General features: G+C 31.9%; 60 protein-coding genes (2 of these 60 cut by a window edge). 10 read left to right on the top strand and 50 right to left on the bottom strand.

Annotated features, from left to right (window positions below; all coding sequences use genetic code 11):
- The 3 genes in view from KQI68_RS02810 to ftsE are tightly spaced (at most 8 nt apart) and all read right to left on the bottom strand, a layout consistent with a single transcriptional unit that may run on beyond the window.
- Positions 1–656, bottom strand: the 5' portion of a protein-coding gene (locus KQI68_RS02810; protein WP_216548611.1) for a murein hydrolase activator EnvC family protein. The gene continues 580 nt to the left of window position 1, outside the view; the window shows 656 of its 1,236 coding nt (coding positions 1–656); it begins with the start codon at positions 654–656; the stop codon falls past the left edge of the window.
- Positions 657–664: 8 nt separating this feature from the next.
- The gene (gene ftsX, locus KQI68_RS02805; RefSeq protein ID WP_216548610.1) at positions 665–1,567 is read right to left on the bottom strand and encodes a permease-like cell division protein FtsX; all 903 of its coding nucleotides are present in this window, start codon (positions 1,565–1,567) and stop codon (positions 665–667) included.
- On the bottom strand, positions 1,542–2,240 hold the full coding sequence (ftsE, locus tag KQI68_RS02800; protein WP_216548609.1) for a cell division ATP-binding protein FtsE: 699 nt from the start codon (positions 2,238–2,240) through the stop codon (positions 1,542–1,544). The genes ftsX and ftsE overlap by 26 nt, the downstream gene beginning before the upstream one ends.
- 217 nt (positions 2,241–2,457) lie before the next feature.
- Here ftsE and KQI68_RS02795 point away from each other — a divergent pair, with 217 nt between their 5' ends.
- Together KQI68_RS02795 and pgeF are read left to right on the top strand one after the other, a co-directional pair.
- Entirely contained in the window at positions 2,458–3,642 is a 1,185-nt protein-coding gene (locus KQI68_RS02795; RefSeq protein WP_216548608.1) for a coenzyme F420-0:L-glutamate ligase, read from the top strand.
- 527 nt (positions 3,643–4,169) lie between these two features.
- A complete protein-coding gene (gene pgeF / locus KQI68_RS02790) occupies positions 4,170–4,892 on the top strand; it encodes a peptidoglycan editing factor PgeF (protein WP_216548607.1) in 723 nt (240 codons plus the stop codon).
- 346 nt (positions 4,893–5,238) lie between these two features.
- On the opposite strand, the gene KQI68_RS02785 is transcribed toward pgeF, so the two are convergent.
- Entirely contained in the window at positions 5,239–6,594 is a 1,356-nt protein-coding gene (locus KQI68_RS02785) for an SLC13 family permease (protein ID WP_216548606.1), read from the bottom strand.
- A gap of 312 nt (positions 6,595–6,906) precedes the next feature.
- On the opposite strand from KQI68_RS02785, the gene KQI68_RS10315 reads away from it, so the two are divergent.
- Positions 6,907–7,089 (top strand): type II toxin-antitoxin system Phd/YefM family antitoxin, encoded by a 183-nt coding sequence (locus KQI68_RS10315; protein ID WP_246541227.1) that lies wholly within the window; start codon positions 6,907–6,909, stop codon positions 7,087–7,089.
- 117 nt (positions 7,090–7,206) lie between these two features.
- Positions 7,207–7,416 (top strand): hypothetical protein, encoded by a 210-nt coding sequence (locus KQI68_RS02775; protein ID WP_246541226.1) that lies wholly within the window; start codon positions 7,207–7,209, stop codon positions 7,414–7,416.
- Between the two features lie 443 nt (positions 7,417–7,859).
- Here KQI68_RS02775 and KQI68_RS02770 read toward each other — a convergent pair whose 3' ends face one another.
- The 22 genes from KQI68_RS02770 to murA form a co-directional block, all read right to left on the bottom strand.
- On the bottom strand, positions 7,860–8,486 hold the full coding sequence (locus KQI68_RS02770; protein WP_216548605.1) for a V-type ATP synthase subunit D: 627 nt from the start codon (positions 8,484–8,486) through the stop codon (positions 7,860–7,862).
- Complete coding sequence (locus tag KQI68_RS02765; RefSeq protein ID WP_216548604.1) at positions 8,476–9,867, bottom strand: V-type ATP synthase subunit B; 1,392 nt, start codon at positions 9,865–9,867, stop codon at positions 8,476–8,478. Before KQI68_RS02765 ends, KQI68_RS02770 begins: the two co-directional genes overlap by 11 nt.
- A complete protein-coding gene (locus tag KQI68_RS02760; protein ID WP_216548603.1) occupies positions 9,864–11,636 on the bottom strand; it encodes a V-type ATP synthase subunit A in 1,773 nt (590 codons plus the stop codon). Before KQI68_RS02760 ends, KQI68_RS02765 begins: the two co-directional genes overlap by 4 nt.
- Positions 11,623–12,258 carry a hypothetical protein gene (locus KQI68_RS02755; RefSeq protein WP_216548602.1) on the bottom strand — a complete coding sequence of 212 codons (636 nt, stop codon included), beginning with the start codon at positions 12,256–12,258 and terminating at the stop codon, positions 11,623–11,625. Before KQI68_RS02755 ends, KQI68_RS02760 begins: the two co-directional genes overlap by 14 nt.
- On the bottom strand, positions 12,259–12,573 hold the full coding sequence (locus KQI68_RS02750; protein WP_216548601.1) for a V-type ATP synthase subunit F: 315 nt from the start codon (positions 12,571–12,573) through the stop codon (positions 12,259–12,261).
- The gene (locus tag KQI68_RS02745; protein WP_216548600.1) at positions 12,573–12,992 is read right to left on the bottom strand and encodes an ATP synthase subunit C; all 420 of its coding nucleotides are present in this window, start codon (positions 12,990–12,992) and stop codon (positions 12,573–12,575) included. Before KQI68_RS02745 ends, KQI68_RS02750 begins: the two co-directional genes overlap by 1 nt.
- Before the next feature lie 13 nt (positions 12,993–13,005).
- Complete coding sequence (locus tag KQI68_RS02740) at positions 13,006–14,919, bottom strand: V-type ATP synthase subunit I (RefSeq protein ID WP_246541225.1); 1,914 nt, start codon at positions 14,917–14,919, stop codon at positions 13,006–13,008.
- 4 nt (positions 14,920–14,923) lie between these two features.
- Positions 14,924–15,928, bottom strand: a complete 1,005-nt coding sequence (locus KQI68_RS02735) for a V-type ATPase subunit (RefSeq protein WP_216548599.1) — start codon at positions 15,926–15,928, stop codon at positions 14,924–14,926.
- The gene (locus KQI68_RS02730; protein WP_216548598.1) at positions 15,921–16,244 is read right to left on the bottom strand and encodes a hypothetical protein; all 324 of its coding nucleotides are present in this window, start codon (positions 16,242–16,244) and stop codon (positions 15,921–15,923) included. The genes KQI68_RS02735 and KQI68_RS02730 overlap by 8 nt, the downstream gene beginning before the upstream one ends.
- A 250-nt stretch (positions 16,245–16,494) precedes the next feature.
- Positions 16,495–16,641: a FeoB-associated Cys-rich membrane protein gene (locus KQI68_RS02725; RefSeq protein ID WP_216548597.1), complete on the bottom strand. Its 147-nt coding sequence runs from the start codon at positions 16,639–16,641 to the stop codon at positions 16,495–16,497.
- A complete protein-coding gene (feoB, locus tag KQI68_RS02720) occupies positions 16,628–18,790 on the bottom strand; it encodes a ferrous iron transport protein B (RefSeq protein ID WP_216548596.1) in 2,163 nt (720 codons plus the stop codon). Before feoB ends, KQI68_RS02725 begins: the two co-directional genes overlap by 14 nt.
- Entirely contained in the window at positions 18,787–19,038 is a 252-nt protein-coding gene (locus tag KQI68_RS02715) for a FeoA family protein (RefSeq protein ID WP_216548595.1), read from the bottom strand. Before KQI68_RS02715 ends, feoB begins: the two co-directional genes overlap by 4 nt.
- Before the next feature lies 1 nt (position 19,039).
- Positions 19,040–19,270, bottom strand: coding sequence for a FeoA family protein (locus KQI68_RS02710; RefSeq protein ID WP_216548594.1), 231 nt, complete (start codon positions 19,268–19,270; stop codon positions 19,040–19,042).
- Positions 19,271–19,501: 231 nt separating this feature from the next.
- On the bottom strand, positions 19,502–20,338 hold the full coding sequence (locus KQI68_RS02705; protein WP_216548593.1) for a DnaJ domain-containing protein: 837 nt from the start codon (positions 20,336–20,338) through the stop codon (positions 19,502–19,504).
- Positions 20,335–20,778, bottom strand: a complete 444-nt coding sequence (locus KQI68_RS02700; protein ID WP_246541224.1) for a metallopeptidase family protein — start codon at positions 20,776–20,778, stop codon at positions 20,335–20,337. The genes KQI68_RS02705 and KQI68_RS02700 overlap by 4 nt, the downstream gene beginning before the upstream one ends.
- Positions 20,779–20,932: 154 nt before the next feature.
- Positions 20,933–21,499 (bottom strand): transposase, encoded by a 567-nt coding sequence (locus KQI68_RS02695; protein ID WP_216548592.1) that lies wholly within the window; start codon positions 21,497–21,499, stop codon positions 20,933–20,935.
- Positions 21,500–21,589: 90 nt separating this feature from the next.
- Complete coding sequence (locus tag KQI68_RS02690) at positions 21,590–22,381, bottom strand: ATP-binding cassette domain-containing protein (RefSeq protein ID WP_216548591.1); 792 nt, start codon at positions 22,379–22,381, stop codon at positions 21,590–21,592.
- Between the two features lie 4 nt (positions 22,382–22,385).
- On the bottom strand, positions 22,386–23,342 hold the full coding sequence (locus KQI68_RS02685) for an ABC transporter ATP-binding protein (RefSeq protein ID WP_216548590.1): 957 nt from the start codon (positions 23,340–23,342) through the stop codon (positions 22,386–22,388).
- Between the two features lie 2 nt (positions 23,343–23,344).
- The gene (locus KQI68_RS02680) at positions 23,345–24,187 is read right to left on the bottom strand and encodes an ABC transporter permease (protein ID WP_216548589.1); all 843 of its coding nucleotides are present in this window, start codon (positions 24,185–24,187) and stop codon (positions 23,345–23,347) included.
- 7 nt (positions 24,188–24,194) lie between these two features.
- Positions 24,195–25,124, bottom strand: a complete 930-nt coding sequence (locus KQI68_RS02675) for an ABC transporter permease (RefSeq protein ID WP_216548588.1) — start codon at positions 25,122–25,124, stop codon at positions 24,195–24,197.
- Between the two features lie 72 nt (positions 25,125–25,196).
- The gene (locus KQI68_RS02670; RefSeq protein ID WP_216548587.1) at positions 25,197–26,726 is read right to left on the bottom strand and encodes an ABC transporter substrate-binding protein; all 1,530 of its coding nucleotides are present in this window, start codon (positions 26,724–26,726) and stop codon (positions 25,197–25,199) included.
- 23 nt (positions 26,727–26,749) lie between these two features.
- A complete protein-coding gene (gene murA / locus KQI68_RS02665; protein ID WP_216548586.1) occupies positions 26,750–28,003 on the bottom strand; it encodes a UDP-N-acetylglucosamine 1-carboxyvinyltransferase in 1,254 nt (417 codons plus the stop codon).
- Positions 28,004–28,151: 148 nt separating this feature from the next.
- On the opposite strand from murA, the gene KQI68_RS02660 reads away from it, so the two are divergent.
- The gene (locus KQI68_RS02660; protein ID WP_216548585.1) at positions 28,152–29,303 is read left to right on the top strand and encodes an aminotransferase class I/II-fold pyridoxal phosphate-dependent enzyme; all 1,152 of its coding nucleotides are present in this window, start codon (positions 28,152–28,154) and stop codon (positions 29,301–29,303) included.
- Between the two features lie 38 nt (positions 29,304–29,341).
- Here the strand turns inward: KQI68_RS02660 and gltS are convergent, their stop codons facing one another.
- Both gltS and KQI68_RS02650 read right to left on the bottom strand, forming a co-directional pair.
- The gene (gene gltS / locus KQI68_RS02655) at positions 29,342–30,577 is read right to left on the bottom strand and encodes a sodium/glutamate symporter (protein ID WP_216548584.1); all 1,236 of its coding nucleotides are present in this window, start codon (positions 30,575–30,577) and stop codon (positions 29,342–29,344) included.
- 195 nt (positions 30,578–30,772) lie between these two features.
- A complete protein-coding gene (locus tag KQI68_RS02650; RefSeq protein ID WP_216548583.1) occupies positions 30,773–31,981 on the bottom strand; it encodes a coiled-coil domain-containing protein in 1,209 nt (402 codons plus the stop codon).
- Positions 31,982–32,341: 360 nt separating this feature from the next.
- On the opposite strand from KQI68_RS02650, the gene KQI68_RS02645 reads away from it, so the two are divergent.
- Positions 32,342–32,935 carry a leucine-rich repeat domain-containing protein gene (locus KQI68_RS02645; RefSeq protein WP_216548582.1) on the top strand — a complete coding sequence of 198 codons (594 nt, stop codon included), beginning with the start codon at positions 32,342–32,344 and terminating at the stop codon, positions 32,933–32,935.
- Between the two features lie 43 nt (positions 32,936–32,978).
- Here the strand turns inward: KQI68_RS02645 and KQI68_RS02640 are convergent, their stop codons facing one another.
- The 18 genes from KQI68_RS02640 to metG all read right to left on the bottom strand — a co-directional run bounded on the left by KQI68_RS02640 (position 32,979) and on the right by metG (position 50,260).
- A complete protein-coding gene (locus tag KQI68_RS02640) occupies positions 32,979–33,764 on the bottom strand; it encodes a copper amine oxidase N-terminal domain-containing protein (RefSeq protein ID WP_216548581.1) in 786 nt (261 codons plus the stop codon).
- Between the two features lie 144 nt (positions 33,765–33,908).
- Positions 33,909–34,907 (bottom strand): ornithine cyclodeaminase family protein, encoded by a 999-nt coding sequence (locus KQI68_RS02635; RefSeq protein WP_216548580.1) that lies wholly within the window; start codon positions 34,905–34,907, stop codon positions 33,909–33,911.
- A gap of 491 nt (positions 34,908–35,398) precedes the next feature.
- The gene (locus tag KQI68_RS02630; protein ID WP_216548579.1) at positions 35,399–36,547 is read right to left on the bottom strand and encodes a 2-hydroxyacyl-CoA dehydratase subunit D; all 1,149 of its coding nucleotides are present in this window, start codon (positions 36,545–36,547) and stop codon (positions 35,399–35,401) included.
- A gap of 12 nt (positions 36,548–36,559) precedes the next feature.
- Positions 36,560–37,876, bottom strand: a complete 1,317-nt coding sequence (locus KQI68_RS02625; protein ID WP_216548578.1) for a 2-hydroxyacyl-CoA dehydratase subunit D — start codon at positions 37,874–37,876, stop codon at positions 36,560–36,562.
- A gap of 21 nt (positions 37,877–37,897) precedes the next feature.
- Entirely contained in the window at positions 37,898–38,716 is an 819-nt protein-coding gene (locus KQI68_RS02620; RefSeq protein WP_216548577.1) for an acyl-CoA dehydratase activase, read from the bottom strand.
- 243 nt (positions 38,717–38,959) lie between these two features.
- On the bottom strand, positions 38,960–40,729 hold the full coding sequence (locus KQI68_RS02615; RefSeq protein ID WP_216548576.1) for an acyl-CoA carboxylase subunit beta: 1,770 nt from the start codon (positions 40,727–40,729) through the stop codon (positions 38,960–38,962).
- Positions 40,730–40,743: 14 nt separating this feature from the next.
- The gene (gctB, locus tag KQI68_RS02610) at positions 40,744–41,541 is read right to left on the bottom strand and encodes a glutaconate CoA-transferase subunit B (RefSeq protein WP_216548575.1); all 798 of its coding nucleotides are present in this window, start codon (positions 41,539–41,541) and stop codon (positions 40,744–40,746) included.
- Positions 41,541–42,512, bottom strand: coding sequence for a glutaconate CoA-transferase subunit A (gctA, locus tag KQI68_RS02605; protein WP_216548574.1), 972 nt, complete (start codon positions 42,510–42,512; stop codon positions 41,541–41,543). The genes gctB and gctA overlap by 1 nt, the downstream gene beginning before the upstream one ends.
- A gap of 85 nt (positions 42,513–42,597) precedes the next feature.
- The gene (locus tag KQI68_RS02600; RefSeq protein ID WP_216548573.1) at positions 42,598–43,734 is read right to left on the bottom strand and encodes a sodium ion-translocating decarboxylase subunit beta; all 1,137 of its coding nucleotides are present in this window, start codon (positions 43,732–43,734) and stop codon (positions 42,598–42,600) included.
- Positions 43,735–43,751: 17 nt separating this feature from the next.
- Entirely contained in the window at positions 43,752–44,165 is a 414-nt protein-coding gene (locus KQI68_RS02595; protein WP_216548572.1) for a biotin/lipoyl-containing protein, read from the bottom strand.
- A 55-nt stretch (positions 44,166–44,220) separates the two neighbouring features.
- On the bottom strand, positions 44,221–44,535 hold the full coding sequence (locus tag KQI68_RS02590; protein WP_216548571.1) for an OadG family protein: 315 nt from the start codon (positions 44,533–44,535) through the stop codon (positions 44,221–44,223).
- A 360-nt stretch (positions 44,536–44,895) separates the two neighbouring features.
- Complete coding sequence (locus tag KQI68_RS02585; protein ID WP_216548570.1) at positions 44,896–45,456, bottom strand: manganese efflux pump MntP; 561 nt, start codon at positions 45,454–45,456, stop codon at positions 44,896–44,898.
- Between the two features lie 49 nt (positions 45,457–45,505).
- A complete protein-coding gene (locus tag KQI68_RS02580; RefSeq protein WP_216548569.1) occupies positions 45,506–45,733 on the bottom strand; it encodes a glutaredoxin family protein in 228 nt (75 codons plus the stop codon).
- A gap of 61 nt (positions 45,734–45,794) precedes the next feature.
- The gene (locus tag KQI68_RS02575) at positions 45,795–46,145 is read right to left on the bottom strand and encodes an ArsR/SmtB family transcription factor (protein ID WP_216548568.1); all 351 of its coding nucleotides are present in this window, start codon (positions 46,143–46,145) and stop codon (positions 45,795–45,797) included.
- Positions 46,146–46,148: 3 nt separating this feature from the next.
- Positions 46,149–46,964, bottom strand: a complete 816-nt coding sequence (gene rsmA, locus KQI68_RS02570; protein ID WP_343221648.1) for a 16S rRNA (adenine(1518)-N(6)/adenine(1519)-N(6))-dimethyltransferase RsmA — start codon at positions 46,962–46,964, stop codon at positions 46,149–46,151.
- A gap of 28 nt (positions 46,965–46,992) precedes the next feature.
- Positions 46,993–47,544 (bottom strand): ribonuclease M5, encoded by a 552-nt coding sequence (rnmV, locus tag KQI68_RS02565; protein ID WP_216548567.1) that lies wholly within the window; start codon positions 47,542–47,544, stop codon positions 46,993–46,995.
- Positions 47,541–48,305: a TatD family hydrolase gene (locus KQI68_RS02560; RefSeq protein WP_216548566.1), complete on the bottom strand. Its 765-nt coding sequence runs from the start codon at positions 48,303–48,305 to the stop codon at positions 47,541–47,543. Before KQI68_RS02560 ends, rnmV begins: the two co-directional genes overlap by 4 nt.
- 8 nt (positions 48,306–48,313) lie before the next feature.
- On the bottom strand, positions 48,314–50,260 hold the full coding sequence (gene metG, locus KQI68_RS02555) for a methionine--tRNA ligase (protein WP_216548565.1): 1,947 nt from the start codon (positions 50,258–50,260) through the stop codon (positions 48,314–48,316).
- Between the two features lie 222 nt (positions 50,261–50,482).
- Here metG and KQI68_RS02550 point away from each other — a divergent pair, with 222 nt between their 5' ends.
- From KQI68_RS02550 to KQI68_RS02535, 4 genes are all read left to right on the top strand, one after another.
- Entirely contained in the window at positions 50,483–51,079 is a 597-nt protein-coding gene (locus KQI68_RS02550; protein WP_216548564.1) for a hypothetical protein, read from the top strand.
- Between the two features lie 249 nt (positions 51,080–51,328).
- Entirely contained in the window at positions 51,329–51,724 is a 396-nt protein-coding gene (locus KQI68_RS02545) for a DUF2752 domain-containing protein (protein WP_216548563.1), read from the top strand.
- Positions 51,725–51,737: 13 nt separating this feature from the next.
- Positions 51,738–52,361, top strand: coding sequence for a zinc ribbon domain-containing protein (locus KQI68_RS02540; RefSeq protein WP_216548562.1), 624 nt, complete (start codon positions 51,738–51,740; stop codon positions 52,359–52,361).
- On the top strand, positions 52,361–53,326 hold the full coding sequence (locus tag KQI68_RS02535) for a DUF4234 domain-containing protein (RefSeq protein WP_216548561.1): 966 nt from the start codon (positions 52,361–52,363) through the stop codon (positions 53,324–53,326). The genes KQI68_RS02540 and KQI68_RS02535 overlap by 1 nt, the downstream gene beginning before the upstream one ends.
- Positions 53,327–53,444: 118 nt before the next feature.
- Here the strand turns inward: KQI68_RS02535 and KQI68_RS02530 are convergent, their stop codons facing one another.
- The 4 genes in view from KQI68_RS02530 to KQI68_RS02515 are tightly spaced (at most 10 nt apart) and all read right to left on the bottom strand, a layout consistent with a single transcriptional unit that may run on beyond the window.
- Positions 53,445–55,874 (bottom strand): hypothetical protein, encoded by a 2,430-nt coding sequence (locus KQI68_RS02530; RefSeq protein ID WP_246541223.1) that lies wholly within the window; start codon positions 55,872–55,874, stop codon positions 53,445–53,447.
- 10 nt (positions 55,875–55,884) lie between these two features.
- Positions 55,885–56,676 carry a metal ABC transporter permease gene (locus KQI68_RS02525; protein WP_216548560.1) on the bottom strand — a complete coding sequence of 264 codons (792 nt, stop codon included), beginning with the start codon at positions 56,674–56,676 and terminating at the stop codon, positions 55,885–55,887.
- Entirely contained in the window at positions 56,669–57,331 is a 663-nt protein-coding gene (locus KQI68_RS02520) for a metal ABC transporter ATP-binding protein (protein ID WP_216548559.1), read from the bottom strand. Before KQI68_RS02520 ends, KQI68_RS02525 begins: the two co-directional genes overlap by 8 nt.
- A protein-coding gene (locus KQI68_RS02515; RefSeq protein ID WP_216548558.1) for a metal ABC transporter substrate-binding protein crosses the window boundary here: on the bottom strand, positions 57,324–57,671 show its 3' portion. The gene runs 573 nt beyond the window's last position; only the last 348 of its 921 coding nucleotides appear in the window; its start codon lies off the right edge, out of view; its stop codon occupies positions 57,324–57,326. Before KQI68_RS02515 ends, KQI68_RS02520 begins: the two co-directional genes overlap by 8 nt.

Genomic DNA, 57,671 nt, shown 5'->3' with positions numbered 1-57,671 from the left:
TTTTGTTCAAGTAGCTTCATATATTCATTTTTAGAATCTACTGCAGATTTATAACTTTCTCTTTCAGCTTCAATTTCTTGCTTACTTGCCTCAACCTTGACTCTGTCGATTTTAAGTCTTTCTTCAGTTTTTTCGATAGTGTCAATTTGTTCTTTGATAAATTCAATTAACTCTCTATCAGCTTCTGCAATTGATGAAATAATTTCGTTGTTTCTAAGTAATTCTTCAATGTCCTTAGAATTTAAAATTACCTCTAAGTAATTTACATTTCCCCTCTTATACATTTCTCTGACTCTTTTTCTAAAAAGGTCAGTGTTATCTGCAAGGTTTTTCTTAGCTTCTTCAAGCTTTTTTTGATTTTCTTCAATATCTTTATTTAGCTTATCAATTTCTACTTTTAAATTTTCGATTTTTGATGAAGCTTCAGATATTTTGCCATCAAGAGCTGAGATTTCAGCAGAAACTGAATCTCTCTCTCCTTCAGTTTGTGAAATATTTCCCTTTTGCTCATTTATCTTTTTATTAATTTGTTTTTGTTCGTTAACTTTTTGATTTTTCTCATTTGTAAGACTTTGAGAACTCTTTGCTACAGCTCCCGTTGGCATTGCCATTAAAGCTGCCAAGCAAATTGTGAGAATCTTTTTCTTACTATACATTAAACCACCTATACATCTAAAAATCTCTTAGTTGAAAATAAACTTCCAAAAAATCCTATTCCCACACCTATTGCAATAAATACGATGAATAAATCATTTGTTATTGCAGCTTTAGATATTAAATCAACTCCTGTAATATCGTAAAGTTGTGGGTTTAATCTTTCAAATAAATATTCATATAATTTTAAAGTTAAAAATCCTGCAAATACTGAACCAACAATTCCAAAGATTACACCATCAATTAAAAATGGTCCTCTGATATAAGCATTTGTGGCTCCAACATATTTCATGATATTAATTTCTTTTCTTCTATTTGATACAGCAATTTTTATAGTGTTGTGTATTATTAAAACAGAAACAAGCACTAAAATCAAGACAATCGCCGCTCCAACATATTTGACACCATTTTGCACCTTCATCATTTGAGTTACAAAATCATAATAATAATTATGGTCTTCAACAATTGGAAGGTCCTTGTAATTTTCTTCAATTTCTTTGCCATATGATAATTCCTTCATTTCAACAGTTAGTGAAGCTGGTAGAGGATTTCCACCAGGAAGATTTTCAAAAATTGAAGAGTTTTCTCCAAGACCTTTTTTAAATTCTTCAAGAGCTTCATCTCTTGAAACATAGGATACGCTTTTTACCTTGTCATTTTGTGAAAGTTCATCAATAAACGCATTAACATCAGCAGCAGGTGCATCATCCTTTAAGAAAAACACAACCTTGTCTAGCTTTTCGCCTGTTTGATGAACAATTCCATTTAGGTTAAGTACCATTAGCATTACCACCCCAAATAGAGTGAGCATTGCCGCAATTGAAACTGAAGAAGTAAAAGCCATAGTCTTGTTTCTCCATATTCCTGCAAGAGATTCACCTATGATATTAAAGAACTGTCTTATTATTTTCATAGTAGCCTCCCTCTCTAATATCACTTACCACTTGTCCATTTTCAAGGGAAATTACTCTCTTTTTAAATTTATTTACAATATTTACAGCATGGGTTGCCATAATGACAGTTTTACCATCGTCGTTAATATTTTTTAGAGCATTCATTATATCCCATGCAGTGTTCTCATCTAAGTTTCCTGTAGGCTCATCGCAAACTAAGTAAGGTGCATTGTTTACAATTGCCCTTGCAATAGAAACCCTTTGAGATTCCCCACCTGATAACTCAGAAGGGTAGCACTTTTTCTTATCAGATAAATTTACAAGATCAAGAGCATAATCAACATCTTTATTAATTTGTGACTTAGAAGCACCTAGAATTTCTAGTGCAAAGGAAATATTTTCAAAAACAGTCTTTTTCTCAAGAAGTCTATAATCTTGAAAGACTACTGAAATATTTCTTCTAAGTTTGGGTATCATATATTTAGATAACTTTGTAATATCAGTATCATGTACATAAATCTTTCCACGATTAACCTGCTCTTCTCTAATGAGGAGCTTAATCATTGTAGATTTACCTGCACCTGATTGACCCACAAGGAAGACAAAGTCCCCTCTAGGTATCTCAATATTAATATTTGAAAGGGCCATTACGCCATTATTATATTCCTTATAAACATTTTCAAATTTAATCATAATCTTACCTTTCTTTCATCCTTATAGATTATATTACAAAGTGGTTACAAATGTACAGCAATTTTAAGATTTTTCACATAAATATCTCAAAGATTTTGGTTTTTTACCTTAAATTATAAATTTTTTTGATAAATTTTAAAATTTATTTTACAAATCTCACTTCTTCGTGTATAATTTTTTAGTAAAAAAGTAATTTATATAAAATATAGGAGGAATTATGCAAAGATACATTGGAACAGTAGTACGTGGAATTCGTACACCGATTGTAAAAAGTGGAGACAATTTAGTTGATATTGTTGTTGATTCCCTTGAAAAAGCCTTAGAATCAGAAAATATTAAGATGCGTGACAAAGACGTTGTTGCAATAACAGAATCTCTAGTAGCAAGAGCTCAAAATAATTATTGCAGCACTGATGATATCGCAAAGGATATTAATGATAAATTCAGCACAGAAATCGGAATTGTATTTCCAATTCTTAGCCGTAACAGATTTTCAACAATACTTAGAGGTATTGCAAAATCTGGAAAGAAAGTTCATATTTTATTCTCTTATCCATCAGATGAAGTTGGTAACTCATTAATGGATCCAAATCTATTATATGAAACAAAGATTAATCCATATACAGATGTCCTTGAAGAAAAGGAATACAGAGAAATATTCGGAGAAGAAGTAAAACACGAATTCACAGGAATTGATTATGTAAGACTTTATAGAGAAATACTAAATGACAACTGTGAAATACACTTCTCAAATGATCCTAAGACAATTTTAAACTACACAGATGAAATTTTAATAGGCTCAACTCACACAAGATTTAACCTAAAGAGAATGTTAAAAGATTCTGGCGGAAAAGTTGTACTAGGACTTGACGATATACTTAATCATTCAATTGATGGAAGTGGATACAACGAAGAATTTGGACTATTAGGCTCAAACTTTGCATCAGAAACAAGATTAAAACTTTTCCCAAGAGATGGAGAGACTTTTGTAAACGAAGTACAAAAGAAATTAATCGAAAAATATAACAAAGAAATTGAAGTAATGATTTATGGAGACGGAGCATTTAAAGACCCAATAGGAAAAATTTGGGAACTTGCTGACCCAGTAGTATCCCCTGCACATACTAAAGGACTTGCCGGAACTCCAAATGAACTTAAAATAAAATACATTGCAGACACTGACCTAAAAGATATGGATACAGAACATGCAACAGCTGCAATGAAAGAAAAAATTTCACACAAAAATGCAAATCTTGTGGGAACAGACGAAACACTTGGAACAACACCTAGAAGAATCACAGACTTACTTGGAAGTCTTTGCGACTTAACAAGTGGATCTGGCGATAAGGGAACACCAGTGGTATTAATACAAGGTTATTTCGATAACTTTGCAACAGAATAATTTAGATTTTTAGACCTGTCATTTGGCAGGTCTTTTTTGTATCTATATTTAATCCTTTCTATATTGGGAAGAGGGCTTCCTCACAAACAAAAAAGCATCAAAAAAGCATGAGGGCTGTCCCTTTGGTGTCAATGAAAAAACATTAGAATAAAAATAAAATAATAAAAAAGAAACAAGAAGATAAAAAAAGGGGGCTGTCCTCGTAAACAAAAAAACATCAAAAGAAGCAGATATCCCTAAAATACAATCTGTATAAATAATATTTGCAAATTTATTCTTTCTCTCAGAACAGTCCCAAGAGGGCTGCCCTTTAATGGTAGCAAATTTTAATTTGCATTCTTCACGCCGATTGATGAGCGTAGCGAAATTAGAGGCGATGAAGAACCTTATGCACAGCCAGGGCTGTCCTCACAAACAAAAAAGCATCAAAAGAAGCAGGCATTCCTAAAGGAAAATTTGAATAAATAATATTTGCAAATTTATTCTTTCTCTCATATAATCGAGACAATAGAATTAAAGGAGCTAATATGGAGTCAAAACTTTTAACAAGTAAGGGCATTTTAAATTTTATAAGCGGCAAAGAATTTTCTCTTTCATTCAAAAAAGAAGGAGATAAAGTAAGAGAATATATAGATGAGATTTCTAATAAATTTGAAGATAAACCTGATATTATTTACACAGCAAGACAGGAACATACCGTTAATGTCCAGTATTGCGACGGTAAAAATGGCGAAGATTTTATCTACGGTAAGATTTTTGATAAATCTGATGGTTTAATTACAGATAAGAAAAAAATTGCATTAGTCGTAAAGTTTGCAGATTGCACTCCCGTTATCCTATATGACGAAAACAAAAAAGTTTTGGCTGCTGTTCACTCTGGATGGCGAGGAACTTATGGACGAATTTCAGAAGTTGCAATTAATAAAATGATTAATGATTTTTCTTCAAATCCTAAGGATATTTATGCTTATATTGGACCTTCTATTGACCAAGATAATTACGAAGTAGGTCGTGATGTGTATGATGCTTTTAAAAATTTTAAAAATCGAGATGAATTATTTTACAAAAAGGGCGAAAAATTTCATTTAAATATGATTAAGGCAAATTTACAAATCTTACTTGAAAATAATATTCCTAGAGAAAATATTGAAGTCTCAGAAATTTCTACTTATAATTCAGATTTTCTTCACTCTGCAAGAAGAGATAAGGAAAATTACGGACTAAATTCAATGATGGTTATGATGAAGTAGATAAAATATTATAAATATTTTGGAGGGGAATTAGCACGTTGCGATGAAGACCTAGCCAAAATCTTTGATTTTGATGCAGGTCTCATGCCACTATTTGTCCAAATCTATGATTTGGTTACAAATATCGGCTCGTCCTTTTCCCCTCCAAGCCAACCCTTAACACCCAAACGCGCTGAAAGCCCAAAAAAATTGATCATACTAAATTTTCAAAACTCACTCGCTTCGCTCGTTCAAACAAGTTGAAAATTTTTAACGCATAACCAATTTTTTTGCTAATTATATACAAAATTACAAACTCTTAATTTAAAATAAGTGATCTTCTCAATTCATTTTTAGAATATAAATATTATAATCCCACAACTTTCCACCAAGGTATATACACAAGTGCAATAAGCAAAAGTGTAATTGGTGTCATATATATTCCAAATTTTAGCATCATCTTGTCGTTATAAAATTTTTGTCCTATTCCCACCATCATATTTGCATGTTGATGAGGCAATAAGAAGTGAATATTTACCATTATATAGGACATCAACATGATTAAGTTTGATGAGTAGCCTCTGCTTTGTGCAAGTGGTATAAAAAGTGGGAGTGCCACTGAAAGACTTGCAACACTTGATCCTATTATCATGTGAAGTATCATTATTACTACTGCTAAGGCTATTAAGAATAAATTTGAATCTCCTTGTGGAATAATTGACTTTAAATTCTCAAATATTACATCGGAAATTCCATTTGCTCCCATTACTTTTCCAATTGAAAAGGCTGCTGTTAAAAATAATATAAAGCTTGGGTTTATTGATTTTAAATCTTCTATTTTTATTATTTTAATTGCAAGCATTAGTATTACTCCAATGACTGCTGGTATCCATTCATTTATTCCGTGAATTGATTTAGTCATCCAGGTAATAATAATTATAGCAATTATTAATGCCGATGCCTTCATCTTTCCATCAACTCTTATGGACTTTTTATTCTCGATGGCGTCTAAACTAAACCCTTTTAATTCTTCTTTAAATATAAATTTTGTAAGTAAAAAAGTTATTATAGATGTGACAATTGTAGGTACAGACATTGCTTTTATCCATGCAAAAAATGAAATTGAATTTCCCGATACATTTTCTGCAAAGGCCATTGCCGATCCATTTAGCACGATATCTCCTGTTGAGAAAAACATATAAGTTATTGAAATTGAGAGAAATACATTAAAAAGCATTACTTCTTTTAATTTCTTATACTTCTCATCACTTGATATTATTGTAGAAAAAACTCCTGCAAGTATTACGCTTCTTGCGAAAGCTTGAGGTATTAAAAATACCAAAATAATTCCAAGAATGTATGGAAGAATTAAAAGTGTGTTGAGGCTTGTGCCAGTTCTTTTCATTATCTCGTCAATAAATTTATCAACTAGACCTGATTTAGTAAGACCAATACATAAGACTGAAGTAGACATAATTAAAAGAGCTGTGTTTGAATAGACAAAGCTAATTATATCAAGGGGTTTAGTCTTTCCAACTAATGAGTATACTAATATTAAAATTATGCTCACATAATTTTTGTTAAGCCCACCATTTGCCCAAAGGCATACGCATGTTATAGTTGTTGATAAAATTATCTGCTGCTCTAAATTAAGTTTCAGTGGATTTATAAAAAACCATATAGCACCAAGAATTAGAGCAATAAAAAATGATCTCGTCTTCATTTGTCCTCCTTTAATTTAAATACTTTAAGACTGATTAAAATATAAAAATCTCAGCTTGGACCTTTGACTAGATCACGGTGTTCGATTTTTATTAAGTTTTACGAATTAAATATAGCATAGTTGAAACTAATTTTCAATGATCTTTTAAATTTTGATTTTATTGTAAATATTTTCATCTATTAATTTATCGATATAATTATCAGCTTATGTTATGTTTTAAGTAGGTGATAATTATGAATTTAGTTAGAGAAATTTCAAACAAAACTATTTCAATTTCAGATTTTAATTGTGGATTAGCGGAACGCATATTTGATGACATTAAATAAAATAGTTTTAAAAAATAATACTCCTGAATGTGTATTACTTTCTCCTGAAGAGTATTCTAAGTTAATAGAAGATGCTGAAGATGCTAGAGATTTACTTCTTGCTAATGAGAGATTGTCAAATAACTATAAAGACAAATTAATTTCACAAGAAGATTTTGAAAAAACTTAATTAATTTTGATGAAATGACTCCATTGGACGAGGACGAATTCGAATGAAATTTAAATTGCAATTTATTGAAGAAGCCATTGACGATTATAAATCCTTAGATGGTCTCAAAAAATAATTGTGAATAAAGCATTAAAAAGAGTTCTGGTAAACCCTCTTCCTTCAACTGAGGGAGGCTATGGGAAGCCTCTAAGTAATTTGTCAAGTTCAAAATTAGCTAGACTGCTAAAAATTAAATTAAGAAGTTCTGGATTAAGAATAGTGTATAAGTTAGAGAAATTTGAAAATGAAGTTGTCGTGATAATAATTGGTGCGGGAGATGATTCATAAGTCTATAAAGAAGCTGAAAAAAGAGTATCTAAGTTATAAAATGGAGCAGATTATTCCCTGCTCCTATTTTTCTTATTCTTTACTTTTTTAAGCCTCACGTCTATGAGACGTGCTCTTGACAGAAATTTACAAATTTTTTAAAAATCAAGTAGGCAAATTTAGCTGTTTTTTTATATAAGAAAAAAGTCCGTGTTTTTGGGTGCACCTCACCTTCACATGCTCTTTCTGTTGCTAGGACAGCCCCTTTTTTTCTCTTCTTGTTTCTATTTTATTAGTTTTTTTTGACTCTATTGTTTTTTCATTGACAACAAGGGACAGCCCTCTTACTTAATTTTTTGCTTGTTTTGTGATTTTTGGGACTGTCTCTTTTCTCTTGTTTTCTTTTCACTTGCTAGGACAGCCCTCTTTCCTCAGCAGTCCCCATATAAAAAAAGAAGCAGAGTTTAATCTCTGCTCCTGTTTTTCTTGTTCTTTACTTTTTTAAGTCTAAAGAAATCTTCTCTTTCTTTTTCTGCCAAGATGTCGTCTATTTCTCTTATAATTGTTTTTTGTCTTGGTATTTGTATTTTATCAAGTGCGTTTGCTCTTTTGGCTGTTTTTTTTATTTCCTTTGCTAGTCGAAACACAGATGTTTCTATTTCTGCAAGTTCATAAATATATGGAAGTATTTCTGCTATATTTATTTTTGCTCTATCAAAGGCTGCGTTGGATTTGTGTAGTGAATAGTCCGCTTCTACTTTTTTCTTTTTGTATTTTATTTTTGGAAGTTCAAGCCCCATTACAGAACGAGAGATTATGTCATAATCTTCTTCAAGCTCCACTGATTCTCCCATTTCTTTTAATGACATTGAACCCATTGAAATTGTAGCATCCACAAGTTCTCCGTAAGATTCAGAGAACCTTTCTTCGATTTCTTTTTGGAGCTTGCCTGCATTTTTATTTAGATCCATCATTTCTTTTATAAGGACTGTTCTCTTCTTGTCTAGTAGGTCATATCCCTTTTCTGCAAGTTCAAGTGCATTTTTTGCAGCGATTAGATTGGCTTTTGTTGGCGTAACTTTAGTTGCCATTATTTTCACCTAGATATTTTTCTTTTAGTTTTGGATCTATTCTGTCAATCATACTAGCAGGAAGTAATTTTAAAAGTTCCCATCCAAGGTCTAGTGTTTCTTCTATATTTCTATTTTCATTTTGACCTTGTGTTAAGAATCTTTTTTCAAATTCGTCTCCAAATTTTAAAACTTGCTTTTCATCATCAGATATATCATCTTCGCCAATTATTTGTGCCAAAGCTCTTGTTTCTTGTACCTTTGAATAAGATGCAAAAAGTTGTGAAGATAAATCCGGGTGATCTTCTCTAGTGAATCCTTCACCAATTCCGTCCTTCATAAGTCTTGAAAGCGAAGGAAGTACATTTATTGGTGGATAAACTCCCTTTGAAAACAAATCTCTACTTATTACTATTTGTCCTTCTGTGATATAACCTGTAAGGTCTGGGATTGGGTGTGTGATATCATCATTAGGCATTGTTAAAATTGGGATAAGTGTAACTGATCCTTTTGTGTCTTTTATCATTCCAGCTCTTTCGTATAAGGCTGCAAGGTCTGAATACAAGTGCCCTGGGTAGCCTTTTCTTGATGGCACTTCTTCTCTTGATGAAGAAACTTCTCTTAGTGCTTCTGCATAAGATGTGATATCTGTCATTATTACAAGTACTTCCTTGTGCTCTTCATATGCTAAATATTCTGCCGCAGTAAGTGCACATTTTGGTGCAATTAATCTTTCCATAATTGGGTCATCTGCATAATTGATATACATTGAAACTTTGTCGATTACTCCAGAGTTTTTAAAGCTTTCTCTAAAGAAATCTGCTTCATCGTGTTTTACACCAATAGCTGCAAATACTATTGCAAAGTTGTCTTTACCATCTTCATCTGCAATTTTTGCTTGACGCACAATTTGTGCAGCTACTTCGTTGTGAGGAAGACCTGAGCCAGAGAAGATTGGAAGTTTCTGTCCTCTAATAAGTGTCATAAGTCCATCTATTGATGAGATACCAGTTTGTATAAAGTTTCTTGGATATTCTCTTGCTGATGGGTTAATTGGTCTACCGTTGATGTTGTAAACTTTGTTTGAGTAAATTGCTCCACCTTTGTCTATAGGCTGAGCAACTCCATTAAATACCCTACCCAAAATTTCTTTTGATAGAGGAATTTCAAAAGGATGTGCAGAGAATTCTACTTTTGTATTTTTTGTAGAAACTCCCAAGTTGTTGCCAAAAACTTGAACAACTGCCTTGTCATCATCGACTTTTATGACTTGACCTATTTCATTTCTCTTTCCGTCTTTTGATTTTATTTTTACAACTTCTCCATAGGAAATTCTGTGAAGATTGGAAAGTTCTATTAGTGATCCTTCGATTTTATCCAGTGTTAAATATTCTTTTTTCATTCTACATCACCATACTTTGAAATTAGCTCATCATAAAAATCGTTGATTTCGTTATTTAAGCTTACAAATTCCTTTAAATTGTCGTTTTCAATATCGTATTTCATATTGATTACTTTGCCATAGAGTTCAGAATTTCTAATTATTGAAATTGGAACCTTAAGCTTTATTGCTTCTTTTCCCTTTTCATAAAGATTGTCTATTGTTTTAAGCATTTCAAATTGCTTTTCTAGTGGCACGAAAGTATCTATTTCGTTAAAGGCATTTTGTTGTAAAAATCCTACCTTAATTACTCTACAAATTTCTAGAACTAATCTTTCATCATCAGGCAATACATCTTCACCAACAAGCATTACAATTTCGTTAAGCTTTGATTCTTTATGAAGTAAATCCAAATATTTAATTCTCAAATCTGGAAGGTCGCCATCAAGTCTATTGTCGTAATAATTTTTAAGAAGTGGAATATATCCTGAATATGAATTTAGCCAATTTATAGCTGGATAGTGTCTTGAATAAGCTAGTTCCTTATCAAGTGCCAAAAATACATTGACAAATCTCTTAGTATTTTCTGTAACTGGTTCTGAGAAGTCTCCACCTGCTGGAGATACTGCTCCAATAAGTGTAACAGAACCTTCATCTCCGCCTAGTGTCTTTACATAACCTGCCCTTTCATAAAATCCCGCGATTCTTGAAGGAAGATAAGCAGGATATCCTTCTTCAGCTGGCATTTCTTCAAGACGTCCAGAAATTTCACGAAGTGCTTCTGCCCAACGAGATGTTGAATCTCCCATAAGTGCTACGTGATATCCCATGTCTCTAAAGTATTCTGCCATTGTAACTCCAGTATAAATTGAAGCTTCACGGGCAGCTACTGGCATATTAGATGTATTTGCAATAAGAATTGTTCTATCCATTAATGCTCTTCCTGTGTTAGGGTCAATTAGTTTTGGAAAGTCTTCTAGTACTTCAGTCATTTCGTTTCCACGTTCGCCACAGCCAATGTAGATAATAATGTCAGCATCGCAGTATTTAGCAATTTGGTGTTGAGTCATTGTCTTTCCAGTACCAAATCCTCCTGGTATTGCTGTTGTTCCACCCTTTGCAATTGGGAAAAATACATCGAAAACCCTTTGACCTGTCACAAGAAGTTTTTCTATTGGAAGTCTTTCTGATACTGGTCTTGGAATTCTTACTGGCCAGTTTTGATACATTTTAACTTCGTGGATATTTCCAATTTCATCTTTTATTTTTAAAAGAACTTTTTCTATATTGTATTTGCCATCTTCTGCTACTTCTACAACTTCGCCACTTACTCCTGGTGGCACCATAATTTTATGAGTTATGATATCTGTTTCTGGAACTGTTGCAAAGATTTCTCCCTGTTTTAGATAATCTCCAACATGTACAGAAATTTTAACATCCCATAATTTTTCTTCGTCAAGTGAGATAAGTCCAATGCCTTCAGGCATAAATGATCCATGTCGAGCTTTTATAGTTTCAAGTGGTCTTTGTATTCCGTCAAAAATATTTGTAATCATTCCTGGACCTAGCTTTACTGAAAGTGGTGCTCCAGTTGATATTATATCTTCTTCTCTTTTTAGTCCTTCAGTTTCTTCATAAACTTGAATAGTACCTAAATCTCCTTCAATGGAAATTACTTCGCCAATAAGTTTTTGTTCACCTACTAAGACCATTTCTCTGATTTTATAATCAGACATATTTCTGCCAACGACAACAGGTCCATCTACTGATTTAATTTTAGCTGTTTGCAATGATATCACCTGTTTCCTTTAATTTTTCATGTAACATTGAACCAATTTTATATCTCATGTCTTCAACTTTATTTCTTAGAGATAAGTCAATATTATAACTTCTATCCATATCAGAAATAATAAATCCACCGATATGATAATCAAATAACTCCCCTCTGTGAAGAGTTATATTATTTTTTTCGGCAATTCTTTTTAAATTGTCTATTAATTCTCTTTTTTCATTTTCTCTAACATATAGATAAATTTCTTTATCTTCTATTTCATCTACAATTTCTTCAAAGAACTTTGTTTCAAGTTCAATATATTCTTTAGTTTCTGTAAATTCTTTTAGTTTTTTTGAAAGTGTTTCTAATAACTGATTTAAAAGTTTTTCATCTTCACGAAGTCCTAAGATTCTCTTTTCTTCGTTTGCTCTTGCAACTAATTCGTATCCACGTCTATTTGCAAGTTCAATACGTCTATTTACATAATTTTCTGATTCTTTCTTTAAAGATTTTTCCTTATCAGCTAAGATTTTTTCAATCTTTTCCTTTTCAGCTTGAAGTTTTTTCTCGCACTCCTCTTTTTCCTTTAAAAACACAATTTTATTAAATATTGCAATTTTATTTTCAAGTAAAATCATTTAATCACCTACGACCTTTATGCCTACTGATTCCTTGATGTATTTCAAGATAAAATCATCCTCCATCTTGCCATCAAGTTCAGGAATAGTGACAACAAGTGGAAGTTTTTGATTTAGTTTTACTTCTATGACTTCATCTTTAATCATTTCAAAGGAAGAGTAGGTCAAAATTATTATCCCAATGTGTTTATCATTTTTATATTTATTAAAATTTGATAGCAAATTCTTTCTATCTGTACATAAAACTCCAGGCACTCCTGCAAGTCTTAGTCCATTTATAATGTCATCACTATCTGATAATAAAATTGATTTCATTATAATCTACCAAGAATCATAATTGAAATAATAAGTCCATAAATTGCAATACCTTCAGCAAGTCCTAAGAAAATCATTGAACGACCAAGGATACTTGGGTCTTCAGATACAGCTCCAATTGCTGCGGAACCTACATTAGATACGGCAACACCAGCACCTAAAGATGCAAGACCAGTTGATAGACCTGCTGCTAAAAATCCAAGTCCATTTCCTGAAGTAGCTTCAGTTGCTGCAGATGCCATTTGTGGAACAAGTGTAACTAGTCCAAATACAAATACTGGAGCAAATATAAATAGGTTTAGTTTCATAAATGCTCTTGCTACTTTTTTATTTTTATCTGTTCCCTTATAGATAAAATAAACTCCACTTACTATCATTGAAAACACTGTTAAAATTGCTAAAATAATAATTTTTTCCATCTCTTTACTCTCCTCAATAAATTTTGTCGGCTTTGAAAAGTTCTCCATCGCCTGTGTAATACTTACTAAACATTTCATAATATTCAAGTCTTAGTGATTGAATAAATACAATAAGACCTTCAAGTCCTATAATTACAATATTACCTATAATTAATACTGCTAAATTTCCACCACTTGATCCAATCATTTCGCCAAGAGTTTTAAAAGCCATAAATAAACCAACGTGGTTAATTGCAAAGGCACCAACTCTTATAAAAGAAATAATTCCACTCATAGTTGAAAGAAGTGCTTCTAAAAGTCCAAAAGATGATTCAATATAATAGTCACTTGCACTTTCGCTTCTCTTTTTCTTAAATACTCCCTTCATAATTGGTCTTCTTAGAATCATAAGAGCAAGAGAAATAACTAAAAGTCCCAATGCAAGATTCATAGGAATAATAGATTTTGCACCCATTACTGAAAGGCCAATATTAATCATTGCAAAAAACAGTAAAACTCCCAAGACTCCTTCTTTACCAAAGAAAGCCTCTTCGTAGTCTTTTACTTTTATTCTATTGTATATTCCTATTACATAAGATATAAATAATAAGAATATACCAAAGAAAATTGCAATGACAAGAGTTCCATTTATATTTTCAAAAGGTCTAAACCAAATGGCTGGTATAAGTTCTTCAGATCCAAATACGGATCCATACATAAGTCCAAAGAACATTGAAGATGCTCCCATTCTTGTTAAGAGGCCTCCAAAGTCTTTGTTCTTCTTTCCCAAAAGTAGTCCGGCAATTAAAAATACTGCCCCTTGACCTAAATCGCCAAACATTGCTCCAAATAAAATCATATAAGTTATTCCAAAAATTACAGTTGGGTCAAATTCACCGTAATTTGGAGTTCCATACATATTAATTAGCAGCTCAAAGGGCTTGAAAAAATTTGAGTTTTTGAGCTTTGTTGGAGCTTTGTTTTTTGTATCCTCTGAATTAATATATTCAATATCAATTTTTTTATATTTTGAAAGTGAATTTTTTAATTTTTCTGTATCGCTAAGTCCGACCCATCCTGAGATGTAAAAATATTTATTAGATCTAAGCATATACTTCTTAGCATTTTCTATTTTTTCATAGGAAAGCATGTGAGCAAGAGTTCTTTTTAACTCTTCTTCTCTTTCATTTAAAAGATTCTTCTTATACTCTTCTATTTCGAAAATTTGTCTTTTTAATCTTTCTTCATCTTCTTCAAGATTTTTGTAGATATTTCCTGCAGTACCATGAACATCTTCGCCTAATATATTTACTTCAGTAAAGTTTAAACTTCTCAAAATTCTCTCTATGTCATTTTCAGTTTCCTTAGGATAAATTACAAGAAATAGTTCTCTATCGTCTACAGTACCTGTGTGATAAATCATGGCTATAAGATTGCCATAATTTTTCTTAAGTCTATATCTCGCATCTTTGTCAAGAAAACCAAATTTTGAATTAAAATATTTTAAATCTGCTATATCTTTTAAATCGATATCTACATTTTTAAATAATTCATAGTTTTCCTTAACAGTTTCTAAAAGATGAAGACTTTCTTTTAATTTATTGTAACTTTCAATTTTTTCATTTAAGTTTTTATAAAATGCATCTACATCTCTATTTATATCTACTTCTTCAAAATACTTTTCATCGATATTATTAATATCTAAAAATTTCATAATATCTTCAGCATTTTTTGAAAAAGTCTTTCGGCTTGTGTCTTCTTCAATTGGCATTACATAATTTAGCTCAAGATTTCTCTCAAGGTTTTCATCATTGTCTAAATCAAAGACGAAGTTGTTGTCTTCAATTGTTGTCTCTGCTGAAATAAATTGCATGCTTTTCGAATTTAGTATATCCAATATAACGGAGTCCATATCTTCAATTCTACCCATTATATTGGCTATCTTCATTTTTTCAACGGCCAAATTCTTCACTTCCTTCTCTATCTATAATTAGATATTTTAATTTTTCATTAGGTTCAATTCCAAATCTTGCAGCTTCAAGCATTCTCTCAATATTTGAAATCTCTATATCAAGTAAAATTAGATAACTCATAAACTTTCCAATACCTTTTGAACTTCTAAAATTGGCCCTCGCTGTGGCATATAAGTATCTTTTAGCAGTTCTTCCAGATTTTATTTTCCTATTATAAAATAGAACCTTATATTTTGATTTTAAAATTTCCTCTTCAAATTCCTCTTCAGTTAAATAGGAAAAGTGAAGAAGTTTCTCTGAAGTGTAATTTCCTCCAAAAATTGTGAAATTAAAAATTTCTTCTGGAGAAATATCATAATATCTCTTTGCCCTGTATATCCAAATAATATTTAAAAGATCAATATTAACCCCAAATATTTCTCTAAATTCTTCCCTATCTTTATTTGAAAAAGATTTTGTGGCTTCAACTAAGTTGAGATAATAAAACTTATCTAGATTCATCTCCATAGAAAATAAAATATCTTCTGCATCTGAATCTTTATAATTTTTAAGGTATTCAAAATATTTTGTGCCTTTAAGATCATCTACAAAAGAAGAAATCGTCTCATCTTTGAAATTAATCTTTCTCCCTCTAATAATTAAATCAGAAACCTTAGGATCTCTATTCATCTTAAGAGATCTTAAAATATTTGAAATTTTATCAATGTCAATTCTCAAAAGATAAGCTTTCATAAAATCAATGTACTTAATTGGCAAAAATCCCTTAAGCCTTGTGATTTCATTTCGTCTATAATCTTCTAAAAACTTTTCGATTTCATATATATCTGAAAAGGAATCAATTTCTTTTAAGTTTTTGTTTTTTAAAAATCTAAGACATCCTTTTAAATCAGTTTCTTGAGATAAAGCTTTGTAATCTTCAAAATCTAAAAAATTAGAAAACATCTTTTGAAGCTTTGCATTTAAAGCATCTAATCCACTAAACATTGTGTTTTCCTTCTAATACCAATTCTAAAGCTTCTTTTACAAGGTCCTCTTCTTTGTCATTGTAGAATTTTTCAATCTTTTCTAGATTCTTTTTATTTTCATCTCTGATTAATTCTGCTTTTTTCTTAAAAACTTTGTCAATTTCATCTTCTTTTTCCTTGCCAAGAATTTTAGATTTTTCGATAGATTCATTTTCCATATCTGTTAATTTTTCTCTAAGACCTTTTTTTAGATTTTCTATTTCTAATTCAGTCTTCTCGACAATTTCTCTAGTATTTTTATCTATTGTTAAAATACTATCTATACTTTCTTTCAAAAAATCACCACATTTCTTTTTATCTTCGAGTAATTTTCATTATAGTCTTTTAAGCTTTGATTTCAAGGGGAATTTACCACCAGGTGGAATTTCACAAAAATTTCACATTTGAAATATATATTTTTACAATACTTTTTCACAAAGTAAAAATTATTAGTTTTATTTCATATATTTAATTAACTCTTTACACAATTAAAATATGAATTTTACGCAAAAAAAGAAATACCCCAAATGGAGTATTTCTTTAAAATTATTTTTTAGTTGTGTCTACATGACATGTGCTGTGACATGAGTCGCAGCCACATCCGCAACTACCTTTAGATTTTCTAACTGCCTTAAAAGCTATTCCAACTGCTAAGACAATTACTGCAACGATTAAAATATTAATTGGATTCATAATTAATCACCTTTTCTTTATCATCTTTAAGGTATTTTTCTCTCTCTATTTTTGATCTGTCTTTTCTAAATAAGAAATAACAGTAAATAGCTAAAACCACACCTGCAATTGCAGTCATAAAGTTTGCTCTTTCTCCTTGAAGGACTCTACCAAATTGATAAATCATAAAGGCTGTAGTGTATGAGAATATAAGAATATATCCTATTGCAAATCCAAACCATTTACCTGAATTCATTTCTTCTCTAATTGCTCCCACTGCTGCAAAGCATGGAATTGTAAATTGATTAAAGAATACAAAGGCAAAGGCTGAAGCTGTTGTAAATTGTGAAGCAACAAGAGCTACCATTGGGCTTTCTTCTGCTCCAACTTCTCCAATACCTGCAAGAACTCCGTAAGTTCCTACTACTACTTCTTTTGCTACAAGCCCAAGGATTGTTGATACTGAAGCAATCCAGTTTCCAAATCCAAGTGGCGCAAATATTGGAGCAATAAATCTACCAATTGCTGCAAGTACAGAATCTTCTGCATCTGCATTAAAATCAAGGAATGTTCCATCAAGTGATAAACTTTGTAAGAACCAAATAACTACTGTTGCAAGTAAGATTATTGTTCCTGCTTTAACGATGAAGCCTTTACATCTAAACCAAGTTGCCTTTAAAACATTTTTAGCACTTGGCATATGATATTCTGGAAGTTCCATTACAAATGGTGCTGGATCTCCTGAGAACATTTTAGTTTTCTTTAAAATAATACCTGATACAACAACTGCCATAATTCCACCGAAGTACCAAATTGGCGCATACCACCAAGTACCACCTAAGAATGCTGCAAACATTGCAATTACATCAAGTTTTGCACCACATGGCATAAATGAACTCATCATAATAGTCATTCTTCTGTCGTTGTCAGATTCAATTGTTCTTGTACCCATAATAGCCGGTACTGAACAACCAGTCCCCATTAAGATTGGTATAAATGATTTACCGGAAAGACCAAACTTTCTAAATACTCTGTCGAGGATAAATGCAATTCTAGCCATGTATCCTACATCTTCTAGAATAGAGATAAATAGGAATAATGTTGCAATAACTGGCAAGAATCCAAGAACTGCACCAACACCGCCGATGATACCATCAACAAGTAGTGATGTTAAAAATTCTGAAGCTCCTTGTGCTTCCAAGAATCCTCTAAATCCTTCGCCTATCCATTCTCCAAAGAATACATCATTTACCCAGTCAGTAACTGGTCCACCAACTATATTAATTGCAAGAATATATACAAGAGTTATAATTCCTGCAAAAATTGGAATTGCTAAAAATCTATTAGTTACAACTTTGTCTATCTTATCAGAAGTTGTCATTCCCTTTCTGCCTTTTTTAACAGATTCTTTTGATACTTCTGATACAAAATTGTATCTTTCGTCTGTAATAATTCCTTCACCGTCATCGTCGAAGTCTTCTTCAGCTTTTGCTATTATTTCATTAAGTCTTTTTGTTTCATTTCCGTATAAAGGAAATTCTTTCAAGACTTTTTCGTCATTTTCAAACATCTTAACTGCAAGCCATCTCTTTGCTTTTTCATTTTCAATGACTTTGAAGTTTTCAATTTCATTGATATAGCTTTCTATTTCAGGAGAAAATCTTTGATACTTAGGTTCTCCTGTTCCAGCGACACTTTTTGCAGTTTCTATAAGTTCAGGTATATTTTCATTTCTTAAAGCAGAAATTTCTACAACTTTGCATCCCAGACTTTTTTCAAGTTTTTTAACATCAATGGCATCATTATTTTTTCTAACAACATCCATCATGTTAAGTGCGATAACTACTGGAATTCCTAGTTCTAATAGCTGAGTTGTAAGATATAAGTTTCTTTCGATATTTGTTGCATCAACTACATCTATAATTACATCAGGCTTTTCATTAATAAGATAATCTCTAGAAACAACTTCCTCTAAAGTGTATGGAGAAAGTGAATAAATACCAGGAAGGTCAGTGAAGTGTACTTCTTTGTCCTTTTTATACATACCTGTTTTCTTTTCAACAGTTACTCCAGGCCAGTTTCCAACATATTGATTAGATCCAGTGAGTTCATTAAATAATGTGGATTTACCACTGTTAGGATTACCGGCAAGTGCTATTGTAATGCTCATTTATTTGCCTCCTTTTTAATTTCCTCAATTTCAATTAATTCCGCATCTTCTCTTCTGATACTCATCTCATAATTCCTAATATTAATTTGGACAGGATCACCAAGTGGTGCTACTTTTGTTATGTAGATTTCTGAATTTTTAGTAATACCCATATCCATGATTCTTCTCTTTAAAGGTCCACGGCCGTTTATTTTTTTTACAACATAGTATTTACCAACTTCAGCATCTCTTAAAGTCTTGCTATCCATACTACATCTCCTCTACAAAAATTTTTTTCGCAATATCTTTTCCAATGGCAACTCTAGCATCTTTAATGGAAACAATTAAATTGCCATCATTTTCGTTAACCACTCTTATAATTGCTCCCTTTACAAAACCTAGATTTGCAAGGTGAGATTCAGTAATATCCTTACCTGCTAGGCTCTTTACTCTTGCGATTTTATAATTTTTGTTAAGTGGAGCCATGATTAGACTTAGCATTTTTCTTCACCTCTAATATAAATAAATCCAATAAAATTATATTCTCACAGAGATTTGCGAGAATTAGAAATAATTTTTGAATTTGATTATCATTACTTCATCTAAAGTATAACATAGCTTTTAAAAAAAATAAAACCCATTTGATACTTTTTTTCAAAATTATTTAAAATTAGACTTTTTTTAGATTTTAAAAATAAAAACCCTTAAGTCCATTAAACTTAAGGGTAAAATTTAATTATTTCCACTCATTCTCTTGTACATTTCAATATTTGAATCATTTAAAAATTCATAGGCAGCATTTACTTTTTGAAATTTTTCCTTTGCTCCCTCTTCCTTATTTAAATCAGGGTGATATTTTTTTGCCATCTTTCTATAAGCAAGTTTGATTTCATATTTGTCGGCGTTATAATTAACTCCCAAAGTGTCGCAGGCATTTTCGTATTGATCTTTAAATCCATAGCTAGTTGTCTGTGAGCTAGAATTATAATTTCCGCCACTTCCAGAGTTTTGGTAGTATCCGCCGTATTCAGAGTTTCTAAAGAATTCATCAAAGTCTTCAAAATTGTCGAAGCTAGTCCAAGTAAATCCTCCGAAATTTCTTCTAAACTGTTCTCTAAATTCTTCTTCTCTTCTTTTTCTCTTTTCCTCTTCTCTTCTAAGTCTTTCTCTTTCCTCTCTTTCCCAATAGGCTCTTCCGTATCCACCTATGTTTTCGTACTGAGATTCTTTTCCAAGTAGATAATGATCTGCCCTATCGTAGAAAAATTCAGTAACCATATAGTGTATGTACTTTATAAAAGTCTCAGAAATATTACCAAGAATTGGCACTATAAAAGCGAGAAGTCCAAGAATGTAAATCCATCTAAGTCTGCTTCCACCGAATAAATAAAATGGATTAATAATTAAAAATACTATTAAGCATCCACTCATTGAGATTACTACGCTAAAAAATCTCCTAATTGCAGAAAATAAATCCACAAAAATATTTACAATTACCATTAAAAGTCTTAGAGCTATGTCGAAAAATTTTCCAACACCTCTGTAAAAATATCCTATAATTTTATTCATTTATCATACCTTTTCTTATATTCGTCTATAAATTTCTTGTCTTCTATTACAAGACCATATTCATTTGCCATAAATTCCAAGTGATGAGTAAATTCATGGAGCAAAGTGTGTTCAAGCCTTTCATAAAGCTCTTCATGTGATGAGTACTTAAACATTTCCATAAAAGATCCGTAATAAATTTTTATCATATTTCCTGTAATATCTCTTCTGTATTCGCCAAGGATTACAAGAGAATCACCTACAGATTCTTCATGAAATTTAGTTTCTTCAGATAGAATAATACCACCATTTAGATTATCATAAGCATACTCTGGAATATTTTCGCAAATCTGTTCAAGAATTTCTTCAACCTCATCAATCCTGTTGATTTCAGACATAATTATTTCATTATTGTCTAAATCATTTGAGTTTTTAATATTATCTTTATTAATACTATCCATATAAACTCCTAACTTTCGGACTGTCCTTTAATAGTAGCAAATTTTAATTTGCAATCTTCACGCCCATAATGAAGAACACGAAATTATTGGCGGTGAAGAACAAACGGCACAGCTAGGACTGTCCTTTAGGACTGTCCGGGACTGTCCGAGTAATTTATTCATAAATATCTTTACCCGAATATTTATAGGGCAAGTCTAGTAGATTAAAATGTATTTCTCTAGCCTTATAAATATCCTCACTTAAAAATGTTAATACAAAATTAATATCAACGAATGATGAATCTAAATTAATATAATCTCTATGACTAGTAAACTGATATGTATATTGTTCTGAAAGTCCTGCTGTTTTAGGGTTTAAATGTATATATTTTACTAATTCCGTTAGATATACATCATCTTTACAAGGTTTTGATTGAAATCTAGATTCAAAAATCCTTCCTTTTCTATTATATTTTTTATTAAAATAATAAGTATAACTCTGCTGTATGTACTTCATTGACTTGCTTAAATTTTCATAATCAACTTTTATTAATAAGTGTAGATGATTGTCCATTATAGCATAAGCATAAATCTCTAAATTAAATTTTTCTTTCACTTGTATTACAAAATCTAAGTATTTATTCTTGTCATTTTTGTCTTTAAATATATTTTCAAAATTATTCCCTCGAACATATATATGATAAATATCAGATTCTGATTGTTTTCTAGCATAAACAGTCATAGCTCTACCTCTAATTGAAGCAGACAGTCCTAAAGGACAGTCTGCAAATTTAAAAAATTATAAACTTATAAATTTTCTTTCCAAAAATAATCAAATAATCTTTGCTAAATTCTCTCCTGGAAGAGAAGACAAAAGCTTTTTTGTATACTCATCCTTAGGATTTTCAAAAATCTCGTCTGCTTCTCCATACTCCATGGCCTGCCCTTTATACATTACTAGAACTTCTTCTGCTACATGGCGAACTGCAGAAAGATCATGGGATATAAAAATCATGCTAAGTCCAAGTTCTCTTTGAAGATGTTCTAATAAATTTAATATTTGTGCTTGAATTGAAACATCAAGAGCTGATGTTGGCTCATCTGCCACAATTATCTTTGGATCAACTGCAAGAGCTCTTGCTATAGAAATTCTCTGCCTTTGTCCTCCCGAAAACTCATGAGGATATCTATCCATGTGATATTTTGAAAGTCCACAAATCTCCATAGTTCTCTCAACTTTTTCATAAATCTTTTTATTATCTCTTTCGCCCAGCAAATTTCTAATTCCCGTTGCAATTAGGTCCTTACATTTTTTTCTAGGGTTTAGTGAAGAATATGGATCTTGGAAAATCATTTGAACATCTCGTCTATAATCTCTTAGTTCTCTATCTTTAAGCTCTAAGATATTTTTTCCATTATAGATTATCTCTCCAGTGCAATCTGGATATAGTCCCATTACACATCTTGCTAAAGTTGATTTACCAGAGCCTGATTCTCCAACTACTCCAAGAGTATGGGAAGTGTATAAGTCAAAGGAAATATTATCGACTGCTTTAAGGGTTTCTTCGCCTCTTTTTTTAAAGCTTTTATTTAAATTTCTTACTTGTAAAATTATTTCATCCATTTAATCACCTGTATAAATAACAGCTTACTTTATGTCCATCTATGTCCACTTCTTCAGGGAAAGCAGTTCTACAAATATCCATTGCCTCATCACATCTGTCGCAGAAGTGACATTCATTCTTTAAGTCTACTGGATTTGGAACAGATCCTCTAATTGTGTATAGCTCATCTACTTTTTTATGAGCATTTGGTATTGCCCTTAAAAGTCCTCTTGTGTAAGGATGTAGTGGATTTGCAAATATATCTTCTGCCTTTGCTCTTTCTACAACTTTTCCTGCGTATAATACATTTACATAATCTGCAATATCTGATACAACTGCCAAGTCGTGAGTTATAAAAATTATAGAAGTATTTAAGTCCTCTTTTAACTTTCTCATAAGCTCTAAAACTTCTTTTTGAATAGTAACATCAAGTGCAGTTGTAGGCTCATCTGCAATTAAAAGCTTTGGATTTGACGAAAGTGCCATTGCAATCATAATTCTCTGCCTCATTCCACCTGAAAGTTCATGAGGATAGGAATTGTAAACTTCTTCTGCTCTTTGAATTTCTACTTTTTCAATCATCTCAATTGATTTTTCTTTGGCAGTTTTTTTATCCATATTAAAATGTTCTATAAAAACTTCAGACATTTGGTATCCTACTTTTAATGCAGGATTAAGCGAAGTCATTGGCTCTTGAAAAATCATTGAAATTTCATTTCCCCTAATTTTTCTAAGTTCTTCTTCAGGAAGTTCTAATAAATTTTTACCGTCAAAATTTATCTCTCCCGATATTTTTTCAATTGAAGAATCTTCTAAAAGACCCATAATGGCAAGACTTGTCACAGATTTACCAGAACCACTTTCTCCTACAATTGCAGAAGTGACCCCTTCTCTTATATTTATATCTACTCCATTTACAGCTTTTACTACACCTTGGGAGCTTTTGAAGAAAACTTCAAGATTTTTTATTTCTAGTAACATTCTTACCTCCTGTATTTTGGATCAAAGGCGTCTCTAAAGGCATCTCCTACAATATTTAAAACAAGTATTGTAATTGCAATTGCAAGTCCAGGGAAAAGAGTCATGTGAGGATAATTTCTAATATAAGCTCTTCCTTCTGATAGCATTTGACCCCACTCAGCTTCTGGTGGCATAATTCCCATACCAATAAAGGAAAGTGAAGCTGCAGATAAAATTGCAGTACCTACACCAATTGTTGCCTGAACTATAATTGGTGCAAAACAGTTTGGAAGTATTTCCATAAAAATAAGCTTAAGTCCTTTAACTCCAGAAAGTCTTGCTGATTCAATGTATTCTAAGTTTTTAACAGACATTACCTGACTTCTTACGATTTTTGCGTAATTTGGAATAGATGATAGAGATACTGCAAGAATAAGATTTCTCATTCCTCCACCCAATGCAGCAGCAAGTGCAATTGCAAGGACAAGTTGTGGAATTGAAAGAATTGTATCCATTATTCTCATTATAATAGCATCGAAAATTCCTTCATAATAGCCTGCAAAGGCTCCAATTATAACTCCTATAATTGTAGAAATAATTACTGAAGTAAAACCAATCTTTAGTGAAATTTGTGCTCCACGAAGCACTCTTGAAAATATATCTCGCCCAAAGTTATCCGTTCCCATTAAATGCTCTGAGTTTGGCGACTGAAAATTATTACTAGGAACTTGTGCTGTGTAGTCATAAGGTGCAATTACTTCTGCAAAAATTGCACAAAGTACAATAATTATAAGGATTACTAGCGCAATAACTGCAATTTTATTTTTACTATAGTATTTAAAAAATTCTTTTAGTCTATTAATCATAATTCACCTAACTTTTCGCCGTCTTGATTCTAGGATTTATAAATCCATATAGAATATCTACAATTATTGAAATCACACAGTAAACAACTGCAATAAGCATTATTCCGCCGAGAATCATTGGATAATCACGAGTCTTTACAGAATCTACCATGAGTCTTCCTATTCCTGGAATTGAAAAAATTGTCTCTGTTAGAATACTTCCTCCAAGAAGGCTCCCAGCTTGAAGTCCAATAGTTGTAATAACTGGAATCATTGCATTTTTAAGTGCGTGAACAAAGATTACTTTCTTTTTTGAAAGGCCTTTTGCCCTTGCAGTTCTAATGTAGTCCTTGTCTAGCACATCAAGCATAGCAGAACGCGTCATTCTCATAATTACTGCAGATGATTGAAAACCCAGTGCAAACCAAGGCATTATCATATGTCTAATTGATGAAAATCCAGATGCTGGAAGAACTTTTAATCTTGTAGAGAAAACTATAATTAGTAAAAGTCCTGACCAAAATATTGGCATAGCAAGTCCCACCATACCAAATGCTGTGATAAGTGAGTCAATTATTGTATTTTTCTTAACAGCTGCAATTATTCCAAAGGTAATTCCAAAGACTATTGCAATAATAAGAGCTCCACCTGCAAGTTTTAATGTATTTGGAAACACTCTTAAAAGGGAATCAGTTACAGATCGACCTGTCTGATAAGATGTTCCCAAATCAAATTCAAAAACAATGCCCTTTAAGTATCTTAAATATTGAATTAAAAAAGGATCATTAAGTCCTAGATTTTCTCTTATTGCATCAACTGTTTCCTTTGTGGCATCAGGTCCTGCAACTGCAAGTGCCGCATCACCTGGTGACATATAAAGCAGTGCAAATACTATAAAACTCACGCCTAGAAGTGTTGGTATGAGAATTAATAGTCTTTTTATAATATATTTTGCCATGTTATTTCCTTTCTATTAGGAATTATTAGATAAAAAATTCACCAAAGAAAGCCCTTGGTGAATTTTTAGAAATTATTTTCCGCTTAATGTTACATCTTTAAGCTCTTGTGGATATTTAGGAAGTAGCTCTAGACCACTTACATTTTTATTACCAGCCACAAGTGTTTCGCCATAGCAGATGTATAACCATGGATATTCTTTATTGATAAGCTCTTGAGCTCTCTTGTAAATGTCAGCCCTTTGATTTTCATCAACTGTTGAAATACCTTCTTGAATTAAGGCATCAAGTTCAGGGTTTCCATAAAAAGTAACATTAGGTGGTTGTCCAATGTTTGAAGAATGGAATGGTTGGAAAATTTCATAGTGTGCATCTACAATTGATGGGTTCCAACTCATGATGAACATATTGTGTTCCCCACGTTTAATAGCATCCATAAATGCTCCCCATTCAAGTCTTTCAATATCAAGACCAATTCCATATTCTTGAAGTTGAGCTTGCATCATTGTTGCAACATTTACTCTTTGAGTATTGTCTGATGTGTAAATTGAAAGTTTATCTCCATCCTTAACTCCAGCTTGTGCGAAAAGTTCTTTTGCCTTTTCAGCATTTACTGCATTAGGCTCGATAGAATCTGCAATTGAATACTTAAAGTTAGGATTAATTGGACTTGTAGCAAGTTTACCTGAATTCATATAAACAGTTTCAAATATTGTCTTCATGTCAATGGCATTAACCATTGCTTCTCTTGCTTCAACCTTGTCAAAAGGTGCCTTGTTTACATTAAATCCTATAAAGTGAACTGAGTTGTCAAGTTTTCTAAATAATTGTAGGTCTTTATTTCCTTCAATATTTTCAATTTCAGCTGGATCGATTTTATAAGCTAAATCAACTCCACCACTTTCAAGTTCTATAATTCTTTGAGAAGCTTCTGGAATAACTCTCATTTCAATTCCAGAAATCTTTGGAGCTTCTCCCCAATAATTTTCATTTACAGAGAAAGTTGTGTGATCATTTTGTACCCATTCATCAAGTACAAATGGACCAGTACCCATTGGTTTTGTAGCAATATCTGCTCCACCTTCCACATAAGCTTTAGATAAAATTGAAACAGCTGGATGTGAAAGTGAATTTAAAAATGCTGCATCAGGTTCAGTTAATTTAAAGGAAAAAGTTAAATTGTCAGTCTTATTATAAGAATTTGGATCAATTTTTCCATAGAAAGACTTAAATTTTTCAGATTCAGCAGCTCTTTGAAGTGTAAATATTACATCATCAGCTGTAAGTGGAGCTCCATTTGAGAATTTAACTCCTTCTCTTAACTTTATATTAAAAGTTTGTGGGTCTGGGTTTTCAATAGATTCAGCTAGTGAATTCACAAGTTCCCCATTTGCATTTCTCTTAACTAAAGTATCATATACTTGAATTAAAATATTTTCAGCATAATCATCATTAATCTGCGCAGTATCAAGTGTAGTGGCATCTTCTGAAATAGCGACTTTTAATACGCCGCCTGCTTCAGCAGATTTTTCTCCTCCACCTGAACAGCCTACTAGCATTAGTGCTAAAACTAATGACAGTATTAGCATAGTTTTCTTTTTCATTTGCATCTCCCTTTCTAGATGTATTAAACATCAATTCTCGTAATATTCGCCCCAAGATTTCTAAATTTCTCTTCGATATTTTCATATCCTCTATCAATATGATAAATTTCAGAAATTTCTGTCTCGCCTTCCGATACTAGTGCTGCAAGTATTAAAGCAGCCCCTGCTCTAAGGTCTGTAGCAGAAACCTTGGATCCGTATAATTTATTTTTACCCAAAAGCACGGCTTCTCTATCTATTACTTTTATTTTTGCACCCATTTTTTTAAGTTCGTCAGCGTGCATAAATCTATTTTCAAATACTGTTTCAATAATAGATGATTGACCATCTGCTTGAGTTAAAAGTGCCATAAATTGAGCTTGTAAGTCTGTTGGAAAACCTGGATGTGGTAGAGTTTTTATTTCAAGTGGCTTAATAGTTTCACTTCCTATAACCCTTACATTGTCTCCCTCTTCAATTATCTGAGCTCCAGATTCTTCAAGCTTTGCAATTACAGGTTTTAAGTGAGATGTGATAATATTTTCAATTAAAATATCTCCACCAGTAATAGCTGCAGCAACCATAAATGTACCAGCTTCGATTCTATCTGGAATAATTTGGTGGGTGCATCCTGTTAATTTTTCAACTCCCTTGATTCTAATAGTTGAAGTACCAGCTCCTGTAACTCTTGCTCCCATTTTATTTAAGAAGTTTGCAAGGTCTACAATTTCAGGTTCCATTGCACAGTTTTCTATAATAGTTTCGCCCTCAGCAAGTACAGCTGCAGTCATAATATTTTCAGTTGCTCCAACTGATGGGAAATCTAGATAAATTTTAGCTCCAACAAGCTTTTCGCAAGTTGCTCTAATTTCTCCGTGAGTCATTTCAATCTCTGCACCGAGAGCCTTAAATCCCTTTAAATGTAAATCAATTGGTCTTGAACCAATATTGCATCCCCCTGGTAGAGAATTATATGCTTCCTTCATCTTTGCAAGAAGTGGTCCCATAACTAGGAAAGATGCTCGCATCTTGCTAATGAGTTCGTAATCTGTCTTTGCAGTATTAAGACCTCTAGGATCTATTTTTAAAGTATTTTTATTTTTTTCTATTTTTAAGCCAAGTCTTCTTAGAACTTCGGTAATGACCTCTACATCTTTAAGCTCAGGAATATCTTCTAGTACTATTTCTTCTGTGCCAAGTATTGATGCAGCAATAATTGGAAGAGCTGCATTTTTTGCACCTGATATTCTGACACTTCCCTTTAGTGGACCATTTGGTTTAACAAATATCTTTTCCAAAGAGTTTTCCCCCTTAATATTTAATACTATAATTATATCATATATGCAAAGATTTATTAAAGTAATAAAAATGCCCGAATCCAATATTTAAAAGTTTCCGATTTTTATGTTACAATATAAAAAGTTATAAACTGGACAAGGAGGAATTATGAAAAAATTTATTGCAAAAGAATATAGCGAAGTAAAAGAATCAGTTTATTCAGTAGACTACTCAAATATATACGACGACTTCATCAACTTTGGTGTAGGTGATCCTGACATTAACACACATGAAATCATAATAGAAGCAGCAAATCAGTCACAACTAAATGGTCACACGCACTACGCAGATCCACAAGGAGTTCTTGCTTTAAGACAGGCAATTTGTGATTACTATAAGGAAGACTTTGAAGTGGAAGCTGACCCTTCAAATGTAATGGTTACAATGTCTGGTACAGAGGCAATGTATCTAGTGCTAAGAACAATTATAGAAGAAGGAGATGAAGTTATAATTCCTTCACCATACTTTAGTATTTATACTGAACAAGTTGAAATGCCCCATGGTGTGCCTGTAATATACGAAACAAAATTTGAAAATGATTTTAATATAATTCCATCAGAGCTTGAAAAGTTAATCACAGATAAAACTAAAGCAATTATCGTAAACACTCCAAACAATCCAACTGGAGCAGTTTACTCAACAGAAACTTTAAAAGAAATTTATGAAATTGCAAAAAAACACGATGTCGTAGTAATTTGTGATGATATCTACACAATTTATTCTTACGAATCTAAATTCGAGCCAATGATTAAATTTGACAAGGAATTTAAAAATGTAATTTCAATTGCATCTTTTTCTAAAGATTACGTAATGACAGGTTGGAGACTTGGCTCAATTGTAGCAGATGCTGATTTAATAAAGGCTATGACACAAGTTCATGAAATAACAGTTTATGCAGTGCCAACAATTTGCCAATACGCAGGTATTGCAGCAATTGAAAACAGAAAAGAAATTTGCCCACCACTTGCAGAAGAATACAAAAATAGAATGTATCTTGCATATGAAAGACTTAAAAAATTAAAATATGTAGAAGTAATGAGACCAAAGGGAACTTTCTATCTCTTCCCTAAAATTAATGTCCCTGGAATGACTTCAAAAGAAGTTATAAAAGAAATCTTAGAAAAGGCTCATGTTAATTTAATAAGTGGTGAAGTTTTTGGAAAAGGTGGAGAAGACTGTATAAGAATTGCAGTTACTGTTAATGAAGATATGATTAACGAAGCATTTGACAGAATTGAAAAATTAGATATATTTAAGTAAGAAAAAAGCAGGTTGCCTTGGGCTTCCTGCTTAATTTTTTAATTTATTGCTTTTACAAATGTCTTTATAAAAAGTATTGTTTGTGGTTGATAAACTATGTCTACTAAAAAAGCTCCTACAATCGGAACAATCATCATGGCTTTTCTAGACATTCCATATTTTTCATTAATCGCTGTCATATTTACTATTGCTGATGGTGTAGCACCAAGTCCATGACCACATAGACCTGCACACATTACTGCCGCATCATAATTTGATCCAAGTATTCTGAATACAACAAAATATGCTGCAAGTATCATAAACACAGCTTGTGCAAATACTACAACTGCTATTCCACCTAGAAGTCCTGTAAGCTCCCATAATTTTAATGTCATCATAGCAAGTGATAAGTAAAGATTAAGCATTACATTTCCAAATTCATCAACTAATGTAAAGTCAAATTTGTAAAAATGAAACTTTTCATTCAAGTTACGAACTACAACTGCTGTAAACATTGCTCCTACATAGTCTGGGAAGCTTAAATTAATAATTCCTGAAATAAATGTAGCTATTTGCATACCTACCGCCATGCAAACTATAACTACAACAATGTTTTTAATAATATCTAAACTATTAAGTTTTTCTCCAGCCACATTGATATTTTCTACTGAAGTATCAAAGTCTTCACTATTATCTGGTTTCAGATTATTTTTTACAATTAATCTTCTACCTAGTGGTCCACCTATTAATACTGCTGAGATTAATCCAAATGTGGCTGCTGCCGCTCCAACAAGTGGTCCTTGTTCATATCCCATTTCAGCGAAAGTTCCACCATAAGATAGAGCCGCACCGTGTCCTCCAATCATTGATATAGATGAAGATAATAATGCGTATGGTGCTGGAATTGATAGTAGTTTTGATAGAGTTATACCAATTGTATTTTGGAATATTGATATTACACCACATACAATCCAGTAAACCAATAATAGTTTTCCCCCAGTTTTAAGTAGTTTAAAACTTGCTCCCAGTCCTACTGTTGTGAAAAATGCTAACATAAATACACTTTGAAATATGTTTTCAAATTGGAACTCAAAAGATCCTGTTTGGTGTCCTATGAAAGTGATAAACATAAATAAAAATCCACCAACTACTGGAGCTGGTATACAATATTTATCGATTATTTTAATCTTATCCTTAATCCAAAATCCAAGTAATAATAAAATTGCTGAAAGTGCTAATGTAAATACAGGATTTAAATTAATTGTAAATACGTTTTCAATCATTTCAAATTTCATATGTAATACCTCCTATTTTTATTGTTAATTTAATTTTATCATACAAGAAATACGTTTACAATATTTTTGTATCTTCTATGTTTAACTATTAATTTTAAAGGGTATAAATTTAAAAAATTTTATTAAAAATAGTTTTCTTAATATTTATAAATTTGTATAAAAAAAGCAGGTTGCCTTGGGCTTCCTGCTTAGTTCTTATTTAGCTTTTTTTAAGTTTTCTAATTCTTTTTTAATAGCTTCGATCTCTTTTGAAAGTGACTCATTTTCGAGTTCAGCCTTAATTGTTTCTATTTCTTTTGCTAGATTTTCTTTATCAGCTTTTAAAGCTTCTACTTCTTTTGCAAGTTTTGCATTTTCTTTTTTAATTGCTTCTACATCTCTTGTAGATTTTTCACTTGCTTTTCTAGCTTTTTCAAAATCTAGTTTTAATCCTTCCTCATCTCTAGTAGTAAGAATTGGAAGATCGCTAAGTCTTTCTTCAATTCGATTTTTGTAAATTTCGTTGTTTTCATTTACTAGCTTAATAATTTCATCAGCTTTGTTCTTGTATTCACTTGAATTAATTAAATCTTTGTATGCTTTTTCAAAATTCTTAATGTAGAATCTGTAGAAATCAGAGAAGTCTTCAATTCCTGATTCAGATTCAAGGCCTTCTAGATAATTCTTTTGAGCTGTTAATGCAGTTTCATTATTTTTCTTTTCTAAGAAAATAGCAAATTCCATTAGTTTTAATTCAAGCTCTAAATATTTCTTAAGTTCAAGCTTATTCTTTCTCTTTTCATCTTCAGAGATACCAATGCTTGGTATTTCATACATTTTATCTAGTACATTTTCATAGAAGTTTCTAACATCATTTATTAATATTTCTGGTCTATTTTCTAAAGCTTCTTCATAGAAGTGTAGAGATCTCTTTGAATTTTCTATCATTGGCTTTATAAATTTTCCTAGATCAAAGTTTTCTATAATCTGATAGAATCTGTCTGGAACATATTTGTTGAAGTATTTCTTAGATGAATTATAAAGCTCATCACTGTAAATTTCAAAAACATCTAATAGTTTATTTTGAGAATTTACAATATCTAAATCGTTGAATAGATGTGCATAAGCTAGATATAACTTATTTAACAATTCAACATTTTTGCCATACATGTTTTTAGTTTCTTCATATCCAGGGACATTTTGAAAAAATTCTTTAAACATATCTTCAAACTTCTTTGAAGTAGTATTATAATTTTTAAAAATATCCATAGGATTGTGGAAGTTACCCATAAACATATTAGGTGTGAAAGAGTTGAAATTTCCTACCTTAAAATTATCCATGAATTTTTTATAATCTTCGTATTGATTTTTAAAGATATTTTTTTGCATTTTCATCATTTCATCAAAAAAGTTTCTATTATCCATACTTCACTTCCTCCTACAAAATTTAAAATATTTACGCTTTAGTTGATTATATTACGAAACTAATCAAGTGTCAAAAGATTAATGCAATAATTCTAAGTTTTTACTAATATTTTACTCTATTTAAATATAATAAATTAAGCATTTCAATTTCTTTAAATAATATTTTAATCATTTAGAATCCTTTTCAATTTGTCTTTAGTAAATTAATTTTATTTTAAAAAACTAATCGTAAAATCTATTTACTTTTTATAAATAAATCGTTCAGCTATCGCTATTTTTAAAGCTTCCTTTAATATTTTTATCCATTGTGTTATAATACATATAAGAGAAAATTTTTTATGTAGAGGGAGGACAATACATATGGAAAAACCTTTTGAGTTTGACGATTTTATATTTGATGGCGATGTATTAAAGGGAATGACAAGAAAAGGCAAGGACAAAATTAAGAATGAGGGATTATTCGACATGGTGGTTCCTACTGAAGGACCAGATGGAACAAAGATTAGAGTTATTGGAGAACAATGTTTCTACAGAAGAAAACTTAACTCTGTTGTAATTCCAGAAACTGTTGAAGAAATTGGATACAATGCATTTGGAGTAAACAACTTAACAGAAGTTGAAATTCCAGATTCAGTTAAAAAAATTGACGCTTACGGATTTTATAGAAATAAACTAGCTGATGTTAAGTTACCAGCAAATCTTGAATTTATTGGAGACAATGCTTTCTCACTTAACGAAATTGGAGAAATTCATATTCCAGATACAGTTGAATTTATCGGCGTAAGTGCATTCTACAAAAACCATTTACAAGAAGTTAAACTTCCAGCAAATATTAAAGAAATTGATATGTACGCATTTAGAAAGAATAATATTCTAGAAGTAGAAGTACCAGCTGGATGTGACAAACTAGACCACAGAGCTTTCGAAGAAAACACTGTAGTTAAACAAGGCTAATTTTAAATTACAAAACCCCCGAGTTAAACTCGAGGGTTTATTTTTACATATTTTTTATTATTTCAGCAACTTTATCATTGACTTTTGCCATGTCATTTATAGTTAATGCAACAACATTTTTGCCTTTTAATTTATAAAGACTTTCTGCAAACTCTTTTGAATTAGTTTTTGTATATTTTTCTATTAATGAATCATATAGTTTTTTTGCAGCGTCTTCATTTTTAAATTCATAGATTCCAATTGTTTCATTATTAGATTTATCATCCTTTAAAGTATAGAGTCTTATAACTATAACACCATCTGGATGTTTATATTCCTCAACTTTTTTGTCGTAAAATTTAACTCCGTCTTTTTCTAATACTTCTACAATACTAGCTGCAATTACATCTTTTTCGTTTTTATTTTCTTTATTATATCCTTCGCCTATTATAACTGTTTTGTCCTTATCATCCCAATCCACCTTCATGTCAAAAGCTTCTCCAACAAATCTAATAGGTACGTAAGTTCTGTTGTTTATAATTTTAGGAGCAACGTCAATATCAATTTCCTTGTCATCATTTAATTTTTTAACTTTCTTGTCTCCAATTCTCAAAAGAATAGATTTATCATCATCCTGAATATTCACAGTTTTTTCTTCCCCATTCCATTGAACCTTTAATCCTAAATTTTCTGAAATAACCCTAATAGGAACAAGAGTCCTATTGTCTTCAATAACTGGAACAACATCTGATTCAATAATCTTTCCATTCATCCAAATCTTTGGACTTGTAGCATAAACACCTTGTAACAATAACAAAGCTGCAATGCCAACTATTTTTTTGTTATTCATGGATACCTCCTTCATATTTAGTTGTCCTAAAACCTACTATTAGATTATCCCTTTATTATATTAATGTCAAGACTAGAAACCTGTTATTAAAATATAAAAAGCTTTCAGATTTCTCCAAAAGCTTTTATAGTCAATAATTTTTATTTACATATTTATAATCTGTCCTATTCCCTTTTCTTTTGCAAGGCGATAAATTTTTTCTGCAACTATTATATCAAGACCGGCAAATCCCACTGTCTTAAACCAAGTTATTTCATCTTTGCTAACTCTTCCAGTTTCTTTTCCAAGAAGTAGATTGCCAAGTTCGTGAGAGACTTTATCTTCTGATAATTTTTTAGCTTCAATAGGAATTAATACGTCCCCTGATTCTTCAAGCACTCCTTCCTTTGTATCTGTAAAAATCTTATCCGCTCTTTCTATAAATTCACTTGGAGTTTCTTGCATATCAGGCGTATAAGATCCCACTCCATTTACATGAACTCCTTTTTTAACACGAGTTCCATCAAATACTGGATTTTTAGAAGTTGTAACTGTTGTAATGATGTCAACTTCTTCTATAACTTCATTTGTATCTTCTACTGCAATGATTTCAGAATCGTACTCAGATAATTCTTCATTCATCTTTTTCGCAAATTCCTTTGCTCTTTCAAAATTCATATCATACACATAAGCTTTTTTAATATCTCTAACAGCAAGGACTGCCTCAAGTTGTGTTTGAGCTTGCCCACCTGTTCCAATTAATAAAAACTTATCTGCGTCTTCATTAGATAAAACTTCAGTAGCAGCTCCTGCCACAGCTCCAGTTCTAAGTCTTGTAAGCATTGTTCCATCTAAAATTGCCTTAACAAATCCATTTTCATCATCAATTAAAATCATTGTAGATGGAGAAGATGGAAGGCCTTTCTCAATATTTTGTGGATAGATGTCAATAATTTTAAGACCAAGTGCATTTTTATCTTTAATGTATCCCGGCATAAAAATTGCTGTGCTTGAATTTTCTTTATCAACATCAATAACAGTACGAAGAGGAATGTCAGAGTTGCCTGCACTGTATTCCTTTAAAGCTTCTTTATCTGCTTCTATAACATCTTTAATAGTTACAGCCTCTCTTAAATCTTTATCTTTTAAAACTAAAATTTCCATAATACTCCTTTCTAATTCCTTAGATATATTAATAATTCTATCATAAAGAGATTAAATTTCCTAAATTATGCAAACTTAAATAATCTTTTGAAAGTCCAAATTATAGATTTGAAAATTATTGCTATAATAAGCGAGATTGTAAATACTTCCAATAATTCCAACAATGCTATTTTATATTTTCATTCCCTAAAAAATAAGTGTAATTTATTTTATTAAATATAAATTTGCATCTTCTTCTAATTTTGTTGAGTTTAATATTTTTCTCCACTAATATAATAAATAAATTATATCAACTTTATTGATTTTTAAAATATAAAGAATTTTATTTTATTATTTTTTTTATTAAATGCACAGACTTATATTTGTGTAATTATTGATTTTTACAGCAAATAAGAGACTCGAATTTATCGAGCCTCTATAAAAATTTTAAATAGAGCAAAAAATTTCACAAAAAAAGCAGAGAAGAAAATCTCCTCTGCTAAATAATTTTATTACATTCTATTAAGTTGAACCATTTCAGCAAATGTTTCAAGTTGTGTTTTAGCTTGACCAAAGTCAGTCATTTGTTGATCATATCCCATTTTAATTAGTGGGATTCCAGCTTTTTCATATGCTTGTTTTAATGATGGATATTCCATTTCTTCTGTATCGTTAAATGTCATCATGAATAATAGACATCCATCAGCGTCATTATCAACTGCAAGGTCAACTACATATTGAGGTCTCTTCCAGATTTCTGGATCATAAAGTAGTGGATCTTCGTCCATTCTTGCAAATTGATCAGCAAGTGCTAGGTATGGATCTTCGATTGATGTATCTACGTCAACTTTAAGTCCTCTAGATTCAGCTGCAACGTCATCTGCTACTACACAAATGTTGAAGTTATCAAGTACTTCAAGAAGTGCTGGGTTATCAGTGATTACACCAGAAGTTACTACTCTTGGTCCATCACATTCTTCTTTTGGCATAGCCTTTAATGCTTCAATAAGTTCTTTAAGCATTTTTGAGTGTTCATCTTTTGGCATATTCCAAGAAGCTTTTAATACATTAGATCTATCTGATGCCTTAATAGTCTTTGAATAGTCTCCAACCATTTTGATGAATTCTCTCTTAAGTGCTCTATTTTCATTGTAAACTTCTATAGCTTCTTTTAGTGCTTCGTCAGTGATTTTAACATCACAAACTTCTTCTAATCTTTCAGCTGCTTGTTTGAAAATCTTAGCATTATAAGTTTTACCAAAGTCTTCTTTTCTATGTTGTGCGTGGTTTAAGAATACCATTGGAATTTCTCTTCCTACAGAAACTTTATAGTTTTGAGAAAGTGGTCTTAATGTATCATCAAGAGTTGTTAGCATACATGCACTAAGTCCATCAAGTGATCCATCAAGTCCCATTTCTAAACATCTAAGTGCTAGTGAATAATAGAAAGTTGGGAAGTATTCTTTAGCCTTGTCAATTGGACCTTGACCGCCCCAAATTTCAATTGGAATCATTCCAGCTGCGTGGATAATTTCTTGTGGTGCATAATATGGATATACACCAGCAAGTTTTTTTCCTTCAGCTAAATATTTGTCAATTTGTCCTCTTTGATTATCTGCTATATTTTTAAATTCTTTTAGTAAATTTTGAATATCAGTCATTTGGCACCTCTATTAAATTGTTGTTTTAGACCAGTCAGTTTCTTTAGTGTTTTCGAAATTAGTGTAGACTTCTTCGCCCTTAGCGATTCTGTCAGCTTTTCTTTCATTCATAATTTCTACTAGACCTTGAACTCTTGTCTTGTATTGTTCTTCAGAGAAGTTTCTTTCGTCAGCTTGGTCACCATCAAAGTGAACAACTGGAATATCTAAGTCTTCTCTCCATCTTCTTTCGATTTCAGGCATTGCTCCTGACCATGGTTTACATGATCTGTTGTAGTTAACAAGTGCTCCAGAAACTCCGTTTTCTTTAGCCATTGTTTCTCTCCATTCAACACCATCTTCGATACATACTGAACAAGGTGCTTTACAGTATGCAGCAGCCATTTCTCTAACTGTTGTATATTGGAATCCAAATGCAGGCGCATATACTACTGCAGTTACGTTTACTCCGTTTTGTTTTAGTGGTTCGAAAAGTTGTCTTAATCCTGGCCAGCATGGAATTCCCTCAAATAGAATTCTGTGTTCTTCTGGGTATTCCCAAGTAGATGTACCTTCTCTTACAGATTGTTCATATTCAGCTGCTAGAAGTTCAAATCCTTCAGCTGCATCAATTTCACATCTTGCAGCAACAATGTCTGCCATGTGGTTGAATAGGTCAAATCCAGAAAGTGGAGATGGTTCATAAGCCATGTAAGAACAAGCTTTAAGCCATGCAGCAGCTGTTCTATTAGCGATTTTACAAGCTTCTTCGAATTTAGACTCGTCAAATTTCTTTCCAGTTAGTTTTTCTAATTGGTGAATAGCGTATTCAAATTGTCCCATTAGGTAATCAACTTTTTCTTCAGGAACTTCAACTGTGTTTTGGAAAGGAATATCAACCATAATCATTGGAATGTCGTGCATTCTTGCAATGTTTTCGTACCATTTAGTCATCATGTTACAGATGTTGTTACAGCATAGTACGAAGTCTGGTTGTGGCATCTTTCTTGAGTCAGTTGGTTCTCCAGCTGCATATGCAAGAGAAATTCTAGCATATCCACAAATATCATTGTCATATCCCATGTCTTCAGCTGCTTGACAAAGTCTTAATCCATCTTTTTTAGCTGCTGTTGTAGCTGCGTGGTTTTCTGGATAAACAGCGTGTAGTCCGAAAGCTTTTGCAAGCTCAATTGGGAATTTAGATGAAGACCATCCTACAAGTTCCCCTCTTTTTTTTGCATCCCATGCAGCACCGTAAACTCTGTCTACTACATTTCTAAGTGCTTGTGCAGCTGGGATATTTCCTTCAACTGGTCTTGGTTTCTTTCCTGGTATTTTTTGTATAGCCATACTTTACCTCCTAAGTATCTCTTAAGCTTTTGCTCTATCTTCTTTAAGCTTTTGCATTTTAACTTTTTGATATCCGAATAATGCAGCACCAAGTGCTCCATTTAATTGACATAGTGGTGATGTATTGATTTTATGTCCAGTATTTTCTTCAAGAGCCCTAACCATCCCTTTATTTAGTGCAACTCCACCAGTAAATACTACATCATCATTAAGTCCTACTCTTTTTGCAAGAGATCCTACTCTCGATGCAATAGAGTCGTGAATACCCTTTACTATATCTTGAATTTGTGTTCCACTTGCAAGTTGTGAAATAACTTCTGATTCAGCAAATACTGTACAAGTAGAAGAAATAGTTACATCTTTAGTTGATTTTTTATCTAATTCTTCAAGTTCTGAAATATCTACTTCTAAAACTTTTGCAATAACATCAAGAAATCTTCCTGTACCGGCAGCACACTTGTCATTCATTACGAAGTTTTCAAGCATACCATTGTCTCCAATTTTCAATGCTTTTGCATCTTGTCCACCAATATCAATGATTGTGCGAACATTTGGAAATAAGAAATAAGCTCCCTTAGCGTGACATGAAAGTTCAGACATTTGAAAATCTGCCTCTTCTAATGAGTTTCTTCCATATCCTGTAGCCATTATATAAGATATATCTTCTCTTTTAAGGCCTGATTCCTCAAGAGTTTTCTTAATTGTTCTTGCGGGTCCGCTTGTTCCAGCACCAACATCAATAACAGAAGTTGAGATAATTTCTTTGCCATCTTTTAAAATAATACTTTTTGAAGCAGTTGATCCAATATCAACGCCCATTGTATAAACAGCTTCTGCCATAAAATCCCCTCTTTAATATAAACATTAAATAAACTTACTGACTCTATTCTACTATATATGTTTATCTTTGTCAAAAATTTAAGAAGCGAGAATGTACTGTTTTCAAGGCTTTAGCAAGATTTATGCTTTACTATTTTTGTCATTTTATGTATATAATTTACTTAAAGTAATTAAAATACTTAATACAAAAATATTGGATAATCAAATGTCGATTATCCAATATTTTCTTTATTAAATTATATATTATTTAATGTTGTTTAGGTTGTCGTAATCTCTAATTACTCTTGGAGTAATCATTTGATGAACTGGACAAATTGTTTCTGGATTTTGGTAGCAACTTTCAGTGAAAGCGATGATGTAATTTCTCCATAGGTTCATGTTAATAATTTCATCAACAAATCCATATTTAGCACAAGAGAATGGTTTAGATTTTTCATTATAGTCTTCGATAAGAGCATTCATCTTATCAATTGTAGGTTGAAGATCTTTTCCAGCCTTCTTGTCTTTTGCAAGTCTTCTAGAGTACATTGCAACAGATGCAGTTTCTCCGTTCATTACATTGATTTCAGTTGCAGCAGTTCCAAGTGAGAAGGCATTTGTATCATTTCCTTGTGGTCCACCTAGTACATAGTGAGCTGCAGCAGTACCCTTTCTCATTGTGATTTCCAATTGTGGAAGATCAGAATTTTGAATAGAGTATATTAGTGATTGACCTAGTCCTAGTAGTTCTGCTCTTTCAGCATCATCACCTACATCGATACCTGTAGTATCTTGTAGCCATACGATAGGAAGTCTGTCTCTTGCACAAAGAGTAACAAACTCGTTCATCTTGATAAGACCTTGTCTATATAATTTACCACCAATTGAGATATGTTTTGGATCATTATAATATTCAGGATATCCCATTAATAGACCTTGAACGTTAGCAACAACTCCTACTAGAAGTCCGTTAACTTTAGCAAGTCCTGTTACCATTTCACGTCCGTATCCTTTTTTATATTCCATAAATTCAGAACCGTCAAATAGTCTAGAAATAACATCATAGATGTCGTAAACTTTCTTAGGATTTTGTGGAATAATTGAATACATATCATTTGCATCATATGCAGGCATTTTAGGATCATCTACTCTGAAGAATTCTCTATCATATTTTGGAAGCATGTTTAGATATTTTCTAATTCCATCAAGTACGCCCTCTTCTTCAACATAAACTTCTCTCATAAATCCAGTTTGAGCAAAGTGAACTCCAACTGATCCTGGAGGAGTTGTTTTCTTAGCATTAGCTGTAGAATCAGCAATTTGGTTAGCAGATTCTTCATCTATATATCCCTTTGGATTCATACCTCCAAGGATTCCAGCTCCACCTACAGCCATATTTGCATCTTTATGAGCAACAATTAGTGTAGGAGAAATAGAGTGATATCCACCACCAGCTGGGTTAGTTCCGTAAATACCAACAATTACTGGAACTCCAGTTTGGTTAAGTCTTGCGTTTCTATAGAATGGAGTACCACCGCCACGTCTATTTGGATAAACTTTTTCTTGTTCATCAAGTTTTACACCAGAACAGTTAAGGATATAAACTAGAGGTATTCTAAGTCTTTCTGCTGTATCAGATGCTCTTAAAAGGTCATCTGCTTGTCCAGCAATCCATGCTCCAGCAAGTTTTTTGTTATCACTTGCTACGATGTAAACCCATCTATCATCAACCTTAGCTAGACCTTTAACAATACCAGTAGTACCGTGGTCATTTTCGCCAGGGTTGTAAAGAGTATTTAAGGGACACCAAGTTCCTTCGTCGATAAGTTCTGCAATTCTTTGAAGTGCAGTCATTTCTCCACGTTCATTAACCTTATCATCTGGTTTACCAGCTGCAAGAGCTTTCTCAACTCTTTCTCTTATGTCCTCTTCAATTTCTCTTAATGCTTTAAAATTTTCTTCATCGACAGCCTTTAATGGGCTACCAATTTGCTTCATATTTTGGAAATATGAAGGCATTGAATACTGAGCCATATATCCTCCTTATATTAATCTTCTTTAGGTTTTTTAATAAATGCTTCGCCTGGGTCGATTTCTTCTCTGATAAGTTTAATAACATTTTCATCAGGAGCTTCAAGTTCAACTGCACGTGAAGTATCGATTTCAAAACCAGTGTTTTCAATAATATCTTCAATGGAAGAAGATGGATAGTATCCAGCAAGATACATTCTCTTAGTATCTTCGTCGAATTTTAAAACTCCCTTGTCAGTTACAACCATTTGAGGACCAACATTTTCAGGAATACCAACTCTTGTTCTTCCGCCAGGACCGTCTATCCAACCTGGTGAAGTTACATAGTCAACTTGATCAATAAATCTTCTCTTTTGGTGTTGCATCATGATAATTGTGTTTACATAAGTTGCAATACCATTAGCTCCACCTGAACCTGTAAATCTTGTAGTTGGGTTGTTGTAGTCACCAATTACAGTTGAGTTTACATTTCCGTAAGGGTCAATTTGAGCTCCACCGATAAATGCGATCATTCTCTTTTTGTCGTGTTTCCATTCGTTAGCTTGGAATCCAACATAAGTTGCATTTGTCCAGTGAACAGCACAGTGAGCCATAAATCTATTGTCTCCTACAGATCTAGGAACTTCAATTGGATCACAATCCATAAGTCCTGATTCCACAATTAGATAACAGTTAGGTGCAAATACTGCCTTTGCAAGTGAAGCACCAATTAGTGGAAGTCCTGTACCAACAATTGCGATTTGACCATCTTTAATTTGTCTAGCAATTGTTACAGCTTGCATTTCTTGATTTGTATAATTATCATATCTTGCCATTATTTTTCTTCTCCCTTCTTAAGAGCGTCTGAAGCATAGCCAAGTCCTGGAACATTTTTAAGTCCAATAAGTCTAGTTGCACCTAATTTATTTAGGTAAGCTTCGTGATCTTCTACTCCGTATACCCATTCGTCTAAGAATCCGTTAAAGTCTTCGTCTTCTTTAGATACTACATTGTACATTTTGTAGAAATCTGCATCGTAATCGTAGTAATCGTAGCATTGAGAAGGGTGTGCTCCGTATGGTGCGTGAACTACTGCATCAATACAGAATCCAGGGATTTTGTTGTCTTTTGCGTCGAAGTTTTTGATATATTCATCACTAACAAGTTCTTCACAAGTTACGATAACTTTTCTTGCTGCAATTGCAATATCAACATCATGGAAAGTGTTTCCTAAAATTCTAGTAGTTCCGTCTGGAGAAGCCATTTGTACGTGAATAATTGCAGTATCAATGTCTGGTACTGGTGCTGCAACTACTTTTTCACCTTTTTTAAATGGGTTTTCTACATAAATGAATTTTTCATCTGGAAGTTTATCAATTTTTTGTCTTTCTTCTTTAGAGATTCCCCATTTATCAACTAAGTCAGATCCCATCATTAATCTAACTGGTAAGTAAGGAAGTCCAAGTGCTGCTGCGTGAATTCTTTGCATTTCAACATCTTGTGAGTAGTCTTCCATTAGAAGCTCTCCTCTTTCAACAGCCTTTCTAAATCTTCTAGATACATTTGTGTATCCTGAGTTTGCAGTGTAACAGTTAATATATGCTTTAACTCTTCCTGCTCCAATTAATGTATCCCAATCCCCTCCAGCTGGTCCTGCTTCTACGATAAAGTCTTTTTGTCCTTGACGTAGAATTTCGTTAACTGCTGCGTAAGGTTTTCTGTTAGTTGTAAATCCACCTAGTGAAATTACATCGCCATCTTCAACGTATTTTGCTATGGCGTCTTTTAGTTTCATTACTTTACTCAAGTTAATACCTCCTTTATTTTATATAACTTGAAATAGCTTAAATTTTGTAAATATTTTTAAATATTCAGCTCCGAAGAGCTGAACATTAGTGAGAAAATAATATTAAGAATACACCTGCTGCTACTGCAGAGCCAATAACTCCGGCAACATTAGGTCCCATTGCGTGCATTAGTAGGAAGTTTGTAGGATTATATTTTCTACCTTCAACTTGAGCTACACGAGCTGCCATTGGAACTGCTGATACACCAGCTGAACCAATAAGTGGGTTAATCTTGCCACCTGTTACAAGATAAAGTATTTTACCAAATACAACTCCTGCTGCAGTTGCAAAACAAAATGCCATAAGTCCTAATGCAATTATCTTAAGAGTTGCTGGTTGAAGGAAAGTTGATCCATCAGCTGTCGCTCCAACTGTAGTTCCAAGCATAATTGTTACGATGTTCATAAGTGCATTTTGTGCAGTGTCTGATAATCTATTAACTACTCCTGATTCCTTAAATAGGTTTCCAAGCATTAGCATACCAAGAAGTGGTGCTACATCTGGAAGAAGTAGTGATGTGAAAAGTACTACTACAACTGGGAAAATAACTTTTTCAAGTTTAGATACTTTTCTTAATGAACTCATTGCTGTAGTTCTTTCTTTTTCAGTAGTAAGTGCTTTCATAATTGGCGGTTGAATCATTGGAATTAGTGCCATATATGAATAAGCTGCTACTGCGATAGGTGCTAGTAAATGTGGTGCAAGTTGTGATGTTGTAAATATTGCTGTAGGTCCATCTGCTCCACCAATGATTCCAATTGATGCTGCTTCTGGTCCTGTAAATCCTAGTGCCACTGCAGCTACAAAAGCAAAGTAAATACCCATTTGTGCAGCAGATCCTAATACAAGTGAAATAGGATTAGCAATAAGTGGTCCAAAGTCTGTCATTGTACCAACTCCCATGAAAATTAAACAAGGGAATAGATTAGACTTTACACCATTATACATAATTGCTAGAACACCTGAATTTTGCCAAGGATCAGCAACATCCATAAGTCCTGCAAGTGGTAGGTTTCTTAAAAGCATACCAAATGCTATTGGAAGAAGTAGAAGTGGCTCATACTCTTTTTTAATCGCTAGATAAATAAGAATAAAGGATACAATAAACATTACCACATTTTGCCACTGTAAGGCTGCAAATCCTGATTCGCCCAGGATTCCCTGTAATGTTTCTAATAACATAAGTCTATACCCCCTAATTAATTAACAGTTGCTAATAACGCGTCAGTATCTACTGTTTCTCCAGCTTTAACCTTAAGTGAAACTGTACCACCTGCTGGTGCAACGATTTCGTTTTCCATCTTCATAGCTTCAAGGATAAGAATAACATCTCCTGCTGCTACAGTATCTCCATCATTTACGTTAACTCTAAGAACTGTACCAGGCATTGGTGCAGTAACTTCTCCTGCTCCGCCTGTTGCTGCTGCAGGTGCTGCTGGAGCTGCTGGCGCTGGTGCTGGTGCAGGTGCTGCCGCTTGTGGAGCTGGAGCTGGTGCTGCTGCTGGTGCAGGTGCACTTGTTAATCCACCTGGAGTAAGTGATTGATATCCTCCGCCTACTTTTTCAACCTCAACCTCGAAAACTTTTCCATCTACTTTTACTTGATATTTCATCTGTTTCTCCTTTTCTTAAATAATAATAGAATAATTTTAAAATTTTGATTTTAGCTTACTTTTTTTCAGTTATAGAAACAATTCTAAAACTTTCGATTCTTGATCTTTCTTCCATGCTAATTGCACCTACGATTGCTGCAAGTAGCGCAGGATCCATGGAATTATCTGCTGCCTTTCTTGGTGCTGGTGCACTTTGTGCTGGCTTTTGTTCAGACTTTCCGCTAGTTACATTACCTTCAATTCCTCCAACAATTTTTGAGATAATAATGATTGCAATCAATAGAGCTATAAGCGCTAAGAATACAACTGTGACTCCTGTAAGAGAAACTCCCAACGCTTCTCCTATTGTAAGTTCAACATTACCTAACATTAAAACACCTCCCATTGTAGTTTCACATTATGGAATCCTTTCCAACTTTTAAAAATATTATAACAAAGACCGTGATTTAAATCAACGAATATCTTACTATGTACGTGAATTTATCTAAGCCTTTCGTAATAATTATACATTAAAAAGAAGCTAAAAGAAAGGCAATGGTTTTACTGCAAAATGTGTTTTGACTAAAAATATAAAAAATAAACTTCTTGATTACATTTGTTAAAAAAAGTCCTTTTATTTTAAAAATTGAAGTAAAAAATTTAAATTTTCATTTAATTTTTTGACTAAATGAAAATCGATTTACTAACATTTTACATAAAGGACTTTTTTAAAATTTATTTATTTTTTATTTCACCCAATTAATCCAAGATGTTCCACTAAAATTTTTGTTCCCAAAAATATTAGTACAATACCACCTGCCAACTGAGCTTTATCTTTTAACGCTATTCCAAAAAACTTCCCTATATAAACCCCTGCAAAAGATACCACGAAAGTTGTAACTCCTATAATTAATATTGAAGTTAGTATTTCGATTTTTAAAAATGCGAAAGATACTCCAACTGCAAGTGCATCGATTGATGTTGCAATAGAAAGCATCAAAAGATTTTTAAAATCAAATTCATCTTCTATCTCACAAGTCTTATCTCTTGATTCTCTTATCATATTTATACCAATTATTCCAAGAAGAATAAAGGCAATCCAGTGATCAATCTGTTGAAGCTTTTCTGTGAAAATTGACCCAAGAGTGTATCCAAAGAAAGGCATCATCCCCTGAAATATACCAAAAAATAGAGCTACAATTACCGCTCTTTTAAAAAAGGATTTTCCAATAGAAAGTCCTTTACAGATTGCTGCTGCAAAGGCATCCATTGCAAGACCTGCTCCCAATAAGCTTACTGATATTAAATTCATCTTCACTCCAAAATAAAAATAGATGCCCAAGGCACCTATTTTTTAACTTTTACTTTAATAATTCATCTAGTCTATTTTTATCAAAACCAACGATTTGTTCGTCACCAACAACTATTACTGGTACTCCTGTATAGCCCATTGCCATAAGTTCGTTTCTAGCTTCTTTGTCAGTTTGAACATTTTTTTCGTCGAATTCTACTTCTCTTTCTTTTAGGTAGTCCTTTGCCATTGTGCAATAAGGACAAGTATTACTTGTATAAACTGTTACTTTACTCATTATATCCCTCCTAATACTAATTACATTATACTCTTATTTATATAGAAATATCAAGATATTCTCAAATTTTATGCTTAGCATGTTCAAGTCCATATTTAAATAGAGAAACAACATGCTCATCATCTAAAGAATAATAAGCTCTTCTTCCCAACCTCTTTACCTTTATAAGATTTTGATTTTTTAAAAGTGAAAGCTGATGAGATATAGATGACTGACTCATATCAAGTAAAAGAGAAATATCTGAAACACAAAGTGGCCCCTTCATTAGCGCATAAATTATTTTAATCCTTGTGGGATCAGACATTGCTTTAAATATCTGTGACAAGAAGTTTATTAAATCTTCCTTTTCTTTAAATGATTTGATTTCATCGACAACTTCTTCACTGATTTTATCTATATATTTGTTTTCCATATTTTACCCCACAGATTTAAAATTTATGCTTAAAACCATAAATTCTTCTAATTTTAAAGATTCTGCTCTTCTAGTTGGAGAAATATTGCTAAGCTCTAGAGCTCTTCTAATATCTTCCTTTGAGTAATTCAATTTAGAATTAGATAATGAATTTAAAATTGTCTTTCTTCTTGTAGTAAAGGAAGCTCTGACAACTTTAAATAAAAATTCTGTATCAAACTTCTCTCTTTCAAGCATTTTTAAAGTTACAACTGCAGAGTCTACATTAGGTCTTGGCATAAAAACAGTTTGAGGCACTTGGAACTTATACTTGCAATCTGTATAGTAATTTATAAATACAGATAGTGAGCCGTAATCCTTGTTACCAGGCTCAGCCGAAAGTCTTTTTGCAACTTCCTTTTGCACCATAACTGTAATTGAAATCAAGTTTATATCAGAAACTACTAGCTTTTCAATTATTGGAGTTGTGATGTAGTATGGAAGATTTGCAACTACTTTAAAACTCTCACCATTAAATTCCTCTTCCAAAACTTTATCCAAATCTATTTTTAGAAAGTCTCCATAAATTACCTTTACATTTTCAATATCTAAAGTTTCTTTGTGAAGTTCCTTAAGCTTTTCGTCGATTTCTACTGCTAAAACTTTCTTCGCGCGAAGAGCAAGCTCTTCAGTTAAAGTTCCAACACCTGGTCCAATTTCTAGAACATTGTCATCTTCAGTAATTTCTGCAGCATCTGCAATTTTCCTAACTACATTTCCATCTATTAAAAAGTTTTGTCCCAGTGATTTTGTAAATCTAAATCCGTATTTAGAAAGTATTTCAGATAATTTACTTGGTTTATATAATCTATCTATGAGAGTTCACCACCTTCATCGCCTCTTCAAACTCATCTCTAGTTATGCCAAAGGAGTTTAACTTATTTAAAGTTTTCTTGCCATTTCCATGGCCAATTTTTAAAATTTCGTTTAAAATTTCTCGTCTAGCACTTGCTTCATCAGAATTAATTAAATTATTTTCAATTAAATCCTTCATGCTAAACTCTTCTGATTTTGTAGTAGTCTTTGCCCTAGCTGCTTTCAAAGCTTTTAGTATCTCTTCAGGGCTTGCATTTTCAACGCCTATATCTCCTTTTTTTGTAGAAACTGCTTGAGATAGATAGGCGTGTTTTGCATTGGGAAACTCTTCTGCAATTCTCTTTCTAATTTGCGATCCCATGTAGTCTGAATCTGTAAAAATAATTATGCCCTTTCTCTTTTCAAGCTCTTTAAGATTTTTTAAGAATTTCTTCCCAAATCCGAATCCATGAGTTGTAATAACTTCTGCATCAACAGCAGCTTTTATAGCAATTTCATCATCTCTACCTTCAGCTACAATTATTTCCTCAATGACAGGCTTCATATTCCAAAAAACCTCTTAGTGTTTTCTGAAGTAACTCTTTCAAGCTCAGCACTTTCCATGCCGCGAAGCTCTGCAATATAATTGCAAACAAGACTTACATATTTAGGTTCATTTCTCTTGCCACGATTAGGAACTGGAGTCATATAAGGGCAGTCAGTTTCTAGAAGTAGATGATTTAAATCTACTTCCTTTGCAACTTCCTTAGGAGTCTTTGCATTTTTAAAAGTTACAGCTCCACCAAGTGCAATGTAGTCACCCATTTTTATATATTCCTTCATCATTTCAACTGATTGCGAAAAACAGTGAATAAGTGCTGTGAAGTCATATTTTTCATGTGCTTCTTTTAAAATTTCAAAAGTTTCTCCTGCTGCATCTCTTGAGTGAATTACAATGTTCTTCTTAAGTTTTGCAGCAAGTTCAATTTGTCTTTTAAAAACTTCTCTTTGCACATCTCTTGGAGAATTGTCGTAGTAATAATCTAGTCCAATTTCTCCAATGGCAACTACTTTCTCGTTTTTTGAAAGTTCAATAATTCTATTTTCAATTTCTTCATTATATGTCTTGGCATCATGGGGATGAATTCCAATAGCCGCATATATATTGTCGTATTTATTCGCAAGTTTTACAGAGTTTTCTATGGACTCCTTGTCTGATGAGTTGTTTATCACAAGCTCAATTCCATTGTCCTTTAAACTCTTTATAATTTCTTCTCTATCTTCTTCAAAAGCCTCATCATCAAGATGAGTATGAGAATCTATCATGTTTCCTCCTAGCTAATTTTTGAACCTGACTTAATATCTTCAAGAGTTGATGTAATAGTCAGTTTTCCTTCATCATCAGAAGCTGCAAGAATCATTCCATTTGACTCAACTCCTCTAAGTTTAATTGGTTTTAAATTCATAAGAACTAGAACTTTTTTGCCAACTAAATCTTCTTTTGAGTAGTAATCCTTGATTCCAGAAACAATTTGTCTTTCTATATCTCCAACTTTTATTTTTAAGATGAATAATTTGTCAGCCTTTGGATGATTATCTACATCTAGGACTTCTGCAACTCTTATATCAAGTTTTTCAAAATCATCAATTGTAATTTCTTCTTTTAAATCGTCTTTTTCTTCTTTATTTCCAAGTCTAGATTTAAGGAGAGCTTCATTTTCTTCGTTAAATCTTTCAATTTCTTTTTCAATGTCAAGTCTTGGGAAAATAACTTCGCCTTTTTTAACCTTTGTGCCATCTTCTATTAGTCCAAAAGTTCTGGCATCTTCCCAATTTATTTCTCCACTTAAACCAAGTTGTTCTCTAAGCTTTAGTGAAGTTTCCTTGATAAATGGATAGATTAAAACAGAAACAATTCTTAGAGATTCAGCTAAATTGTATAGAACAGTGTTAAGTCTATCTTTTTTGTCATCGTCCTTAGCAAGTACCCATGGCTCAGATTCATCTACATATTTATTAGATCTTCTAATTAATTTCCAAATAGCTTCAAGAGCATTGGAAAATTGATAGTGTTCCATTGCCTTTTCAACTTCGTCAATCACTGAAACCGAAATATCTTTTAAATCTTCGTCAAAGTCTTCGCATACATTTTTGTCTTCAATAACTCCATCATTGTATTTAGAAATCATTGAAACTGTTCTTGAAAGAAGATTACCTAGGTCATTTGCAAGGTCTGAATTTAATCTTTGCATAAACTTTTCAATATTAAATGAACCATCAGATCCAAAAGAAAATTCGCGAAGTAGGAAGTATTTTAAAGCGTCAATTCCATATAATTTGATTATTGGTTCAGGGTAAATTACATTGCCCTTGGATTTACTCATCTTGTCGTTGTCAAATAAAATCCAACCATGTCCAAAAACTTTTTCTGGAAGCGGTAGGTCAAGTGCCATTAAAATTGCTGGCCAAATAATTACGTGAAATCTTATAATTTCCTTTCCAACGAAGTGAACATTTGCTGGCCAAAAATCATTGAACTGTTTTTCATCCTTTCCAAAACCAATTGCAGTTAAATAACAAGAAAGAGCATCAATCCATACATATACAACATGCTTTTCATCAAATGGAACTTTAACTCCCCAGTCAAAACTTGAACGTGAAACAGATAAATCTTCAAGACCTTCTTCACCTTCAAAGAAGTTTTTAACCATTTCATTTTTTCTAAAAGCTGGCTCTATAAATTCAGGATGATCTTCGTATAATTTAAGAAGTTTGTCTTTGTATTTTGAAAGTCTAAAGAAATATGATTCTTCATGAGTTAGTTCTGTAGGTCTTCCACAGTCTGGACAAGTGTGGCCTTCACCCAGTTGAGATTCAGTCCAAAAAGATTCACAAGGAGTACAGTAATAACCTTCATACTCGTCTTTGTAAATATCTCCCTTGTCGTAAAGTTTTTGGAAAATATTTTGAACATTCTTTTCGTGATCCTTGTCAGTGGAACGAATGAAATAATCGTAGTCAATATCTAACATCTTCCAAAGTTTTTTAATGTTTTCAACAATTCCGTCCACATATTCCTTTGGCTCCATGCCCATTTCTTTAGCTTTTTCTTCAATTTTTTGACCATGCTCATCAGTACCAGTAGTCATGAAAACATCATAACCTTGCATCTTTTTAAATCTCTTAACAGCGTCTACTGCAACAGTACAATAAGTATGGCCTATATGCAAATTATCACTTGGATAATAAATTGGTGTCGTAATATAAAATTTTTTACTCATTCTTCCTAAAACCTCCATAAAAAAAGCACCAAAGATTTGGTTTATTTTATTTGTCAATCTATAAGTGGCAAATATGTATCTAACTTAATAATTAAAATAATTATAACTGAAACATGCAATAAAATCAATTTTATAAGACTTTTAAACTCCCTATATACTTTGTATATAATAGTTTTTGCCAAATAATGTATAATTATAATTATTAAATTTAAGGAGCACAATTTGAAAACACATCACTCTTTTATTTGGAAATTAATAATAATTATTTCAATATTATTTTCCGGATTTTTAACACTTATACACTTTGGATACTTTCCAAAATATAATTACGCACTAATTCATTTCTCACTTGGATTTTTTGCACTGACACTTGCAATGACAGTTTACTTTTCATACAAGAGGGCTTCCCATCGTCACGGAGAAAATTATCTCTCGCCTCTTTTAACATCACTTTTCTTTGCAATACTCACGCAATTTTTCATGTTTCTTGCAAAACCATTTATAAATATCAGCCAAGATATGAATGTAGTAGATTTAATTCAAGTTATAGCATTTTATATTTTGCCAACTATTCTTGCATTTATATTAATAAGGCAACTTGTAAACTTTAACGACATAGATTCAGATTGGTTTAACATAAAGTTTTATCTAAATTGGGCAGATATGATGACAAATATTATGACAGTGGTTTGCTTTTTAGAACTTTTTTCACCAACAGTAGAAGGAAAATTTTCTGTTGGAATTAGAGGAACAATATGGGCATTTTATTCTCTTGTTATAGATATTTTAATTGGCAGAATGAAAAAGAGTGAGGATTAGTTTTTTATATTTATCTTTTCGGGCGATGTTCCCATAATTATAGTATAAAGGCAAAGGACAGCACCTTCTTCACAAATACATTTCTCTTTTACTAATTTGCATTTATATAAAACTTCAAAATAAAATCAAGGCACAGCCCTTTTTATTAAATTATTTATCCTATCAACCAAGACCTGCAATAATCTAAAACATTATAGATTTTAAGCCATTAATTCGATATAATAAAATTATAAAGTTGAGGAAGTTGAAATGAAGAGAAAAACTAAGGATTTTATAATTTTTATACTTGCAGTTGTGTTCTTCTACGGCACGCTACACCTACTTGGATACACCTGCCCAATTAAGGCATTAACTGGTATCTCTTGTCCAGGTTGTGGAATGACAAGGGCGTGGATTTATTTATTAAAACTAGATTTTAAAACTGCATTTTACTACCATCCACTTTTTATTATTCCCTTAATTGTTTTAATTGGATATGTATTTCAAAATAAACTTCCAAAAAAATTTACTAAAATAGTTTTTTACATATTTATTATATTGTTTTTTGTGGTTTACATTTACAGAATGTTCACTCCAAATGAAATTGTCGTTTTTAGACCAAAAGATTCTATATTTTATAAAATTATTACAAAATTAATTAATTAGAAAGAGGTGGAATATGTTTTGTATTAAGTGCGGAAATAAATTAAATGAAAATATGAAATTCTGCGACCAATGCGGTGCTCCTGTACCCGTGAGAAAATCTTCAAATGAGCATTTCACTGTAGATAAAACTTCAAAAGTTGCTGAAAAGGAAATAATTTCAGATCCAATAACTGAAACTAAGGAAGAAGAAATAACTCCATCAAAAATTTTAGAAGATCTAGATCATGAAGAAGCTATAGAAATTCCAGAAGCTCAGAAAATTTCAGAAACTTACGAAATTAAAAAAGAGTCTGAAATAATTAAAACTGAAGAAAAGACAGAAGAATTTCCAAAACTAGAACTTCACGAAGAGATTATTGAAGAAAATCATTTTGAAAACATTGAAGAAGAAACTCCAAAAGAAAAAAACTACTCCCATGACAAATCTTTTGAAGAACCTATAAAAGATTCAAAAGAAGAATATTTTTATGAGTCCAATCGTGAAAATAAAAATTACGAATATAATTCTAATTCCCAAAGCTTAAGTGCAGTAAACATAGTTGCAGTTGTGGGCATGGTGCTTATGGGACTACTTACAATTAGAACAGCACTGGTTTTTATTAGTAGCTTTTTATGGATAATAGGAGGTGCAATATAATGCGTTTATTCTATTCAATGATGGCAATCCTTGCCCTACCTTTTATAGCTGCAAGAGTAGTTGTAATGCTTCTTATGATTTTTACATTGTTCTCAATCTTTAGAAATTGGAACAAAGGCCACAACAAAGAGCTTATGAATGCTATGATAATTTCAACAATATTATTATTTATTGTAAGCATTTTATCAGCAATATTTTCAAGAATCTCCTTTGGTTACTTTGTAAAATCAGCCGATATGTTTATACCAGTTTTAGGATTAATAATTACTGCAATTATTTATTTTATGGGAAATTCCAATGGAGCGAGAATTTATCCAATGGGATACTTTGACAACCTTTCAAATTCAGAATTTTTAAAAAGAGAATTAAGTCAGTCACTTGATTACTTAGTATCTTCAATTAAAAAGGAAACTAGAAACTTTGAAAGAAGTGCCTTTACAGAAAACACAGACAAGTACGATCCAAAATATTCAGGTCACGGAGATTATAATCATCAAAATAATTACAATCCTAATTATGGATATTACGGATATAGAAATCTTGAACCAGCACCTTTTAGAGGTTATATAAAAGACGATTGGTCATATCTAATGTATATAATACTCAGCATTGTAACTTGTAATCTTTACCACTACTATTTTATATATAAAGCAGCTCAGTCAGTAAATATTGCATGTGCAGGCGATGGAGAACAAACTGGAGGACTTTTAAAATTTTTAGGCCTTGGAATAATAACTTGTGGATTATATTGTTTGTTCTGGGAATACAATATAATGAATAGAATGGCATCAAATGGTCCTAGATATGGAAGAAATATTCAAGACAATGGTGGAACATTTTTACTTTGGTTCTTGCTTGGATCCTGGATTTGTGGATTAGGATTTATTGTTTCTTGGTATTTGTTATTTAAGAATTTAAATTTAATATGCACTGCTTATAATTTAGCTCACGCTAATAATCACTAATAATTAATTAGAAACAACCTTCTATCTTACAGAAGGTTGTTTTTTATTCTAAAAATTTTCCAATATAAAAGAGCAGTTTAAAAACTGCCCCGTTATAATTTATAAACCAATATTATTCTTATTTGCTAAATTCTGTTGTGTTTGAATTTTCACTTTTTAAAGAATTATCTTCAACTTTATTATTTTCTTCTAAAGATTCTTTTTTATCTTCTTCATTTTTCTTTGGCACTTCTCTTTCGATAAATTTTGGAAGTTCGCCTAATTTATAAACTATTAGACCAGCTCGTTTCTCAAAACTTGCTATATTAAAATCTAATGTTTCTCCATTTTTAGTCACAGTTATATATCCTACAAATCCGCCGTTTTCTACATTAGCACCTTTGTAATGATTTTTCAAGAATTTTATTACTTCATTTGTAAATTCTTTTTTCCTATTCATTTCTAATTCTTCTGCATCTTGTTCTTTATCAGTTTTTGGTTTGTTATCTAAATCCGCTAAGTTATTTTCTATTCTGTATTTAAGTGTAGCTACTACATCTTCTGCGGAATTATCTCCATAAACTCCTGCCCTTTGATTTTGTATTATTTGTCTTACACTTATTGCATGATAGTGATTTCCATGAAGCCAATAGAATATATTATTAGTTTCATTTTCTGAACCATAAACTGGCAAATCTGTATTTAAAGCTCCGAAATTAGTCATATTTTTTAAATTTTTATCTAAATAAGGTACTACACTTTTTACAAGTCTCGGACTTACATTTGCAACTTCAGAAACTTCTTTATCCCCTACATTTATATCAGAATGGTCTTCACCCTTTTCTACTATATATTCTGCATTCGGATAAATATTTTTTGGATTTTCTCTTACAACTCCAATTTCTTTATTTCCAATATATAGATGCCAATGATCTCCATGGTCAACTATTCTTGTAACTCCCTTAGGCCATTTTGAATCTTCTTGTTTGTTTGGTTTTTGATTTCCATGACTTCCTACATACTCTTCAATAATTACTCCTCTAAAGCTTGTTCCAACTTCTCCGAGACTTAAATAAGTTATATATTCTCTGTTGTTATCATCATATACATGATAATGGTCGCCATGTTTTTTTATTCTCATTATATTAAGACTAATTAATTCATTTGCTCCAATTGTTCTTATAAGAAAAGGATTAGAATTATTATTAGGAAAATTTGGTAAATTTGGTGTAATTTGATTCGGATTATCCCAAATATTATTATTGCCACTCAAATTATTCCAATTATTATTAGGTTTATTATTAAAGTTATTATTTGTTTTTCCATTGAGTGGTCCATGACTTCCTTGATAGATTCCAACTTGTGCATTAGGATACATGGAACTTGGATCAGTGTATGTTATAAATTCTTGTCCTGATGCAGTATATACATGGTAATGGTCACCATGCTTTAAAATTTTCACAACTTCATTAGGATTATTTGTTTGATTTTTAAAATTATTATTTTGGTTAAAATTATTGCTAAGGTTATTGTTTAATTTATTGTTTAGGTTATTAAAATTATTTGGAATCAAATTATTGTTCATATTCATTCCAATATTATTTGAATTTTTATTTCCATGACTTCCCACATAAGTACCAATTTGTATATTAGGAAATTCAGAAGATGGATTTTCATAAGTTATAAATTCACGTCCATCTCTTGTATATACGTGGTAATGATCTTCGTGTTTTAAAATTTTTACAACATCAAGATTTTTTAAATCGCTAGCACCTACTGCTGATATAAATTCTATGCCACCATTTTCTTTATTTTGAGGATTTATTTTTGTTTTCTTTACAGAATTAGTTTTTGCAACTTTATTTAAAGGAGCATGACTTCCATTGTACTTTCCAATTTTTATATTTGGATACATTGAGCTTGGGTCTTCATAAGTTATGAATTCTTCTCCTGAAGCAGTATATACATGATAATGGTCTCCATGTTTTAAGATTTTTACAACTTCATCTTTGCTATCTTCCTTGGAATTTGCATAGACTTTTTTGCCCAGAAATCCCTTTAATGAGCTTTTAACCTTTGAATTAGTTTTTTGTCCGTGATGTCCTGTGTATGCTCCAATTTTTATATTTGGAAAGGCATTTGCAGGATTTTCATAAGTTAGAAATTCACTGCCATCTGCTGTGTATACATGATAGTGATCTCCATGTTTTTTAATTTCTACTACATCTTTGTTTTTTAAATCATCTACTCCAACAACACTTACCATTTCCATCTCGCCTGATGAATTTCTAGGATCAGAATATGTGATGTGTTCTTTGCCATCTTTTGTAAATACGTGGAAGTGGTCACCATGTGGCACAACTTTTACTATATCATCTGTATTTATATCATTATCATCAAGCAAAACTTCAGTTGTATCATCTTCTATATATTTATTTTGCATAGTGCTGGCTAAAGGGGAGTTTTCAACACTATTTTTATTATTTGAACAAGCAGCTAAACTTAAACTAAGCATTAAAACTGTGCTTGTCGCTAAAATTTTATAATTTTTCATTAATTTATTATTCATTTTTCCTCCACTATTTTTTAAATATTAAAGAAATTATCAAACTTGCTACTGCTATTAAAACTATTACTGAGCCTGGTCGTAAATTAAAGCTATATGAAACAAAAAGACCTATATATACAAATAATATGCACATAATTACAGAAGCAATTAAAGTTGATTTATATGTCTTTGTAAAACTCATCGCCGTTATTACTGGTATAACGAGAAGAGAAGAAACAATTAACGACCCAATAGTCTTTGCGGCAATGGAAATGGCAATGGCACTAAGTATTGTGAAAACAAAATCTAAAATTGCTGTGTTAATTCCCATTAAACTTGCCGCTTCTCTGTCAAACACACTTAGATATAATTTTTCATAAATTAGTCCATAAGTTATTAAGACTATTGCAGAAATTAAAATAACTGTATAAAATTCTGCATCGCTTATTGTTACAATTGAGCCAAATAAAAAGGTGGTTATATTTGTAGAACTACCAGATAGGCTTGAGAAAATTCCAGCAACACCAACAGATGCCGAAAGTATAACTAAAGTTGATATTTCTTGATAGGATTTTAGTTTATTTCTTATAAATTCCACAAATAATCCAGCCACTATGCAAATTATTACAGAACCTATCAGTGGATTTATCCCTAAAAATAATCCTATGGACACTCCAGCAAGTGATGCGTGAGATAAACTATCTCCCATCATTGAAAGTCTTTTTAATAAAATTGTCATTCCTATTGCCGGCAAGATAATTGCAAGAAGCGTTCCAACAATAAATGCCCTTTGCATAAAATCGTATTTAAATATTTCAAGCATCTCTATTCTCTCCTTGCCTAAAAAGATTTAGAGTTCCATTTTTAATCTCATAAGTCTTGTCTGCAAAATCTCTAACCTTTGATAAATCATGACTGACCAGTAAAATTGTCTTTTCATTTTTAGAAAAACTTTTAAGAAGATTAAAAAATTCTTTTGCAAACTCATCATCTATACTTGCTGTCGGCTCATCTAAAAGTATCAGTCTCGCATCTTTTATAAGCGCAAGAGCAAGAGATAATCTCTGAAGTTGTCCACCAGATAATTCACTCAGCGCTTTATTTTTATGTTCCAACAGTCCAACCATTTCAAGATATTTCGTTACAGAATCTTTTTTCTTTAAAAAAGAGAGGTGAATTCTCAGACTCTCTTCTACAGATGTTGGAAAATTTTTATACCCTTGACTTTTATTTTGTGAAATATACGCAATATCTGCATGATGATTATTTTTATTTATATCATCGCCAAATAAAATAATTTCACCAGAAAAATTTTTTAAATTACCGAGTATTAAATTTAAGAGAGTTGATTTTCCTGCACCATTTTTTCCAATAAGAGCAGTAAAGCTTCCTTTTGAAACTTCAAGATTAATATCTATTAAAATATTTTTATCTTCGTAGGCAAAGTTTAGATTTTTTATTTCAAGAATATTATTCATTAAAAGATTTCACCAAAGCTTCTAAATTTAATTCCATTAATTTTAGATAACCCATTTCTGCTTCTTCGTCAGTAAGACTTTCCATAGTATAAATTGTGTCAGTCTTTGTATTAGTTGTCTTTGCAAGTGTTTCTGCAACTTTTGGTGTTGCCTTTCCTTCAAAAAATATTGTGCTAATATTGTGTTTTTCAACAAAGTCTGCAATTTCTTTTAATTGCTTAGCAGATGGCTCTTCCTCAGGAGAAATTCCTGTAACAGCAACTTGTTTTAAGCCATAATCTTTTGCAAGATAATTAAAAGCAGCATGTGAAACTACAAAGTATTTTTCATCACTTTTAAC

The sequence above is a fragment of the Peptoniphilus ovalis genome (genome assembly GCF_018919265.1).
Lineage (GTDB): Bacteria > Bacillota > Clostridia > Tissierellales > Peptoniphilaceae > Peptoniphilus_A > Peptoniphilus_A ovalis.
The sequence above is the reverse complement of the archived record's forward strand: the minus strand, read 5'-3'. Positions and strand labels throughout refer to the sequence as shown.

Bases quoted from the DNA above. Each gene is read 5' to 3' on its own strand.
- KQI68_RS02670 (WP_216548587.1), bottom strand. From the start codon at position 26,726: ATGAAAAAGAAAACTATGCTAATACTGTCATTAGTTTTAGCACTAATG.
- KQI68_RS02625 (WP_216548578.1), bottom strand. From the start codon at position 37,876: ATGGCTATACAAAAAATACCAGGAAAGAAACCAAGACCAGTTGAAGGA.
- KQI68_RS02545 (WP_216548563.1), top strand. From the start codon at position 51,329: ATGAAGAGAAAAACTAAGGATTTTATAATTTTTATACTTGCAGTTGTG.
- KQI68_RS02585 (WP_216548570.1), bottom strand. From the start codon at position 45,456: ATGAATTTAATATCAGTAAGCTTATTGGGAGCAGGTCTTGCAATGGAT.
- KQI68_RS02695 (WP_216548592.1), bottom strand. From the start codon at position 21,499: ATGACTGTTTATGCTAGAAAACAATCAGAATCTGATATTTATCATATA.
- KQI68_RS02575 (WP_216548568.1), bottom strand. From the start codon at position 46,145: ATGGAAAACAAATATATAGATAAAATCAGTGAAGAAGTTGTCGATGAA.
- KQI68_RS02690 (WP_216548591.1), bottom strand. From the start codon at position 22,381: ATGGATGAAATAATTTTACAAGTAAGAAATTTAAATAAAAGCTTTAAA.
- KQI68_RS02700 (WP_246541224.1), bottom strand. From the start codon at position 20,778: ATGGATAGTATTAATAAAGATAATATTAAAAACTCAAATGATTTAGAC.
- KQI68_RS02520 (WP_216548559.1), bottom strand. From the start codon at position 57,331: ATGAATAATATTCTTGAAATAAAAAATCTAAACTTTGCCTACGAAGAT.
- ftsE (WP_216548609.1), bottom strand. From the start codon at position 2,240: ATGATTAAATTTGAAAATGTTTATAAGGAATATAATAATGGCGTAATG.
- KQI68_RS02580 (WP_216548569.1), bottom strand. From the start codon at position 45,733: ATGAGTAAAGTAACAGTTTATACAAGTAATACTTGTCCTTATTGCACA.
- KQI68_RS02770 (WP_216548605.1), bottom strand. From the start codon at position 8,486: ATGGCAACTAAAGTTACGCCAACAAAAGCCAATCTAATCGCTGCAAAA.
- gctB (WP_216548575.1), bottom strand. From the start codon at position 41,541: ATGGCAAGATATGATAATTATACAAATCAAGAAATGCAAGCTGTAACA.
- KQI68_RS02710 (WP_216548594.1), bottom strand. From the start codon at position 19,270: ATGCTAAGTCTAATCATGGCTCCACTTAACAAAAATTATAAAATCGCA.
- KQI68_RS02645 (WP_216548582.1), top strand. From the start codon at position 32,342: ATGGAAAAACCTTTTGAGTTTGACGATTTTATATTTGATGGCGATGTA.
- KQI68_RS02590 (WP_216548571.1), bottom strand. From the start codon at position 44,535: ATGTTAGGTAATGTTGAACTTACAATAGGAGAAGCGTTGGGAGTTTCT.
- ftsX (WP_216548610.1), bottom strand. From the start codon at position 1,567: ATGAAAATAATAAGACAGTTCTTTAATATCATAGGTGAATCTCTTGCA.
- KQI68_RS02675 (WP_216548588.1), bottom strand. From the start codon at position 25,124: ATGGCAAAATATATTATAAAAAGACTATTAATTCTCATACCAACACTT.
- gltS (WP_216548584.1), bottom strand. From the start codon at position 30,577: ATGAAATTTGAAATGATTGAAAACGTATTTACAATTAATTTAAATCCT.
- pgeF (WP_216548607.1), top strand. From the start codon at position 4,170: ATGGAGTCAAAACTTTTAACAAGTAAGGGCATTTTAAATTTTATAAGC.
- KQI68_RS02630 (WP_216548579.1), bottom strand. From the start codon at position 36,547: ATGACTGATATTCAAAATTTACTAAAAGAATTTAAAAATATAGCAGAT.
- KQI68_RS02715 (WP_216548595.1), bottom strand. From the start codon at position 19,038: ATGGATAGCAAGACTTTAAGAGATGCTGAAGTTGGTAAATACTATGTT.
- KQI68_RS02640 (WP_216548581.1), bottom strand. From the start codon at position 33,764: ATGAATAACAAAAAAATAGTTGGCATTGCAGCTTTGTTATTGTTACAA.
- KQI68_RS02660 (WP_216548585.1), top strand. From the start codon at position 28,152: ATGAAAAAATTTATTGCAAAAGAATATAGCGAAGTAAAAGAATCAGTT.
- KQI68_RS02750 (WP_216548601.1), bottom strand. From the start codon at position 12,573: ATGAAATCAATTTTATTATCAGATAGTGATGACATTATAAATGGACTA.
- KQI68_RS02705 (WP_216548593.1), bottom strand. From the start codon at position 20,338: ATGAATAAAATTATAGGATATTTTTACAGAGGTGTTGGAAAATTTTTC.
- KQI68_RS02795 (WP_216548608.1), top strand. From the start codon at position 2,458: ATGCAAAGATACATTGGAACAGTAGTACGTGGAATTCGTACACCGATT.
- KQI68_RS02745 (WP_216548600.1), bottom strand. From the start codon at position 12,992: ATGGAAAAAATTATTATTTTAGCAATTTTAACAGTGTTTTCAATGATA.
- KQI68_RS02540 (WP_216548562.1), top strand. From the start codon at position 51,738: ATGTTTTGTATTAAGTGCGGAAATAAATTAAATGAAAATATGAAATTC.
- KQI68_RS02735 (WP_216548599.1), bottom strand. From the start codon at position 15,928: ATGTTTAGTGGATTAGATGCTTTAAATGCAAAGCTTCAAAAGATGTTT.
- rnmV (WP_216548567.1), bottom strand. From the start codon at position 47,544: ATGAAGCCTGTCATTGAGGAAATAATTGTAGCTGAAGGTAGAGATGAT.
- KQI68_RS02560 (WP_216548566.1), bottom strand. From the start codon at position 48,305: ATGATAGATTCTCATACTCATCTTGATGATGAGGCTTTTGAAGAAGAT.
- KQI68_RS02725 (WP_216548597.1), bottom strand. From the start codon at position 16,641: ATGAATCCAATTAATATTTTAATCGTTGCAGTAATTGTCTTAGCAGTT.
- feoB (WP_216548596.1), bottom strand. From the start codon at position 18,790: ATGAGCATTACAATAGCACTTGCCGGTAATCCTAACAGTGGTAAATCC.
- KQI68_RS10315 (WP_246541227.1), top strand. From the start codon at position 6,907: ATGACATTAAATAAAATAGTTTTAAAAAATAATACTCCTGAATGTGTA.
- KQI68_RS02535 (WP_216548561.1), top strand. From the start codon at position 52,361: ATGCGTTTATTCTATTCAATGATGGCAATCCTTGCCCTACCTTTTATA.
- KQI68_RS02530 (WP_246541223.1), bottom strand. From the start codon at position 55,874: ATGAATAATAAATTAATGAAAAATTATAAAATTTTAGCGACAAGCACA.
- KQI68_RS02615 (WP_216548576.1), bottom strand. From the start codon at position 40,729: ATGGCTCAGTATTCAATGCCTTCATATTTCCAAAATATGAAGCAAATT.
- KQI68_RS02740 (WP_246541225.1), bottom strand. From the start codon at position 14,919: ATGAAGATAGCCAATATAATGGGTAGAATTGAAGATATGGACTCCGTT.
- KQI68_RS02685 (WP_216548590.1), bottom strand. From the start codon at position 23,342: ATGTTACTAGAAATAAAAAATCTTGAAGTTTTCTTCAAAAGCTCCCAA.
- KQI68_RS02620 (WP_216548577.1), bottom strand. From the start codon at position 38,716: ATGGCAGAAGCTGTTTATACAATGGGCGTTGATATTGGATCAACTGCT.
- KQI68_RS02755 (WP_216548602.1), bottom strand. From the start codon at position 12,258: ATGATTTTACTTGAAAATAAAATTGCAATATTTAATAAAATTGTGTTT.
- KQI68_RS02785 (WP_216548606.1), bottom strand. From the start codon at position 6,594: ATGAAGACGAGATCATTTTTTATTGCTCTAATTCTTGGTGCTATATGG.
- KQI68_RS02650 (WP_216548583.1), bottom strand. From the start codon at position 31,981: ATGGATAATAGAAACTTTTTTGATGAAATGATGAAAATGCAAAAAAAT.
- KQI68_RS02600 (WP_216548573.1), bottom strand. From the start codon at position 43,734: ATGTTATTAGAAACATTACAGGGAATCCTGGGCGAATCAGGATTTGCA.
- metG (WP_216548565.1), bottom strand. From the start codon at position 50,260: ATGAGTAAAAAATTTTATATTACGACACCAATTTATTATCCAAGTGAT.
- KQI68_RS02765 (WP_216548604.1), bottom strand. From the start codon at position 9,867: ATGAAAAAAGAATATTTAACACTGGATAAAATCGAAGGATCACTAATA.
- KQI68_RS02525 (WP_216548560.1), bottom strand. From the start codon at position 56,676: ATGCTTGAAATATTTAAATACGATTTTATGCAAAGGGCATTTATTGTT.
- KQI68_RS02635 (WP_216548580.1), bottom strand. From the start codon at position 34,907: ATGGAAATTTTAGTTTTAAAAGATAAAGATTTAAGAGAGGCTGTAACT.
- KQI68_RS02680 (WP_216548589.1), bottom strand. From the start codon at position 24,187: ATGATTAATAGACTAAAAGAATTTTTTAAATACTATAGTAAAAATAAA.
- KQI68_RS02595 (WP_216548572.1), bottom strand. From the start codon at position 44,165: ATGAAATATCAAGTAAAAGTAGATGGAAAAGTTTTCGAGGTTGAGGTT.